This is a genomic window from Streptomyces sp. NBC_01214, assembly GCF_026340975.1.
GTDB lineage: Bacteria > Actinomycetota > Actinomycetes > Streptomycetales > Streptomycetaceae > Streptomyces.
The window spans coordinates 4869334-4925903 of record NZ_JAPEOS010000001.1 but is presented as its reverse complement, the minus strand read 5'-3'; the positions used below and the strand labels follow the sequence as shown (position 1 = coordinate 4925903).

51 protein-coding genes and 6 pseudogenes (2 of these 57 only partly in view) are annotated in these 56570 nt (G+C 69.0%); 31 read left to right on the top strand and 26 right to left on the bottom strand.

Features of this window, described 5'->3' with window-relative positions; translation table 11 throughout:
• Window positions 1-741 carry the 5' portion of an SAM-dependent methyltransferase gene (locus OG594_RS23010; RefSeq protein WP_266601937.1) on the bottom strand. Its footprint begins 120 nt before the window's first position, so 741 of the gene's 861 nt are visible here — the first part of the coding sequence; the start codon lies at window positions 739-741; its stop codon lies off the left edge, out of view.
• Window positions 742-1042: 301 nt separating this feature from the next.
• Here OG594_RS23010 and OG594_RS23005 point away from each other — a divergent pair, with 301 nt between their 5' ends.
• Entirely contained in the window at window positions 1043-2062 is a 1020-nt protein-coding gene (locus tag OG594_RS23005; protein WP_266601935.1) for an Lrp/AsnC family transcriptional regulator, read from the top strand.
• Window positions 2063-2154: 92 nt separating this feature from the next.
• Here the strand turns inward: OG594_RS23005 and OG594_RS23000 are convergent, their stop codons facing one another.
• On the bottom strand, window positions 2155-3609 hold the full coding sequence (locus tag OG594_RS23000) for an MFS transporter (RefSeq protein ID WP_266601933.1): 1455 nt from the start codon (window positions 3607-3609) through the stop codon (window positions 2155-2157).
• Window positions 3610-3997: 388 nt separating this feature from the next.
• Here OG594_RS23000 and OG594_RS22995 point away from each other — a divergent pair, with 388 nt between their 5' ends.
• The 5 genes from OG594_RS22995 (at window position 3998) to OG594_RS22975 (ending at window position 10015) form a co-directional block, all read left to right on the top strand.
• Entirely contained in the window at window positions 3998-5020 is a 1023-nt protein-coding gene (locus OG594_RS22995; protein ID WP_266601931.1) for an NADP-dependent oxidoreductase, read from the top strand.
• A gap of 109 nt (window positions 5021-5129) precedes the next feature.
• On the top strand, window positions 5130-6230 hold the full coding sequence (locus OG594_RS22990; RefSeq protein WP_266601929.1) for a phenazine antibiotic biosynthesis protein: 1101 nt from the start codon (window positions 5130-5132) through the stop codon (window positions 6228-6230).
• Complete coding sequence (locus OG594_RS22985; RefSeq protein WP_266601927.1) at window positions 6230-7624, top strand: aldehyde dehydrogenase family protein; 1395 nt, start codon at window positions 6230-6232, stop codon at window positions 7622-7624. Before OG594_RS22990 ends, OG594_RS22985 begins: the two co-directional genes overlap by 1 nt.
• 180 nt (window positions 7625-7804) lie before the next feature.
• Window positions 7805-8818 (top strand): Lrp/AsnC family transcriptional regulator, encoded by a 1014-nt coding sequence (locus OG594_RS22980; protein ID WP_266601925.1) that lies wholly within the window; start codon window positions 7805-7807, stop codon window positions 8816-8818.
• Window positions 8819-9493: 675 nt separating this feature from the next.
• Complete coding sequence (locus OG594_RS22975; protein ID WP_266601923.1) at window positions 9494-10015, top strand: N-acetyltransferase; 522 nt, start codon at window positions 9494-9496, stop codon at window positions 10013-10015.
• Window positions 10016-10215: 200 nt separating this feature from the next.
• Here OG594_RS22975 and OG594_RS22970 read toward each other — a convergent pair whose 3' ends face one another.
• Complete coding sequence (locus tag OG594_RS22970; RefSeq protein ID WP_266601921.1) at window positions 10216-10797, bottom strand: DUF4232 domain-containing protein; 582 nt, start codon at window positions 10795-10797, stop codon at window positions 10216-10218.
• Window positions 10798-11070: 273 nt separating this feature from the next.
• Between OG594_RS22970 and OG594_RS22965 the strand changes: the two genes are divergently transcribed.
• A complete protein-coding gene (locus OG594_RS22965) occupies window positions 11071-12537 on the top strand; it encodes an APC family permease (RefSeq protein WP_266601919.1) in 1467 nt (488 codons plus the stop codon).
• 1115 nt (window positions 12538-13652) lie between these two features.
• Complete coding sequence (locus OG594_RS22960; protein WP_266601917.1) at window positions 13653-13868, top strand: three-helix bundle dimerization domain-containing protein; 216 nt, start codon at window positions 13653-13655, stop codon at window positions 13866-13868.
• A 126-nt stretch (window positions 13869-13994) separates the two neighbouring features.
• Here OG594_RS22960 and OG594_RS47140 read toward each other — a convergent pair whose 3' ends face one another.
• Window positions 13995-14132, bottom strand: coding sequence for a hypothetical protein (locus OG594_RS47140; protein ID WP_323185279.1), 138 nt, complete (start codon window positions 14130-14132; stop codon window positions 13995-13997).
• A 221-nt stretch (window positions 14133-14353) separates the two neighbouring features.
• Between OG594_RS47140 and OG594_RS22950 the strand changes: the two are divergent.
• Window positions 14354-14512: pseudogene (locus OG594_RS22950) on the top strand (IS21 family transposase); the annotation flags it as partial.
• 400 nt (window positions 14513-14912) lie between these two features.
• Here OG594_RS22950 and OG594_RS22940 read toward each other — a convergent pair.
• From OG594_RS22940 to OG594_RS22925, 4 genes are all read right to left on the bottom strand, one after another.
• Complete coding sequence (locus tag OG594_RS22940; RefSeq protein ID WP_266603130.1) at window positions 14913-15374, bottom strand: hypothetical protein; 462 nt, start codon at window positions 15372-15374, stop codon at window positions 14913-14915.
• A 1-nt stretch (window position 15375) separates the two neighbouring features.
• Window positions 15376-15840: a DUF6228 family protein gene (locus OG594_RS22935; protein ID WP_266601915.1), complete on the bottom strand. Its 465-nt coding sequence runs from the start codon at window positions 15838-15840 to the stop codon at window positions 15376-15378.
• Between the two features lie 87 nt (window positions 15841-15927).
• Window positions 15928-16557 (bottom strand): hypothetical protein, encoded by a 630-nt coding sequence (locus OG594_RS22930; RefSeq protein ID WP_266601913.1) that lies wholly within the window; start codon window positions 16555-16557, stop codon window positions 15928-15930.
• 106 nt (window positions 16558-16663) lie between these two features.
• Window positions 16664-17005 (bottom strand): hypothetical protein, encoded by a 342-nt coding sequence (locus OG594_RS22925; protein WP_266601911.1) that lies wholly within the window; start codon window positions 17003-17005, stop codon window positions 16664-16666.
• A gap of 360 nt (window positions 17006-17365) precedes the next feature.
• On the opposite strand from OG594_RS22925, the gene OG594_RS22920 reads away from it, so the two are divergent.
• The gene (locus OG594_RS22920) at window positions 17366-17824 is read left to right on the top strand and encodes a hypothetical protein (RefSeq protein ID WP_266601909.1); all 459 of its coding nucleotides are present in this window, start codon (window positions 17366-17368) and stop codon (window positions 17822-17824) included.
• Between the two features lie 162 nt (window positions 17825-17986).
• Here OG594_RS22920 and OG594_RS22915 read toward each other — a convergent pair whose 3' ends face one another.
• Entirely contained in the window at window positions 17987-18946 is a 960-nt protein-coding gene (locus tag OG594_RS22915; protein WP_266601907.1) for an alpha/beta fold hydrolase, read from the bottom strand.
• 168 nt (window positions 18947-19114) lie between these two features.
• Between OG594_RS22915 and OG594_RS22910 the strand changes: the two genes are divergently transcribed.
• Window positions 19115-19711 carry a TetR/AcrR family transcriptional regulator gene (locus OG594_RS22910; RefSeq protein WP_266601905.1) on the top strand — a complete coding sequence of 199 codons (597 nt, stop codon included), beginning with the start codon at window positions 19115-19117 and terminating at the stop codon, window positions 19709-19711.
• A gap of 54 nt (window positions 19712-19765) precedes the next feature.
• Here the strand turns inward: OG594_RS22910 and OG594_RS22905 are convergent, their stop codons facing one another.
• Together OG594_RS22905 and OG594_RS22900 are read right to left on the bottom strand one after the other, a co-directional pair.
• Window positions 19766-20551: a barstar family protein gene (locus OG594_RS22905; protein WP_266601903.1), complete on the bottom strand. Its 786-nt coding sequence runs from the start codon at window positions 20549-20551 to the stop codon at window positions 19766-19768.
• 811 nt (window positions 20552-21362) lie between these two features.
• Window positions 21363-22100, bottom strand: a complete 738-nt coding sequence (locus OG594_RS22900; RefSeq protein WP_266601901.1) for a hypothetical protein — start codon at window positions 22098-22100, stop codon at window positions 21363-21365.
• 434 nt (window positions 22101-22534) lie between these two features.
• Between OG594_RS22900 and OG594_RS22895 the strand changes: the two genes are divergently transcribed.
• Window positions 22535-23014, top strand: a complete 480-nt coding sequence (locus tag OG594_RS22895; RefSeq protein ID WP_266601899.1) for an endonuclease domain-containing protein — start codon at window positions 22535-22537, stop codon at window positions 23012-23014.
• A gap of 485 nt (window positions 23015-23499) precedes the next feature.
• On the opposite strand, the gene OG594_RS22890 is transcribed toward OG594_RS22895, so the two are convergent.
• Window positions 23500-24396, bottom strand: coding sequence for a LysR family transcriptional regulator (locus OG594_RS22890; RefSeq protein WP_266601897.1), 897 nt, complete (start codon window positions 24394-24396; stop codon window positions 23500-23502).
• Window positions 24397-24552: 156 nt separating this feature from the next.
• Between OG594_RS22890 and OG594_RS22885 the strand changes: the two genes are divergently transcribed.
• Window positions 24553-25362: an alpha/beta fold hydrolase gene (locus OG594_RS22885; protein ID WP_266601895.1), complete on the top strand. Its 810-nt coding sequence runs from the start codon at window positions 24553-24555 to the stop codon at window positions 25360-25362.
• Window positions 25363-25428: 66 nt separating this feature from the next.
• Here OG594_RS22885 and OG594_RS22880 read toward each other — a convergent pair.
• A pseudogene (locus OG594_RS22880) lies at window positions 25429-25732 on the bottom strand (XRE family transcriptional regulator); the annotation flags it as partial.
• A gap of 208 nt (window positions 25733-25940) precedes the next feature.
• Between OG594_RS22880 and OG594_RS22875 the strand changes: the two are divergent.
• Both OG594_RS22875 and OG594_RS22870 read left to right on the top strand, forming a co-directional pair.
• On the top strand, window positions 25941-26114 hold the full coding sequence (locus OG594_RS22875) for a hypothetical protein (RefSeq protein ID WP_266601893.1): 174 nt from the start codon (window positions 25941-25943) through the stop codon (window positions 26112-26114).
• A 292-nt stretch (window positions 26115-26406) separates the two neighbouring features.
• Window positions 26407-27330 carry an aminoglycoside phosphotransferase family protein gene (locus OG594_RS22870; RefSeq protein WP_266601891.1) on the top strand — a complete coding sequence of 308 codons (924 nt, stop codon included), beginning with the start codon at window positions 26407-26409 and terminating at the stop codon, window positions 27328-27330.
• 147 nt (window positions 27331-27477) lie between these two features.
• Here the strand turns inward: OG594_RS22870 and OG594_RS22865 are convergent, their stop codons facing one another.
• Window positions 27478-28014: an SMI1/KNR4 family protein gene (locus tag OG594_RS22865; RefSeq protein WP_266601889.1), complete on the bottom strand. Its 537-nt coding sequence runs from the start codon at window positions 28012-28014 to the stop codon at window positions 27478-27480.
• A 318-nt stretch (window positions 28015-28332) separates the two neighbouring features.
• Between OG594_RS22865 and OG594_RS22860 the strand changes: the two genes are divergently transcribed.
• Window positions 28333-28626 carry a hypothetical protein gene (locus OG594_RS22860; RefSeq protein ID WP_266603174.1) on the top strand — a complete coding sequence of 98 codons (294 nt, stop codon included), beginning with the start codon at window positions 28333-28335 and terminating at the stop codon, window positions 28624-28626.
• Between the two features lie 9 nt (window positions 28627-28635).
• Here OG594_RS22860 and OG594_RS22855 read toward each other — a convergent pair.
• Window positions 28636-28953, bottom strand: a pseudogene (locus tag OG594_RS22855) (transposase); the annotation flags it as partial.
• A gap of 594 nt (window positions 28954-29547) precedes the next feature.
• Between OG594_RS22855 and OG594_RS22850 the strand changes: the two are divergent.
• The 4 genes from OG594_RS22850 (at window position 29548) to OG594_RS22835 (ending at window position 35234) form a co-directional block, all read left to right on the top strand.
• The gene (locus OG594_RS22850) at window positions 29548-30945 is read left to right on the top strand and encodes an SUMF1/EgtB/PvdO family nonheme iron enzyme (protein ID WP_266601887.1); all 1398 of its coding nucleotides are present in this window, start codon (window positions 29548-29550) and stop codon (window positions 30943-30945) included.
• Window positions 30920-32203: an MFS transporter gene (locus OG594_RS22845; RefSeq protein ID WP_323185277.1), complete on the top strand. Its 1284-nt coding sequence runs from the start codon at window positions 30920-30922 to the stop codon at window positions 32201-32203. Before OG594_RS22850 ends, OG594_RS22845 begins: the two co-directional genes overlap by 26 nt.
• Entirely contained in the window at window positions 32200-32943 is a 744-nt protein-coding gene (locus OG594_RS22840) for a trans-aconitate 2-methyltransferase (RefSeq protein ID WP_266601883.1), read from the top strand. The genes OG594_RS22845 and OG594_RS22840 overlap by 4 nt, the downstream gene beginning before the upstream one ends.
• Window positions 32944-34154: 1211 nt before the next feature.
• On the top strand, window positions 34155-35234 hold the full coding sequence (locus tag OG594_RS22835) for a protein kinase family protein (RefSeq protein WP_266601881.1): 1080 nt from the start codon (window positions 34155-34157) through the stop codon (window positions 35232-35234).
• Window positions 35235-35625: 391 nt separating this feature from the next.
• On the opposite strand, the gene OG594_RS22830 is transcribed toward OG594_RS22835, so the two are convergent.
• Window positions 35626-36162, bottom strand: a complete 537-nt coding sequence (locus OG594_RS22830) for a Fic family protein (protein WP_266601879.1) — start codon at window positions 36160-36162, stop codon at window positions 35626-35628.
• 538 nt (window positions 36163-36700) lie between these two features.
• Between OG594_RS22830 and OG594_RS22825 the strand changes: the two genes are divergently transcribed.
• Window positions 36701-37363, top strand: coding sequence for a hypothetical protein (locus OG594_RS22825; protein ID WP_266601877.1), 663 nt, complete (start codon window positions 36701-36703; stop codon window positions 37361-37363).
• Window positions 37364-37372: 9 nt separating this feature from the next.
• Here OG594_RS22825 and OG594_RS47400 read toward each other — a convergent pair whose 3' ends face one another.
• The 3 genes and pseudogenes from OG594_RS47400 to OG594_RS22810 form a co-directional block, all read right to left on the bottom strand.
• Window positions 37373-37738, bottom strand: a complete 366-nt coding sequence (locus OG594_RS47400) for a hypothetical protein (protein ID WP_266601875.1) — start codon at window positions 37736-37738, stop codon at window positions 37373-37375.
• Between the two features lie 112 nt (window positions 37739-37850).
• A pseudogene (locus OG594_RS47395) lies at window positions 37851-38734 on the bottom strand (transposase).
• Window positions 38735-39003: 269 nt separating this feature from the next.
• The gene (locus OG594_RS22810; RefSeq protein ID WP_266601873.1) at window positions 39004-39531 is read right to left on the bottom strand and encodes a hypothetical protein; all 528 of its coding nucleotides are present in this window, start codon (window positions 39529-39531) and stop codon (window positions 39004-39006) included.
• 1070 nt (window positions 39532-40601) lie between these two features.
• Here OG594_RS22810 and OG594_RS22805 point away from each other — a divergent pair.
• Together OG594_RS22805 and OG594_RS22795 are read left to right on the top strand one after the other, a co-directional pair.
• Window positions 40602-41153 carry a GNAT family N-acetyltransferase gene (locus OG594_RS22805; RefSeq protein ID WP_266601872.1) on the top strand — a complete coding sequence of 184 codons (552 nt, stop codon included), beginning with the start codon at window positions 40602-40604 and terminating at the stop codon, window positions 41151-41153.
• Window positions 41154-41489: 336 nt separating this feature from the next.
• Window positions 41490-42063, top strand: a pseudogene (locus OG594_RS22795) (XRE family transcriptional regulator).
• A 116-nt stretch (window positions 42064-42179) separates the two neighbouring features.
• Here the strand turns inward: OG594_RS22795 and OG594_RS22790 are convergent.
• Window positions 42180-43400 (bottom strand): cytochrome P450, encoded by a 1221-nt coding sequence (locus tag OG594_RS22790; RefSeq protein WP_266601871.1) that lies wholly within the window; start codon window positions 43398-43400, stop codon window positions 42180-42182.
• A gap of 783 nt (window positions 43401-44183) precedes the next feature.
• Here OG594_RS22790 and OG594_RS22785 point away from each other — a divergent pair.
• A complete protein-coding gene (locus tag OG594_RS22785) occupies window positions 44184-44375 on the top strand; it encodes a hypothetical protein (RefSeq protein ID WP_266601869.1) in 192 nt (63 codons plus the stop codon).
• A 439-nt stretch (window positions 44376-44814) separates the two neighbouring features.
• On the top strand, window positions 44815-46092 hold the full coding sequence (locus tag OG594_RS22780) for a cytochrome P450 (RefSeq protein ID WP_266601867.1): 1278 nt from the start codon (window positions 44815-44817) through the stop codon (window positions 46090-46092).
• 322 nt (window positions 46093-46414) lie between these two features.
• Here OG594_RS22780 and OG594_RS47390 read toward each other — a convergent pair whose 3' ends face one another.
• Window positions 46415-47068 carry a transposase gene (locus OG594_RS47390; RefSeq protein WP_353962636.1) on the bottom strand — a complete coding sequence of 218 codons (654 nt, stop codon included), beginning with the start codon at window positions 47066-47068 and terminating at the stop codon, window positions 46415-46417.
• 4 nt (window positions 47069-47072) lie between these two features.
• Window positions 47073-48347: a GNAT family N-acetyltransferase gene (locus OG594_RS22775; protein WP_266601865.1), complete on the bottom strand. Its 1275-nt coding sequence runs from the start codon at window positions 48345-48347 to the stop codon at window positions 47073-47075.
• A 292-nt stretch (window positions 48348-48639) separates the two neighbouring features.
• On the opposite strand from OG594_RS22775, the gene OG594_RS22770 reads away from it, so the two are divergent.
• From OG594_RS22770 to OG594_RS22750, 5 genes are all read left to right on the top strand, one after another.
• A complete protein-coding gene (locus OG594_RS22770; RefSeq protein ID WP_266601863.1) occupies window positions 48640-49215 on the top strand; it encodes a transposase in 576 nt (191 codons plus the stop codon).
• The gene (locus OG594_RS22765) at window positions 49160-49363 is read left to right on the top strand and encodes a hypothetical protein (protein ID WP_266603172.1); all 204 of its coding nucleotides are present in this window, start codon (window positions 49160-49162) and stop codon (window positions 49361-49363) included. Before OG594_RS22770 ends, OG594_RS22765 begins: the two co-directional genes overlap by 56 nt.
• A gap of 934 nt (window positions 49364-50297) precedes the next feature.
• Complete coding sequence (locus tag OG594_RS22760; protein ID WP_266601861.1) at window positions 50298-50789, top strand: hypothetical protein; 492 nt, start codon at window positions 50298-50300, stop codon at window positions 50787-50789.
• A gap of 449 nt (window positions 50790-51238) precedes the next feature.
• Entirely contained in the window at window positions 51239-52189 is a 951-nt protein-coding gene (locus tag OG594_RS22755) for an SDR family NAD(P)-dependent oxidoreductase (RefSeq protein ID WP_266601859.1), read from the top strand.
• A gap of 480 nt (window positions 52190-52669) precedes the next feature.
• Window positions 52670-53011 (top strand): HopJ type III effector protein, encoded by a 342-nt coding sequence (locus tag OG594_RS22750; protein ID WP_266601857.1) that lies wholly within the window; start codon window positions 52670-52672, stop codon window positions 53009-53011.
• 262 nt (window positions 53012-53273) lie between these two features.
• On the opposite strand, the gene OG594_RS22745 is transcribed toward OG594_RS22750, so the two are convergent.
• Complete coding sequence (locus tag OG594_RS22745) at window positions 53274-53981, bottom strand: 2-phosphosulfolactate phosphatase (RefSeq protein ID WP_266601855.1); 708 nt, start codon at window positions 53979-53981, stop codon at window positions 53274-53276.
• A 401-nt stretch (window positions 53982-54382) separates the two neighbouring features.
• A pseudogene (locus tag OG594_RS22740) lies at window positions 54383-54601 on the bottom strand (XRE family transcriptional regulator); the annotation flags it as partial.
• 209 nt (window positions 54602-54810) lie between these two features.
• On the opposite strand from OG594_RS22740, the gene OG594_RS22735 reads away from it, so the two are divergent.
• Entirely contained in the window at window positions 54811-54936 is a 126-nt protein-coding gene (locus OG594_RS22735; RefSeq protein WP_266601853.1) for a hypothetical protein, read from the top strand.
• A gap of 231 nt (window positions 54937-55167) precedes the next feature.
• Here OG594_RS22735 and OG594_RS22730 read toward each other — a convergent pair whose 3' ends face one another.
• Both OG594_RS22730 and OG594_RS22725 read right to left on the bottom strand, forming a co-directional pair.
• On the bottom strand, window positions 55168-55515 hold the full coding sequence (locus OG594_RS22730) for a hypothetical protein (RefSeq protein ID WP_266601851.1): 348 nt from the start codon (window positions 55513-55515) through the stop codon (window positions 55168-55170).
• Window positions 55516-56258: 743 nt separating this feature from the next.
• Window positions 56259-56570, bottom strand: the 3' portion of a protein-coding gene (locus OG594_RS22725) for a hypothetical protein (protein ID WP_266601849.1). 129 nt of this gene lie beyond the right edge of the window; 312 of the gene's 441 nt are visible here — the last part of the coding sequence; its start codon lies off the right edge, out of view; it ends in the stop codon at window positions 56259-56261.

Here is a 56570-nt window from a genome sequence, read left to right as displayed (position 1 = left end):
GCTCCAACCGTGGCCGCTCATCCAGGAGGTGAGGTCGTCGCGGGCGGAGAGCCAGGAGGCGCCCTGCTCTTCGACCCGCTCACGTACCGGCCTGCCCTCCTCTTCGAGCATGGCCGCCTTGAGGTGCTCCAGCATGAGCTGGCTGCCCGGAGCGGACAGCTCGCTGACACCGGCGAGGATCGCGTCGCCGGCGGCGTCCGTCAGGTACATCAAGAGGCCTTCGATCAGCCAGATCGTGGGCCGCGACGGGTCGAAACCCGCAGCTTGCAGCGCCGCCTGCCAGTCCTCCCGGAGGTCCGCGGCCACCCCGCGGCGCTCGCACGCGAGGGGCAGGCCGGACTGCTCGATCAGCGCGTCCTTGAACGGCATCATCTCCGGCAGGTCCACCTCGAACCAGCGCGTCCCGGCCGGCAGGTCCAGCCGGACGGTGCGCCCGTCCACGCCCGCGGCCAGCGTGACGACCTGGCGGATCCCGCGCAGGGTCGCGGAGATCACCTCGTCGTCGAAGAACCGGGTGCGCACCGCGAAGTAGGTGGGGAAGCCGGCCGCGCTGGTGTGGGTCTGCTTGATCACCTCGGCCACGTCCGCCAGTACCGGATCCTCCGCCAGGGCCGAGAGCATCGCGGCGGCGAGCGGATCCCGGAAAAGCGCATCCGGACGATCGCTTTCCAACTGCCGCATCCATGCGACGAAGAGTGCGGTCTGACCGACCCCTATCGAGGGCGTCTTCAATTCAGCCACCAAATCCTCCCCAAGGCGAGTTAAAATCTGCACAAAACGACGAATTCGCGCCGGTGCGTGTCGACGCCCGAAAACGCCCTCATGACGGCTGGGATGTTTCCCTATGGCTGGGATGTTTCTGTAGGTGTAACTTGAAAGAGAGGGGCCGGAAACGTTTATCCGCCCGTCGGAACGTGTCAATTGTGCACGACGAGCGGTGAACTGATGGAATTCTGCGGGCCTTTCCGGCTGCGGTGGTAGCGTGACCTGCCGTATCTTCAGCTTTATTCCACGGAGCGGGCCCCTAGTGAAGGATGAGTGCATGCTCGACACCCTGGACCGTGCCCTGATCCACGCGCTGCACCTTAACGGCCGTGCACCGTTCAGCCAGATCGCCACGGCTCTCGACGTCTCCCCCCAGACCATCGCCCGCCGCTACCGACGACTGCGTGACGAGGCCTCGTTACGGGTCGTCGGGCTCGCCGACCCCCACCGAGCCGGCCAGACCCAGTGGCTCGTCAGGCTCACCGCCGCAGCGAGCTCCGCACAGGACCTCGCCCGCGCCCTGGCCCGGCGCCCGGATACCTCGTGGGTCAAACTCACCTCCGGCGGCACCGAGATCGTGGCGGTCATCCACACGCCCACCGACGCCGCGGTCGGCAACTCCCTGCTGTTGCGCGACATCCCGCGCACGAACAACATCACCGCCGTGTCGGCCCACTGCCTGCTGCACATGTACCTCGGGGGCCCCACCGCCTGGCGCCGGAGCGCCGACACCCTGACCGAGGAGCAGCAGCGCATCTTCCGCTCGCACGACGCCTCCGACACGGCGTACGTCGCTGTGCCCCGTCAACTGAGCGACTCGGACGCGGATCTGCTGGTCGCCCTGCAGAAGGACGGGCGTGCCAGTCACGCGGAACTCGCCCAGGCGACCGGCTGGTCCCCCGTCACCGTCGCGCGCCGTCTGGCCGACCTGCAGGCGGGCGGAGCCATCTTCTTCGACGTGGAGGTCGACACCGGGCTGCTCGGTGCCAACACCCGGGCACTGCTCTGGATGTCGGTGAGCCCCGCACAACTGGAGAACGTGGCGACGACCCTGGCGGGCCACGACGAACTCGCCTTCGTCGCTGCGACCACGGGCCCCACCAACCTGGTGGCCCAGGCGCTGTGCAAGGACCCGGCCGACCTGCACCACTACCTCGCCCGTCGGCTCGGCTCCCTCGGCGCGATCCACACCCTCGAGACCAGCCCGGTACTGCAGAACGTCAAGGCGGCGAGCCCGATGATCACGGATCTCGCCCGCAGCCGGCGCACCGCCCCGATCACGCGCGCGCGGTCATGACGTCCCTCGTTCCGTTACGGGCCGGCGCGGCCGGACATGCCGATGCGGCGGCCGTGAGGCCGCCGCATGGACCGTTCGGGCCGGTGGCCCGATCAGTGCTGCGCCCCAGTGCTGTCCGGGGCTTCCTTCTCGACCATCAGCCGGCTGCTGACGAAGCTGACCACCACCAGTGCCACGGCAACCCAGAAGGCGACCTCGATCGCGTGCAGCGAGGCCGAGGCGCCACCGGACGCCGCATGGTTGAGGTAGATGCTGCCCAGGACGGCGACGCCCAGCGTGGCGCCCAGCTGCTGGACCGCGTTCAGCAGCCCGGCGGCCGTCCCGATCTCCTGAGGCTTCAGCGGGTGCAGGGAGATGCTGAAGAAGGCGGGGCTGAAGAGGCCTGCGCCGACGCCGATGACGCCCAGCGCGACCAGCAGCCGCGAGGGGTACGCCGCGGGGGCGGCCGAGTGGTACACGGCGATGGCGGCCAGCGCCCCGGCCAGGAACACGGCGAGACCGAGGTACATCGTGCGGTGGCCGAGGCGCGGGATCAGATGGGCGCCGGCCACCCACGACGCGACGGCCAGACCGACCGACCACGGCGCGAGCGTGAGACCCGCGTCGAGCACGTCGATGCCGAGCCCCAGCTGGAGCTGCAGCACGATGACCATCATCAGACCGTTCGTCACCGCGAAGAAGGCGGTCGAGGTCACCAGGGCGGCCGGGAAGCTGCGGCGCGTGAACAGACTCGGCTCCACCAGCGGGCTACGGCCGCTCGCGGCCACCCGACGCTGGTGCAGCGCGAACACGACCATCACGGCCAGACCGGCCACGATGGCCGCCCAGCCCCACCCGGAGAGCGCGGAGATGTCGCCGGCGATGAGCGGGTAGACGACGAGCCCGATACCGAGCACGGCCAGGAGCGTGCCGGTCAGGTCGAGGGTGGGGCGGTTCGGGGCGCGGTCCTCCGGCATCTTGGGGGCGATGGCCAGGACGACCACGGAGAGCGGGACGTTGACCAGGAAGACCGCGCGCCACGACGAGCCGAACAGGTCGGCATGGGTCAGAACGCCGCCGAGCACCGGGCCGCAGACGGCGGCCAAGCCCATCACGGGGCCGATGCTGCCCAGGGCCTTGGCCATCTCGCCGCCGGAGAACATGGTCTTGATCAGGCCGATGGTCTGAGGAATGATCACGGCCGCCGCGGCGCCCTGCACCACGCGGAAGGCGATCAGCAGACCCACCGTCGGCGCCAGGGCGCATGCGGCGGAGGCCAGCATGAATCCGGTGATTCCGACGACGAACATGCGCCGTCGGCCGGCGATGTCACCCAGCCGGCCACCGGTGATCAGCAGCACCGCGAACGGGAGGGTGTAGGCGGTCGTGAACCACTGGACATCGGACACCGACCCTCCCAGGTCGGTGTGAATCGCGGGCGCGGCAACCTGAACGATGGTCGCGTCCAGCAGGTTCATGGCCTCACCGAGCAGCAGGGCGGTGAGCGCCAGCCACCGCCATCGGTACGCCGCAGTGGGAGTCGGTGCGAGCACACGCTCAGCAGTCATCGGAGTCCTCTCCATCATCGTCGGTACATCGACCCGACTCCCCCGGGGCAGGGCTTCGAGTTCGACCACGAGCCACAGTGGAGGCGCCGATCCGGCGACTCCAGCCAGAGCGTGGAGATGGAGGATTCCTTCCATCGAAGGATGGTGTGGTGGTGAAATCCCACACCGGTCACGGTGCTTGCCCGCGCTCGTCGATGCCGCGGTGGCGGTGATCAGACCGACGTACGGTGTGCGCTTCCTTCAGGCAGCCGCCCGGGATGGAAAAAATGCTCCAGTTCGACGCCCTGACTGGAGGTGACGACGCGGCCGACTCCACGCTGGAATCCCTTGGTCACTTCCTGTGTCCGGGGCTCCACTTCCCTACCGTTCTTCCTGCTCAGGAGCGTGAATGGCAGCCCTGCCCGCTACCCAGAGAGAAGTCCGCCTCGTTGCCAAGCCTGATGGTTTGCCGCGGCTGGAGCACCTCCGTGTCGTCGAGACCCCCCTGCTTCCGCCGGGGGGAGGCGAGGTGCTCGTCCGGAACCGTTTCTTCCATGTCTTCGCCACACTGCGCATCCTCATCGCGGGCGCGACACGGGACACGCCGTTCCCCGTGCTCAACACCGGCGACACCCTGGTCGGGGCGGCGATCGGCGAGGTCGTCCGAGCCCCTGAGGACAGCACGCTGCGGCCGGGCGATCTGGTGTCGCACTGGCTAGGCTGGCGCGAATACGCCGTCGTGCCCGCGGCCGAGTGTGCGCGTCTTGACTGCGAGGCCCTGCCCGATCCGATCACCCATCTGGAGCAGGGCTGGACGGCCTACGCAGCGCTGACCCGCGGGGTCCAACTCCGCCCCGGGGACACGGTGTTCGTCTCCTCCGGCGGTAGCGGAATCGGATCGATAGCCGGGCAGATCGCCAAGCGACTGGGCGCCGGCCGCGTCATCGCCAGCACCAGCTCGCGCCAGAAGGCCCACCGTCTAGTGACCGAACTCGGCTACGACGAAGCCGTCGTACGCGGCGCGGAACCGCTCGCCGAACAGCTGGCGAAGGCCGCACCGGACGGCATCGACGTCTTCTTCGACAACGTCGGCGGCGAACAGCTACGGGCCGCTGTGGATGCGGCACGTCCGGGCGCCCGGTTCGTCCTGGTCGGCGCCCTGTCCGGACAGCTTTCCGAAGACGGCACGGGTACGTCGGCACCCGTCGAGCTGGACTCCCTGCCGCTCATCCACAAACGGATCGTGATGCGCGGCTTCAGCTCGGACGACTTCGACGACCGTGCGGAGTGGACCGAGCGATTCGGTGCGTGGCTCCGCGCCGGGGAGATGGTCTTCCCCCACGTACGGATCAAGGGCATCGAACAGGCCCCACAGGCCCTGCTGGAGGTGATCGAAGGGCGGCACATCGGTGCCGTCATCGTCGAGCTGTGACTCCGTCCCCAGCTCCGCGCTTCGTACACCACGGCGGCGGGCCGGCGGAGGTTCCGCACCCGCCGCCCGGCCGCCCCGCCCTCACCTCATACGCCGAGAAGGAGTGCCCGTGCCTCGCCCCAGCACAGAAGTCCTCGACCTCCCCGTCGCCGTCCGTCCCGAGCCGGACGAGCTGATCCGGGCCGCCATGGAGTGGCACTTCCACCCCGACACGGGTTCCCCGTTCTGGCTGGAACGGGCCAGAACCCTCCCCTTCGATCCCCGCAGCGACGTCCGCACCCACGAAGACCTCAGGCTCTTCCCCAACGTGTCGGCCGAACTGCGCGACGTCCGTGCCGAGGACCTCATCCCCCGGGGCTACGGCAGGCACCCCGACGTCGTCGGCGTCTTCGAGAGCGGTGGGACCACGGGAGCCCCCAAGCGGGTCGTCCTGCTCCGCGACTGGCTGGAGCGCATGCTCCACTGGAGCAACGCCAACCTCGACGCCCACGGTTTCCCCGGCGGCGCGAACTGGCTCGGACTCGTCCCGACCGGCCCGCACATCGTGGGCGAGTACTTCCGCAGGTCCGCGACCAGCCACGGGCGCCACGGCTTCACGGTCGACCTCGACCCCCGCTGGGTGAAGAAGTTGATCGCCTGCGGACGGGGCGCCGACGCCGGCGCCTACGCCGAACACCTCATCGACCAGGCCGGGCTCGTACTGCGTACCCAGGACATCGGCGTCCTGACCATCACACCCCCGCTCCTTGAACGCCTCGCCCTCCGGGAAGACCTGGCCGAACTGGTCGACGAGAAGGTACGGGCCATCCGCTGGGGTGGCACCCAGCTGGATCCCGATTCACGCCACCTCTACAAGACCGAGGTCTTCCCCAAGACGGTCCTGTGCGGCAACTACGGCAGCACCATGATCCTCGGCTTCGCCGGCGAGCGCCCGGACCTCCCGGAGGACTCCGGCTGTGTCTTCGATGCCTACAGCCCGTACGTGACGTTCTCCGTCGTCGATCCGGTGACGCTCGGGACCGTTGCGTACGGCGATCGCGGCCGCGTCCTGGTCCACCACGTCAGCAAGTCGTTCTTCCTGCCCAACAACTTGGAGCGGGACACCGCGATCCGGATCGAGCCCCTCGCCGGCCACATCGGGGACGCGGTGGCGGACATCGCCCCGGTCGAGACCTTCGAGGACGAGGCCGTGATCGAGGGGGTCTACTGATGGCGGAGCCCCGCAGGCCCCGCACCGAACTCCTGCAACTCGACGCCCTGGGAGCGCAGGGCGCGTACAGGGCCCGCAACCGGATGACCGTGCACGACGTCGCGGGCGGGGAGGTCGCCGAACTGAGCCTGGTGCCCCCGCTGTTCGTCGAGCGCACGATGAAGTCCCTGCACCGCGCCTCCGGTCCCGCACTGGACGACCGGATCCGCATGATCGACCGTGCCGCCGAGCTCTTCTCGACCGCCGTCCTGGACGGCCAGTCGGTCGCGGAGTACGAGTACCGGGTCAGCCGGGTCGGCGGGATCCCGATTTCCGAGGTGCGGGCCACCACCCGGGCGATCGCGGCCCGGCTGAGGAAGGTCCACTACAGCGTGGAGCACGCCAGGCCGGCCGGATCGGTGACGCGCTGGGACGACCCGCTGACCCGTACGGGCCGTGCGGTATGGGCCCGGCGCGGCAGCGTCTTCGCCGTGCACGCTGCCGGCAACCACCCCGGCCCGCACAGCCTCTGGCCGGAGGCGCTCGCGCTGGGCTACCGCGTCGCGGTCCGCCCCTCCCGGCGCGAGCCCTTCACCCCGCACCGGCTGATCACGGCACTGCGCGGCGCCGGCTTCGGCGACGACCACGTGGTGCTGCTGCCGACCGACCACGCCACCGCGGAGGCCCTACTGCGCGGCGCCGATCTGGGCATGGTCTACGGGGGCGAGGACGTGGTGCGCAAGTACGTCACGGACGCGTCGATCCTCCCTCAGGGCCCGGGCCGCTCGAAGATCCTGCTGACCGCGGAGGTGGACTGGCGGGACAACCTCGACACCATCGTCGACTCCGTGAGCGGCCATGGCGGCACCGGTTGCGTCAACACCACCGCCGTGTTCGTGGAGGGCGACCCGACCCCGCTCTGCGAGGCGCTGGCCGAACGTCTCTCCTCGGTACCCAGTCTGCCGCCCGAGGATCCCGGGGCGGTTTGCCCCGTGCAGCCGCTCGCCACGGCCAAGGCCTTCGAGGCGCACCTGTCGCACAAGGCGGCAGGCGCGAAGGCATGGCTGGGCGGCGACGGCATCGCCGACGAACTGGGCGACGGCAGCGCCGTCCTCCGGCCCGCGGTCCACCAACTCGACCGGCCCGATGCGTCGCAGGCCTCCGTCGAGCTCCCGTTCCCCTGCGTGTGGGTCGCTCCGTGGACGCGGGAAGCGGGCCTCGCGCCCCTGCGGAACAGCCTCGTCCTGACGGCGATGACACACGACGACCGGCTCGTCGACGGACTGCTGGAAGAACCCTCGATCAGTAACGTGTACGTGGGAGACCACCGAACGTACTGGATGGAGTCCGGCATGCCGCACGACGGCTATCTCGCCGAGTTCCTGATGCGCTGCAAGTCGGTGATCAGGGACTGACCCGTTCTCCGTGGCTGCGAACGCTCGCCGCCACCGCCGAGGGGGGAGCGGACTCCCCCCTCGGCCTTCCGGGCGGCCGGGCGGCCCGGATCACGACCGAGCGGAGCACCGACGTGTTCGGGCGTCGCCACCGGCGACTTGCCGCGCCCTGCCACGTGGTGCGTGAAGGATGGTGTGCGAATGCTCGACGACCTCGATCGCGCCTTGATCCATGCGCTGCACATCGACGGACGTGCCTCTTTCACGCACATAGCGAACGTGCTGACCGTGTCCCCGCAGACGATCTCCCGCCGCTACGAGAGACTGCGCGAACACGCCGCGTTCCGCGTCGTCGGACTGCCCGACCCCCATCTGACCGGCCACGAACAGTGGCTGCTCCGCCTGACCGCGGCCCCCGAGACGGCACTCGATCTCGCCCGCGCCCTGGTTCGACGCGAGGACACCTCGTGGGTCTACCTGACCGGTGGCGGCACCGAAGTCGTCGCGGTACTCGAAACACCCCTGGGCACGGCACACGGCCATACCCTGCTCCTGCGCGAGCTCCCGCCCAGCGTCGGGCTCACCGCCGTCTCCGCGCATCAACTGCTGCACGCCTACATCGGTTGGCGCACGCCGTGGCGCATGAGCGCCAACGCCCTCACACCGCGACAGCAACGCCTGCTGAGAGGCACGAGACCCACGGGATGCATCGGCTCCCCGTCCCCGGCGGAGCACCGGCCAGTGCGGCTCTCACCCGCAGACCACGCCCTGATGGACGCCCTGCGACGAGACGGCCGCACCAGTGTCGGTGACCTCGCGGCCACCACGGGCTGGTCGCCGGCGACGGTGTCGCGCCGGCTGGACGGCCTGCGCGAATGTGGAGCGATCTTCTTCGACGTGGAGCTCGACCCCGCGCTTCTGGGGGGCAGCACCAAGGTCCTGCTGTGGATGGCGGTCGCCCCGGCGCATCTCGACGAGGTGGCCACGACATTGGCCCGCCATGACGAACTCGCCTTCGTGGCCCATACGACCGGCCCCACCAACCTCGTGGCTCACGCCCTGTGCGAGGACACCTCGGCCTTGTACCGCTACCTCACCCACGGTCTGGGCACGGTGACGGCGATCCGCACTCTGGAGACGGCCCCTGTCCTGCGGACCCTCAAGGCGGTGGGAACGATCACGTCCGGGACGCCGTCATACCATCACGGACACTGATGGTGCGCGGCGCTGCGGGCATCGCGGCGCCGCTGCGGATCAGCGACACGAGGGCAAGCGGCAGGAAGAAGCCTTCACTTACCTGTCGCCGCCGACGGCACCGTCATCAGCCAGCGCGGCCGCAGGGCCCCGGTCGCCGCCCTGCGCGGCATCTCCTACGAGGCCTGCGTTGCTCCACCGCCGCGGCGTACGTCGCGTGGCTGCCCGCCACCGGGCATGCCGCGTCCCCCGTCCACGCGTGGGCGGTCACGGCTCCCGCGACCGGCAGCAGCAGCAGCAGCAGCAGCCAGGGTGCCTCCTGAGCCGGCACCCCTTCTCCAGGAAGGAGCCCACCGCCGCAGCCGGCCCCTCCCCCGCATCGCGGCACGTCCCCCACGCCCACGCCGAGGCGAACCGCACACTGCCGAAGGGATGCCCGGGCCGGCCGCCGCCAGGTGCTCGCCGACCCCCGGGACGCCTCCGGGACGCCGCGGGATGGTCCCGTCGACCGCGCGCAGCTCTGGTGCGGTGAACAGCTGCAACCGGAAAGTCCCCGGCAGCCCCTGAGGCGGTAAACATGTGGTCGTCCACGCAGGTCCTGGGGGGCCGGACCAACGTCACACCGCCGACGGTCATGCAACCCTGGCTCTGTCGGGGATCTTGTGATGTCGCAGGGTCATGGATCGAGGAGTGGCCGTGATCACCGACGTTCCCGTACGCGCCCCCGTGTGGGCACGAGCCTCCTGGAAGTGGACCGAGACAATGGCCGACGTCGTGGAACTACGCCCGGTGACTCCGGAGAACTACAAGGCGTGCCTCGCCCTCAAGGTCCGTCCGGATCAGGAGGGTTACGTCGCCCCGAACGTCGACTCCCTGGCTCTTGCCTACGTCTACCCGGACGCCGAGGCCAAGGTCGTCTACCACCGGGACGAGCCGGTCGGGTTCGTACTCTTCCACCCGATCGACGAGGAGCGGCCGAGCGATGGTCACAGCATCGTGCGCTTCATGGTTGACCACGGTGCCCAAGGCCAAGGGATCGGGCGGCGGGCACTGGAAGCCTCGCTCGATTGGATCGCGCGCGAACGACGGGTCGATGTGGTCCAACTGAGCGTCGAGCCGGAGAACATCCGGGCGCGGAGCTTCTACCGCGCGGCCGGTTTCGAAGAGACCGGGGAGATCGACGAGGGCGAGATCGTGCTACGGCGGACTCTGCCCTGATCAGCCGACTTCGGGGGCATGGGACTCGGACACGATCGCAGGGCTGCCCGGAAGCTGGCGTACCCGTCCGGTCAGAGCACGAGAGCGAGCTGGCGCAGGGGCTGCTGCCGCCCCCGGCTTCCGCTCCCGCTCCCGCACCCGGCTTCCGGCTTCCGGCTTCCGGCTTCCGGACGACGGCAGCCTGACATCCCGGCCGGCGGTCAGCGTGCGAGCGCCGACCAGGCGCTCAGTCCTAGCTTGCCGGTGTCGCCCAGGTCCACGGGCGCGCTCAGCCGCAGCGTCAGCCGGGGCGCGCCCGGCTTGGGGACGAGCTCCAGTACCCACCCCTCAGCGGCGGGCACGGTCGAGTCGGTGACCAGGTTGCGCCACATCAGCGCCGTCGTGGTGGCCTGGCCCGGCTGGAGCGTCACCGGCCGCGGTGGCGCGTCTCCGTCCGCGGGGAACGAGGTCACGCCGTTCGCCCCGTGCCCGACGTCCACCTGGAGGGGCCGGTCCTCCCCGTCCAGCAGCCGGACCTCCGGGTAGCCCTCCAGCCGGTACGCCGCCGAACCACAGTTGACCAGCTGGAAGTCGACCACCCGCAGCCCCATTGCCGCGTTCCCGTCGCCCTCGGCCAGCCGCACCCCGCCCTCCGGGCAGGGCTCCGCCCTACCCGTCGGCGGCGATTCGCCGATCGCCTCCATGACCGAGTCGCACCCCACCAACACCCACGCCAGCGTCAGGGCGCCCACCCCCGCCACCGCCACCGCACCGATCTGCTTCGCCCGCCCCTGTCCACGCATCCCTCGACTCTATGCCCCACCTCCGCGGGTCTTTGTCGGTGTGGTTCGACATCTCGATGTCTCTGGTTGCCGACCGGTAGAGCCGTGAAGTGGACACGCGGCAGCGCCAGACGGCGGCCTCGGCGTAGCGGAAGACGGCTGACACCCGTACGGGCCAGCCTCGCGCGTCGAACGACACATACACGCCGAAGGCGGTGAAAATGGGTTCTGGTCGGGCCCTTCCTGCCCTGTGCCGCGGCCCCGGAGGAGTCCCTGAAAGGTGAGGTGGCCGCGGTGGCTGAGTCTTCGTCCGATGCCCGGGGCGAAGCGGGGTCCGTCGAGGCCGGAGGCTACCGGCAGGAGCTGAAACGCACCCTCGGCCCCTTTCAGGTGTTCGCAATCTCGTTCGCGTTCATCTCGGTGGCCGTCGGCATCTTCGCGACCTACGACGAAGTACTGCTGACCGCTGGGCCCGTCGGCATCTGGCTGTGGATCGTCGCGGCGGTGGGACAGACCCTGGTGGCGCTGGTGGTCGCGCAGTTCGCGGCGCGCATCCCGCTCAGCGGCTCCTCGTACCAATGGGCCTCGCGGCTGGCCAGCCCGAAGATCGGCTGGTGGTTCGGCTGGCTGACCTTCTGCTACCTGGCGATCGGCGTGGTGGCGGTCGACAACGCGCTGGCGAGCCAGGCGTTCATGCCGCTCGCCGGCATCGCGCCGAACGAGGACACCGCACGCCTGATCACACTCGTGGTGCTGCTCATCCAAACCGTGCTGGCCGTGGCCTCCACGCGCATCGTCAGCCTGATCAACACAGTCGCGGTGGGGCTCGAACTGGCGCTCGTCGTGGTGGTGGCGATCGCGCTCGCCATCGCCGTCGCGGTGACCGGCAACGGCTCGGCCAGCAACCTCACCTCGCGCGGTGTCGTCGAGAACGCCCCCGACTACTTCGCGGTCGGCGGTGGGGTGATGCTTGCGATGATCATGGGACTTGCGACACTCGTCGGCTTCGACTCGGCGGCGAACCTGGCCGAAGAGGCCAAGGATCCGTTCCACACCGTTCCCCGCGCGATCGTGGGATCGGTCGTGGCGGCCGGCGTCCTGGGCATGCTGTTCCTGATCACGCTCACCATCGCGATCGACGACATCCCCCGCATCAGCCACAACAGCTCACCCGTCGCGGCGATCATGCGTGACCAGCTCGGTCCGGTGATGGAGAAGACGCTGTTGGTCGCGATCACCATCGCGTTCTTCGGCGCCGGGATCGTGGTGATGGTCGCGTGCTCGCGCCTCGTCTTTGCGATGTCGCGCGACGGGCGCTTCCCCGCCCACCGCCTGATGCGGCGGGTCAACCCCCGCACGAGGACGCCGATCCCGGCGACCGTGCTGGTGTTCGCCCTGGGCGTCGTCCTCATGGTCGCGCTGCCCGGCGCCGCGCTGCTGGAGCTGATCACAGCCTCGACCATCCTCCCCGCACTCACCTACGGCACGACCATCGTGCTCTACCTGGCAGTACGCGGACGCCTCAGCCGCCAGAAGGGCGCCTTCAACCTCGGACGCTTCGAACTGCCCGTCGCAATCTGCGCCCTGGTATGGACACTCATCGCCGTATTCGTATTGGTCGCGCCGAAAGAGGCGCTGGTCTCCGTCGTGATCGTGGGGGGCCTCCTGCTCCTAGGCGGTCTGTTCTTCGCCGCCATGCTCAGGTTCGATCGCCAAGCACTAGAAACGGAGCCGGGGGAAGCGGACGCCTTCAGCAAGTGACCCGCAGACGCCCGGCCCAGTCCGCACCCCAGCCGCACACCGCGAGGACCGACCGCGCCAAGGTGCCGCCCCACACACACAGCGCTGCCTGCCCGTCATCACGGCCACACCACACCCCTCCCGGACCCGCCCGGGCGACCACCGGCCGAACGCTGCACGCTGAACGTCGAACGCCGACTGCCGGTCCCTTCTCTCCCCCGCCCAACGCAACGTCACCTCCCGTGCCCCGCCACCCTTGCCGGGGGCAGCCTGCTCCCGGGAGCCACGGACCGCGGCCGAGGCCGTGGTAGAGCAGGAGCGAGTAGCCGCCGGTAGGACCCGTGGCCCGACCACGAGCGGAGCCTCCGACGCGGCGGTCAGGACCTGGCGGGTGGGTGGCACCATGCGGCGAACGAGCTCCGAGGGCGAACCCGCGCGTCAGAAATCGTCCTCGGCCAGGTGTGCCAGCTGTCCGGCGCCCGCTCAGCCGCCTTCGGCCATCTTCTGGACGTGGGCCACCAGGAGCAGCCAGGAGCGGGCGTTCAGCAGCAGGCCCCCACCCCGCTCGCCGAGTAACGTCTCTGACCACGGCCGCGAGGCAGCCTGGCGCCCGGAGCCTGTCCATGCCGACCGGCGACGGCGAACTGAGCCGCACCCACCCTGACACCCCGCCCGGCAGACGGGATGTGCCATGCCGCGCACCGGCCCCGCTCCGGTCCGGTCCCCGATCCGCGCGCCAAAGGCGATCGTCGCGACGGCTGTAGCGCACACAAGCGCTTGTCTGCGAGCCGGCCGAGGTGCTCCAGACGCTGGGGGTGAGGATGAACTCCCACGCTGAGTCCCTCAGGTGTCGGGTCTCCTCGTCCGTCACTTTCCACCACCGGACCCGCTCTTGGGCGAGGGCGGCTTGACCTCGTTCGGTCCATCGCCGGCGGTGCGGGCGCGCAGGCGGCCGGCGACGCGAGCCGGCTCGGACGGCCGGCCCACCATGAGCGGATACCAAAGGGAGTGCGGCAGGTTCCGGCCGGTGAGTACGGTCAGCGGTCGCACGAAGCGGCGAAAGATCGTCTTCCCCGCTGTGGGCCGCTCCGGGAGACTGAGGAGACGCCGTCCTCGAAGGAAATCTGAGGTGCAAAATGGCAGAATCGGAGGATGCCCTTGCCATCCGCCATGTGGCTGAGCGGCTGATGAAGGCGCACCCTCGACTCGAAGCCGACCTCGTACAGAACTCAGTACAGACGGCGTACGACGAGCTGAAGTACGCGCGTGTCCGCACCTACCTGCCAGTCCTCATGGAACGCAGGGCCAAGGACTTGCTGCCCCCGGACGAGCAGACGCAACGCAGTACCTGACCCTCGGCACGTGACCGTCTGTGGCCGTGGCGAGCCGTTCGCATGATCAGCGCGATGCTCGACGCCCGCCGAGCGGCGATGTCAGGTCGATCTGCGGGCGTCGGCGCGGTCGGTGTCGCGCCGGGTTCAGCCGCTCGCTGCCTGCCGGATCAGGTCAGCGACAGCATCGGGCTGCGAGACGTAGATGGAGTGGCTGCCGGCCACCTCGACGGTCTGGGCGCCGATCCGCTCGGACATCGCGTGCTGCGCCGGCGGCGGGATCATGCGGTCGTCGGTGGCGATCAGCTATCAGGCCGGCTTGGTCCGCCAGGCGGGCTGGGACACGGTGCCGGACAGTGCGTCGACACCCGAGGGGACCTGGGCGTCGGCCATGAAGTCCGCCTGGGCGCGGGGCAGGTCGCCGGCGAAGGGTTCGGTGAACTTGTCGCGGCACAGGAACAGGAGGCCCTGGTCGGGCGGCAGGATGGGCGGGACACGGGCTCCAGCCGGTCAACCCGCGGATAGGACTGAACCACCGCATCCGCCGGGGCCGGGCTTACTACATTCGCGTCGACACCGTCGACTACTCGGTGGACCCGCAGGCCATCGGCCGATTCGTCGACGTCACCGCCTCACCCGAGACGGTCACCGCATTCTGCGAGGGCGTCAACCCCTCTCCCCCGAAAGCGAAGTGATCCATGACCACCTCCGCCAAGGCCAAGCCGGACAGCGCGGCATCCTTCCCGAAGGCCTGGTAGCCCTGCTGCACCGCCACGTGCAATCGCTGCGACGCGACGTCCCGGCCCACCCGGCGACCGGCCTGGGCGTCAAAAGCCTCTCAGGCTGGCCACTCGGTCCTGTTCCACACCGCCAGGAACTGGATCTCCCGCCTCGCCGATGCCTAGCCCTCCGGGCCGAGACGCGGCGAGCCTGTTCTTCCAGCTCGTAGCCTCACGCTACGAACGGGGCTCGGTCATGGTGGCCTCGAACCTGTCCTTCGGGAAGCGCACGCGTTCCCGCGAACGTATGCCAGGCAGCGCCGAAACCATCCGGGTTCGGTCGGGCTCAGGCTTTCTCCGGGGGACGGCTCTTGTGCCAGACATCTCTGAGGGCTTCGAGTTCACAGCGGGGAAAGTGCTCGCCCCACTTGCCGCGATACCCGCTCTCGCCGTACTTCCGCGCGACCTCGTCGAAACATCTGACCACCGCACGAGCCACAGTGTCGATGCTTTGTTGGCTCGACCAGATTTCGGTTCCTGCGTTGTCGTGCTTGCTGCCATCGGCCAGTTCCAGCACACGAATCCACACGTCGGTGCCCTCCCGGTAGAGGATCCAGCGGAAGGCGGTCGGTTCCGCCTCGAACTGCACGCGTACCTCCGCCTCACCGGTGACGAGGCGGGCCACCGCCGTCAGTAGGTCCTCGGGTGCCGTGGAGATGTACGAGGCTGTGACCTCGGCTTCCGCCTGTTGATCGGCGACGGTGCAGTCGGCCCATCCCCGCCCGTTGAGAGTCCAAACGAGCTGCATCTCACCCACGATGACCGGCCTCCTGGCCGAGGAAGTACCGGACATCGGCTGCGAGAGTGGACATCTGCTCGCCGGCTTCCAGCCAGGTGGTGACGGATGCCTCCCAGCTACCAACGGATGTTTTCCAAGGACGTAGTGTCCAGGTCAGCCCAACATGGCCGCCCGAGCGGAAGACCGCTCTGACAGTGAGATCGCGGTCGTTGGTCTGCCAGACACGCTCTCCATCCCAGCCGCGGAAGTCCTCGGAGAGCTTCTCCAGGAAGGGAGCCAGGTCGGCGCCCCACTTCCAGGCTGCCACGCCGTCCAGGCGAGCGTTCAGTCCTGCCGCGCAAGCCTCGATGGCGTAGTGGACGCAGTGTTCGTCTTCATCGAAGAGGTCGCAGAGCTTCACCGAGACGGCCCGGTCGTCCTGGCAGCGGACGGTCAATTCGGCTGGTTCTTCGCGGGCGGTGTCTCGAGAGCTCATCCAGAGACACTAGGCCAAGGACGTGCTCGTCGTCACCGTGATTGCAGGTCAGGCAGGCGGCGGGGTCGAGGTGGTCGGCAAGATGGATCATCGCGGCTTCGGGGTCCGCCAACAGATCACGTCGCGCTCGTAGTTGTGGGTCGCGCACGCTCGCCACGGAGCATGCGGGCTGAACCGGCCGGCCGCCGGGCGGTCTTCGAGTCCCATCAGATACCGCAGGCAGTTGCGGATCGTCCCGCGGTGCGCGCTGCCACCGGAATCGTCCGCGAAACGCACCGGTGAGTCCGGGAACTCTTCGCGGACGTCATCGGGAAACCGGTGCAGGACGAGGTCGAGTCCGTCCAGCATCGGCACGCAGCGCGGCCTGGGCCCGGAGATGCGAGCGCATTTGCCGAACCGCACGTGAGTTTTCCGAACGGACCCGCGTGAAGTCTGCGCATGCTCGCGCCGGGTCGAGGCGGTCCGCCCGGCAAGAGCCAGGTCGCCGACGACACGGTCGATGTCCTCGGGAGTGACGTCCCAGGCGGGCCGGCCCGGCGCAGTGAGCGTCCGTTCCAGCAAGCCGATGTCGTCCTCTACCGTCACCGGACTGAACCCACGAGCGCGCAGGGAAGCCACAAGTGCGTCGACGCAGTCGGCTTGGAACTCCCACGGATCGGCGGTCACCGGATCCCGCAGAACGGCACTGCCCTGGACCACCCTCAACTGGGCTGTCACCGGCACACCTTCCTCGCACGTGACCGATCAAGGCAGCACCTGGAGAATCCGGGTACGACCGTGAAGACCATCGAGGACGAAGCACCGGGCCGGACGGGACCGGACGCTAGTCCTCGCTGAACTCCTCAGCGAGGATCTCCACCTCCTCGCTCGGACCGGAGATGGTCAGCCAATGCAGCACGCAGCGGTTGTCGTGGTGATGCAGGAGGTGGCGGGCCTCGGCCGGCCAAGGACCGTACTGAGGCAGTTCCCGCACGGCGACCTCGGCCACGAAGCCGCCATCCGGGTCGGCCAGGTCGGTTCTCGCATGAACGATGCCCACAAGGCGCAAGGTCGCCCTGGCGCTCTCCGAACTCAACTCGATGACAGCCTCGCTGGGCTGCAGATCGGTCCGAAGGACGATCGACGTCAACCAGTAGAAGTGGCCGCGTAGTTGTTCAAGGCTCACGGCTGAACACTAACTCGAGCGGTTCCCACGAGGCGGCGCTGCAGGCGCGGGGCCCCCTTTTCCGGACTGCTCGGGGGTCAGCCTTCGCGGAGCGCGGCGCCGCCGTCTGGGAGGAGAAGGCCCGGGCTCCGCCGACGCCACCTCACCGGCCGTAGAACGAAGCCACGAAATGACACGACACGACACGAGCACGAGAACCTGGCCGGCCTCGAACGCCACGATCCCAGCAACATGTGGCGCGCCCTCACCTGCCTTCACGCATCCCATCCCGAACCGGTCAACTACTTCGAGTCGTTCGAGCGTGTCAACGGCCGACCAGGTGCCGCCGCACCATGGTCTCCTCCCTCCCCGCACTGGTCAGTGAACTTCCGCCCGCACCGCTTCCACTCGGGGCGCTGCGCCTCCCGCTCGGCGGCACATCGCTGTGCCTCCCGGGCGTCGGCGCGGTCCGCCTGCGCGCAGGCGGGGCCGGATGCGGCGGAGGGCATCGCCCGCGCCGTCATCGACTTCGCCGTGCAGCTCCTCACCGCCGACCACGAGAACGTCGCCGATGTCCTGCGCGAGTTGGAGGCGGTCGGAGTGGGCCAGGCCCTCGATGCCCGCACCGGCCGGCGCCCGCCCCGTGTGCCTTCCTTCGTGTCGTGCGCATCGTGGACGGTGGTGGTGCGCACCCCGCCCATCGGGTGGGCACCACCGCCGACCCGTTCACCGGACCGCACCGCACCGCACCGCACCGCACCGCACCAGGCACCAGGCACCACGATGCGGACCAGCATGCACCGCACCAGGTGCGCGGCCGCGGTGGCGGGCCGCGGCTAGCTGCGATGCGAGGTACGGCATGGGTCTTTGCTGCCGCCCGGTTTCTTGCATCTCCCGGGCCCTGGTTTCAGCGCGTTCGTGGCGGGCGAGGGACCGCGGCTCCTCTGCGGCGAGCCGAACGACGACGGCCGGGCCGTCTGATACAGGACGTGGTCGTGGGGGCTACTTGAATTCGACTCGTCCTATCGGGTCGGGTCCGGCCGTCAGTGCCTCGCAGGCGATCTCCCAGGTGGAGGCGCCGGGGTGGAGCTGGGTGTGGAGGTAGGCAGCGGCGAGCTGCGCAAGGGCGGCGACTCGCTCGGGGTTCTCGTCGGTGGTCTCGGCGGCGTCGTATCCGGCGATCCCGCCGAGCCCGTGCTCCGCGTCGAACAGGGTGAGCAGGGTCTTGGGGCCGGGGGCGAGGGTGTAGGGGTCGGCGTGCCAGTCCGGCCCCATGTCCGTGAAGTGCCGGGGGTCGTCCTTGTCGCCGGCGACGACCAGCGCGGGTGCGGTCATGGTGGAGAAGTCGACGGCCCCGATGATCGGCCACTGCTCCGCCATGGGCCCGTTGAGGACGTCGCCGCCCCTGCCGGGCGCGGCGAGCAGTACGCCCGCCTTGATCCGGGGCTCGACGAGGTGCACCACGTTCCCGGTGTCGGGGTCGGTGAGCCCGGCACCCAGCAGGAGGCCGGCGGTGAAGCCTCCGAGCGAGTGTCCCGCAAGGGCGACCTTGGTGTGGTCGATGCGTCCGGCGAGCTGCGGCACTGCGTTCTCGATCACGTCGAGCTGGTCGAGGATGTGGGTCATGTCCTCGGCGCGGGAGCGCCAGAAGTCGGGTGCGCCGGGGGCGTCGGCGACCAGGTGGGTCAGTGTGCTGGAGGTGAGGTGGGTGGGTTGGACGACGACGAATCCGTGTGCGGCCCAGAAGTCGGTGAGCGGCGCGTAGCCGTTGAGTGAGGAGAGGTTGTTCGAGGGGCCGTGGCCGTGGGAGAAGAGGATGACGGGGAGGCCCGTTCCGGTCGCGGGCGCGGAGACGCGCACGTGGAGGTCCACAGGACGTCCTGGCACGGACAGGACTACGGGGCTGAATGACAGGACCGGTGCGGCCGTACCCAAGGCGTCGGCGGTGATGGCTGTGCTCACGGTGTGAATTCCCTTTCGGTGGCGCCCGCCACCCGCCGGACTCTTGCAGCCGGCGGGCGGACAGGCGGTCAGGGGCGTCCCGTTTCGGCTAAGCTGAAGCGGAACGCTGCTCCATTTAGTATCCGGAGCATCGCTCCGTTTTGTCAATCGTCGTCGAAGGAGAACGTGATGGCCACCGAGGGTCCTGCCGGGGATTCGCCGTCCCGAAGCAAGCGGGCCGACGCTCAGCGCAACCGGGAGACGGTGCTCACGGCCGCAGCCGAGGTGTTCGTAACCTCCGGCGTCGACGCGCCGATCCGCCAGATCGCGGCCCAGGCGGGCGTCGGGATGGCCACGATCTACCGCCACTTCCCCACGCGGGCGGACCTCGTCACCGCCGTGTACCAGCACCAGATCGAGGCGTGCGCCGAAGCCGGCCCGAACCTGCTGGCCAATGCCGCCTCCCCGCTCGACGCACTGCGCCAATGGATCGACCTCTTCGTCGACTTCCTCGTCACCAAACACGGCCTCGCCGACGCCCTACAGTCGGACAACGACCGCTTCGCCGCGCTGCACGCCTACTTCCTCGACCGCCTCCTGCCCGTCTGCGCGCAACTGCTCGACGCCGCGGTCGAGGCCGACGAAATCAGGCCGGGCACACAGCCGTACGAGCTGATGCGCGGCATCGGCAACCTCTGCATCGGACGCGACAACGACCCCCGATACGACCCCCGCCGCCTGATCGCCCTCCTCCTCCAGGGACTCCAGCGACCGCAGACGTCCTGATGCCGAGCAACATCGCGACCAGGCTCCTCCCCGACTTCCGATCGATGCGTCTACTCAGCGAACCCCGCGGCTTGGCTGGCGCGATCCATCATGTGGCCGTCCGACGGTTCGCGATCGTTCGCGATGCAGGTGCTCAGAGCGGGACTGGAGGATGTCCAGGGCCTCGTGGATCGAGCAGCCGAGGTGGTCTCGGAACATCTTGACGACCTTGACGGTCATGCCGCTGAGGATCTCCTTGTCCGCGAAGGAGAGCGGGCCGGCCGTCCAGGGGGTGGAGGCGGGATCTCCACCGGGCCAGTCGACGTCGGTCAGGGTGACGAGCAGGCGGCCGTCCGCGAGCGCCACCGCCACGTCCGTGCCGCGGGCTGCCTTCTCCGTGAAGGCAGCGGGTGCAGTGTGGTCCAGGAGGAAGACGAAGTGCTGGGCAATGCATTGCCGCCATTCATCGAGCTCGCCGTCGGCGTCCAGGCGGAGGTTGGAGTTCCAGGCTGCCTGGGCGAGAACCGATACGAACAGTCCTAGGAAGTCCGACTTCAGCAGGTCGTCCGCGTGCTCGATCAGAATCGCGAGGTCTTGGCTCCCGTGGCCAGGACCGTGCCAGTCGTGAAGGCAATCGACGAGAGCGTCCCAGTTGTGGCCGAAGTAGCCGAGGAACGACAGCTCCCGGGCGAAGGTGCGAAAAACGGACCCCGGATCACGCATTTCCCGGCCGTCCAGCCGCAGGACCAGACCGTTTCGCTGCGCGAGCGCGGCCGTTTCCGACGCCAGCCACGGGTCGGCCGGGGAGGTGAACACGACCCATGGAGAGCGATGTTCCGTCAGAGTGGGCTCGGTCATCATGGGTGAGATCCTTGCACGGCATTTGCTCGGAGCCCGAGCGATCGAGGGAGGGCAGATCGTGCTCAACGAGCACCGTCCGCCCTGGTCAGGAGGCTGCCGATGACCATCTTCCATGAGCGGCCAGCGGGAGGGTTGAGCTTCGGCGCCGTCCTTGCACCACAGGGCTACCGCATCGGGATCGTCTTCCGCAACGGGTGAAAGCCAGCTCGTCCGTAGAGCTGCCTTTTGATCTTCTTGATGCGATCGACGGCGCCTTCGATGCTGCCGGAGCTCCAGTGGAGGGTGAGTCCGGCCGTCACGGCGCGAGGTCCCGGAGCAGGTTGGAGTGCGAAGCCGGTGAGGCCGGGCAGTTGGCTCGGGTCGACTGCGTCGATCCAGGTCGGGAGCCTGGCGCCGAGGCGGGCGGTGAGCATTTTCACTGAATGCGCGGACATGTCCGGTGGCCGTGTCCAGTTCTGGGCAGCGTGCCAGGACATCCTTCAGGCTGGCGCGGTCGTCCTCGCTCAGCACGGTGGGGTGTCGGGTGAGCCAGCCGGTCAGCTGCCGCACCGTCGGAGGCCGGGGCGGCGCGCCAGCCGGAGCCCCGCGGAGGGTAGCGATGTACCTGCGGACCATCGGGTAGGCGACGGGCGCATCGTTGGCAACGATGCGCTGTGGAGGCGGGTGGCGCTGGTGCATCCTTCGGCGAATCGGCGCTCCAGGTAGGGCTTGTAGGGGTCCAGCCTGCTGGGTCGGGGCCGGTTCTCGCGGGTGGTGTCCTGCCAGCGTATCGGCGCACGCCATTGAGACGCTGGAGGGAACGCCGTGCTGGCTAGCCGCCCCCGCCTCCGCCGCATCCGCTGCCGCCGCCGCACCCGTAGCCCCCGGCGCCACTGATGCCGATGCCGGAGGGCCCGCCCCGGCCGCGCTTCCGGGGGCCGGGGCGGCGCCGGGGCGCGGGGCGGGTGGTGCGCTTGACGTGGAGTTCGAGCAGGACGGCCGGCCCCAGGGCCTGCTCCAAAGCCGCGAGGAGCTGTCGGGCGTCGGTGTCCGGCGGGAGGACGGCCCGGCAGACGTCGGAGTCGTCCCGGATCAGGCGCAGCGTGAGGACGCGTGTGGCGGGGAGGGGGTCCCCGGCGTACGGCTCCTCGATCTCCTGCTCCAGGCGCAGCCGGTCCGGCTCCTCCATCGGCCGCCATGGACCGCTCCCCAGGCCGCGCACCAGGCGCACCCCGGGGGGATCGCCGACGGCGGAGAACCTGATCCGGTACACCTGGAAGCAGGCCACGGACAGCGCGCCCGCGAAGCCCGCCGCGACGGCTACGAACACCATCCAGAGGGCCACCACCCCCACCGTGGCCCAGCCGGCGCCGGAGAAGAGCACGATCACCGCCACCGGCAGGACGAGGGCGAGGCCGAGGAGGCCCGTACCGAGCGCGGTCAGCGCGGCGCTCCCCAGCGAGCGCGGCAGGATGAGCCAAGAGGCGCCGCCCGCCCGCAGCACCACGTCCGTCGTCCCCGACTCGCCCCGCTCCACGCGGCCGGGCGCCCCCGGACTATGTGCCGTCATTGCCCCACGATAGATCTAACGCCGGGTGACTGACCAGATGCCGTACGTGAGAGACCGCGGGCGGCGGTGCGATGCGGCGAGGGCCCTTCAGCCCCGCCGGTGCAGGGGGGTGCTCACTCGCTGGGGTCGTCGTGGGCGGGCATCGGACCACCTCCGCTCGGGCAGAGAGCGCGGAGAGCGCGGAGAGCACCGTCGGTGCTCACCTTGGAGCGGGCCCTGGACGCGGCGCAGCCCATGGGGACCCGACTGTGCTCCCTGCGCGGCGCGGCCGCCGAACTCGACCCGGTCCTCAAGGGCTTCGACCGCGGATTCCCCGGCGCGGACCAGCGGCCGGACGAGCGCCGGAGTGCCCGTACCGGACGGCCGTACGACGATCCGCGCACGCGTGCGGGGGCTGGGTCGGTGTTGTCAGAGCCCGCTCTCACCATCCGGGCATGGCTCAGATCAGCCCCGGGCTCGCCCGCACGCACTTCGCGGAGATCTCCGCCGGATCCGCCGTCCCGCTCGATCTGGACGACCTCGTGAGCATGGTGCGACTGCGCCAGCACGCCCACTGCCACGACCACGGCTACGTGCGCGGCCCACTGTGCACCAGCTGCAACAAGTATCAGGGGAAAAGCACTGCCCACTCCTTCCTGCGGGACAAGGAGGGCTCCGTGCTGCGCCTGCTGGGGTGCCGCGGCTGCCTGGAGGGGCGCACCCTGCTTGTCCGGTACCACGCCGCCCTCGCCCGGATGCATCTGGAGGCGAGGGAACGCCACGTCATCCGTTCACGCCGCTACAGGCGTGAGCCATGGATCGAGGACGTCGAACTCGACCACGACGCGCACCGCTTCGAGCTGTCCTGCCGGTGGCGCGACGCAAGGTGGACGGGGACCGTCATGGTGGTAGAGGCCGCGAAACTCGTGCGGTAGTTCGTCTCGAAGGCCGGCAGGCCGGCAGGCGTTTGGTAGCCGGTCAGCAGGACGAGCGCGGCCTTGGAGGCGGCGTAGCCGAAGGCCCGTTCCGGTTCCGCGAAGTACTCCAGCAGTTGTGCCCGCATCCGGGTGACGGCGCGGGTGCGGTCGGAGGCGAGGACGCTGACCACGGCCAGTGAGCAGAGCGATCAGAAGTGCGCCCCGCCAGCGTTCAGGTCGACGGCCCAGGTCACCGGGCCGTCCTCGGCCAGTGCCAGGACGCCGCCCATCAGCTCCAGGAGCTCAGGCCTTCGTCCTGCCCCTGTCGATCACCGTGCAGGGGTACGCGGCCTCGCCGGCATCCGTCCCCGCCCAGAGCTCGGGGCACCCGAGCCTCCCTCCTCCCTCGTCGTCCGGTTGACTGGCCCCACGGCCTGAGCGCTTCCCTAGCCCGACCAGGGCCCCTGGTCTCCCGGTCGCCTGGGCAAGCGGCGAGCCACACCCTACGCCCGGGCTCCCTCGTCCGCCTCGTAGCAGGCTTCGATCAGGGCACGCAGTGCAGTCCGGGGCGGACCGTTCCGCACCGCAAGGTAGGTCTGCATGACGGGCGCCGGGTCGCTCAGGCGGCGGAACACCACGCCGGGAACGTGGAGCTGATCCGCGTGCGGGGCGTAGAAGACCGTCCAGGACGGTTTGCCGTAGCCGATGGCGGCGAGGGTGTCCTGGTCGTTGGTGAACTCCGGCCCCAGGACGGGTGTGTAGCCGGCCGCCCGGCAGGAACGCATCACCAGGTCGTGGAGTGCGGGGTTACGAGAGCGGGGGGAGAGCCGCAGCGGTAGTTCCGCGAGCCGGGCCAGTACTACGGGCTCCCGCGCGGCGAGCTCGTGGCCCGCGGGTAGCGCCGCCATCAGCGTGTCCCGCCACAGCGGCAGGAACTCCAGCCCGGGGACGGCCCGTTCACCGTGCAGCAGGGTGGCGTCCAGGTCACCGGCCCGCACCTGTGCCAGACGTTTGTCTGTACTGCCGGTGACGAGTTCCAACTGGGCCTGTGCGGTACGTCGGGTGAACGCGGTGAGTACGGCGTCCAGCCAGGCACCCAGCCCGGAGCTGGTGCCGAGGCGCACCGTCGCGGCCTGTTCGGCGCGCAGTTCGTCGATGGCCTCCCGGGCGCGTACCTCGACGGCGAGCATCTCCCTTGCGTACGGGAGGAGCTGGTTGCCGGCCTCGGTGAGCCGGACAACGCGGGTGGAGCGGGCGAACAGCTCGGTCCCCAGCTCGCGTTCGAGCCGGCGGAGCTGCTGGCTGACCGCGGACTGCACAATGTGCAACCTCTCGGCAGCACGGCCGAAGTGCAGTTCTTCCGCCACGGTGAGGAAGTAGCGCAGCTGACGCAGCTCCATGGGCCTCCGCTCTCCCTGTCCGCCGTGACCAGCATTGATCACTTTTCGCGATCAGTGTAGGCGCGGATCGCTCATTGGCCGGCGAGGGTGATCGCGGTTCGCTGGGGACATCACGAACCGCGCGGCCCGCAAGGGCCCACGAGGCAGGGGAGAAACATGCCCGGCTTGAACGTCAACGACACCACGCTCCACTACGAGGACGAAGGGGCCGGTCCGGCGCTGCTGTTCCTGCACGGCTGGGGCACCAGCGGCCGGACCTGGGGCGCCCAGCTGCCTGAATTCACCCGGGACCACCGGGTCGTCACGGTCGACTGGCGGGGCTGCGGGCGGTCGGCTCGCCCCGTCCGGGGCAACTCCACCGCCGGGGTGGTCAGCGACCTGGTGGCGCTGATCGGCGCGCTGCGGCTGGACCGGCCGGTGGTCATCGGCTCGTCGATCGGCGGGTCTTTTGCCAGCGAACTGGCTCTTCAGCGGCCCGAGTTGATCGCAGGCGTGGTCCCGGTGGGCGCGCCGGGGTACTGGCCGTCGACGAAGGCTCAGGCGAAGGCTCAGGCGGAGCTCGTGGCCGCTCTGCGCCGCGACCGGGCCGGTACGGTCGCCGGCTGGGTGCCGGGGTGGTACGCGCCGGGCACCGCGCCCGCGCTCATCGACTGGACGGTCCGCCAGATCCTGGACTCCGGCGTCTACATCGACGAGCACCAGGCCACCGCCAACGGCTACGACCCACGCCCGACACTGCCCGGTCTGCAGGTGCCGATCCACTACATCCACGGTGAGCTGGACACCGCGATCCCCCTGGAGGTGGCCCGGACCTGCGCCGCCCTCACCCCCGAAGCCGAGGTGAGCGTGATTGCCGCCGCCGGCCACATGCCACACCAGGAGCTTCCCGAGCAGTTCAACACCGCACTGCGCGCCGCGCTCACCCGGATGGCCAGGATGGCCCGGGCAGCCCGCGCCACCGCGTAGCCCGCCCGGACGAGCCCACCGAGACCGTCCCGGTCAGGACACGTGACTGCGACCGGACGCGGCATCGTCAATCACGATGCCGCGGGTGGTCGCCGCCTTCTCCCTGACCTTGGCCCGGATCTGCGGCTGCCAGCGGGCCTTCACCACGCGCTCCAGGCGCGCGGCGAGGTCGGGCACACGGCTTCTCGGCCTGGCCCGCTGCGCGCCTCTCCAGCCGCCGCTGCGACATGCTGAGCAGTTCGGCGACCGCCTTCGTGCCGCCCAACCGCGCGACCGTGTACCGTATTTGCGACCCGGCGGACTTGGGCGCGGGACGGGTGAACGCATTCTGCACCGCCTTGTCGAGGCCGTCCCCGAACTCCGTGCTCACTGCCTGCCCACTCCCCTACTCGCCGTTGCCGACGTCGGTGACGGTGCCGTCCTTGACGTACCGAGCCAGGTTGAGCTCCCGCGCGTCGAACCGCTCACGCAACAGCCCGAAGAACGATTTGCTGTGGCGATCGAGGTGCTCCAGGTGTGCAGGTGTGCATTGATGGCCTGCGTGCCGCAGCCCAGGAGCTCGGCGCCTGACCGGCGCCGTGACGGTTGTCCCGGCGGCCGTCCAGGTACTCGCCTCACGCGAGGCGGCCCACTGGTCCTCATGGGCAGAGCGGTTGGCCTACGCCCCGCAGGCGCTCGCCTTCGCCAGGCCCTCGGACTCCCGGCGGACGCTGCTGCGCCTTCCGCCCACCGCACGCGCCCGGGCCGCCTGACCGACATCCACGATCTCGACTCCGTTACGGCCTGGTCGTCATCCGTTGCAGTCGCCATCACTTCGGGGTGGCAACCGTGGTGATCGCCGGCGCGCAGCCCGCTCCGAAATGTTCAGGATCGCCTCCGTCCTCGCCCCCGCTTCCTTGCCCGGGGCAGCGACCTGCCGGAGGGTGGCGACGGCGGCTCCTGTCGGCCCCCGGCCGGCGCCAGCGGAGGGTAATGGTGGGGGCGGCCAGGAAGGCGACCTACCTTGGGTCGCGGCCACCAACTCGCTCCCCGAAAGGACACCCAATGGGTTTACCAGAGGGCATCAAGGTTCCTGACGCCCTGCTCGCGTCGTACACGAGGCACGGCGGTGAAGTGGAACGGGCCTGGATCGCCCGGCTGCCCGTACTGGTGGCGGAGCTGCTCGACCGGTGGGAGCTGGAGCGCGACGGCGGCATCGCTTCCGGCGAGGCCTCGCTGGTGGTGCCGGTGCGCCGTACGGACGACACGCGCGCCGCACTCAAACTCCAGATGCCCCGCGAGGAGACGACCGCCGCGCTGATCGGCCTACGGGCGTGGAACGGCGACGGCATCGTACGGCTGCTCGACCACGACCCGGAGAGCAGCGCGATGCTGCTGGAACGCCTGGACCCCTCACGCACCCTGGCTTCCGTCGAGGACGACGACCTGGCCATGGGCACCTTGGGCGCGATCATGGGCCGGTTGCACTCCGTCCCGGCGCCCGAGGGCCTGCGCGGCCTCGGCGACGTCGCGCGGGACATGCTGGCGTCCGTGCCGGCGGCCGCCACCGCCCTGACGGACCCCGCCGACCGGCGGCGGCTGCGCGATTGGGCCTCGGCCGTCACCGAGCTGGTCGGCGAGCCCGGCGACCGGATGCTGCACTGGGACCTGCACTACGGCAACGTACTCGCCGCCGAGCGCGAGCCGTGGCTGGCCATCGACCCCGAACCCCTCATCGGCGACCCGGGCTTCGACCTGTGGCCGGCTCTGGACACCGGTTGGAGGAAGCTCCACGCCGCGGGGAACGCCACCCGGGTGCTGCAACGCCGCTTCGACCTGTTGACCGAAGCACTCGGGCTGGACCGTCTGCGCGCGGCCGGCTGGACCCTGGCCCGGCTGCTGCAGAACACGCTATGGGACATCGAGGACGGACGGACCACCATCGGCGTCTCCCAGACCATCGTGGCCGAGGCGCTACCCCGTCGCTGAACACTTCGCCAACACGACGCGAACGCGAACGCGCCCGCATCCGCATCCGCACCCGCATCCGCAGCGCGAAAGACATCCGATGGGGCGGCAGACCATGACGAACAGCAGCCTGACCACCCGACCTGGCAAGCTTTCCCGGGCACAGGACTACATGTCGAAGGGTTCGTAGCGGGCGTCGGCCTCGGGCCAGGCGCGGTCCATGAACGGCGCCCGGTCGAGGCCGTCGAAGCAGCGCATCACGAAGCCGGTGAAGGTGCCGCTGGTGCGGTACCACTCCGCGCACTCGCTGCCGACCACGATCTCCCAGTTGCCCGGATCCGGGTCGCTGGCCAGGAAGTAGTACTCGCTGCTGTGCTCGTCGTGACCCCAGCGGATCAGCCCACCGGGGTCGGGGTGGAAGGGAAAGGGGTAGAGCTCCTCCCACCCCCTCCGTGCCTCGCGCCAGGCCTCCAGGGACCAGAAGTCCTCGAGTTCGACGGGGGTCATGAGACCCGTCGGCCGGTCCAGGTGGAGGTACCCGTCGAGGGTTCCCGGCCCGTACACGTCCATGAAGGCCTTGTAGTCCGCGGGCAGCGTGACACCGAGGTGCCGTTCGGAGGCCTCCCAGACCTCTCGGCGCGGCCAGCCCCACGCCTCCTCCGGCTCACCGAGCAGTGCCTGGAGACGTTCCAATGGCGATGGCATGTCTTCCTCGTCCCCGATATGTGACTGGCCGGGAAACATCATCAGGTCTCCCTCTGACAACACCGATAGGCGCCCCGGCCTCTGCCGTGGGGTGTGCTGCAACGCGCGATGACCGGAAGGACGCCGCGGGCCCGAACCGGGTGGCGGTAGACGTCGCGACCGTACCCACGGCCCGCGCACACGGACTGAGATTTGCGGCGGGGCCAGTCGAGCCCCCTCATCCGTCGTAGAGGGGCCCAAGCGTCCTCAACCCGGGGAACCCTCCTGGTCACAGCACTAGGTTCCGTCCGGCGGATCTTGGGGCCTTAGGGTCGGAGCATGATTGATCTGCAGGTCCGTAGCGAGGCCGGCGCAATCGAGGCTCGTGCCAAGCATGGTGTGCTCTGGGGGCCCGAGCTGGCCGCTCTTGACCAGTCGGTGTTTCCGATGCTGGGGCACCTGCTGCCGTACGCGGACACTGTTTTCAACAGCCGCCAGGTGGTCACCCTGCTGGCGGAAGTACCGCGCCTGCCTCCGGGCGTGGTCACCGACGAGTTCGCTCGTGAGCTTCTGGACCTGGGCCAGACGGTTCTCGACGGACAGCACCTCTACCTGTGGTTCCTCGGGGACTGAGACAGCAGATCGGCTCAGGCCCGGAGCCAAAGCTTCGTTGCGGCGCTTGTAGATCTCCGAGTCGAAGCCGGTGGGCCGGCCGCCGTTGTTGCCGCGGCGTCTACGGTTGGCCCGCTGGTCCTTCGGCTCGGGGGTCGTGTGCTTGATCTGGCGTCGGCGCAGGTCTCGACGGTTTGGCCGCGAGCTGTATGCCTTGTCGCCACCGATGTGGTCCGGTCGGGTCCGCGGGCGACCGCCCTGCGGGCGGTGGACCTGGATCCGTTTCAGGATCTCGATCATCTGGGGTGCGTCGCCCCACTGCCCCGGTGTGACCAGGAGGGCCAGCGGGCCAAGGTCGGCTCCGATGAACCCCAGGCCGGCTACCCGGCCGTCGGCCCCGCCGGGCACATCACCGGAGACGGGGTCTGACCTGCGGCCCGCCAGGCCGATAACACCATGGAGGCTGGCCGGGCAAACTCGGCGGCGGTGCGAGTCGAGATGGCCCCGCGCCCGGGCAAATTACAACCGACAATCCGTAAGCTCTCAATACGCTTCTCAGCCAATCACTGTCTCATTCGAGAAAATCTTGACGCATCTCCCTAAACGTGTCGAGCGTCTCAATAATGGAGTTCCATTCACACTAGGAATGTGTAACGATCACTTCGGCGATCAAGAGCAGCACAGGAATTCTCCGATCGATGCTCTTGATTGCTCCGCACGGCGCCGCTCAGGGACACCCCTGCGCGGCGGGATCATTTTCAGTTAGAAACGGGGTGAATTGGATGTCTTACGGATCTCAGTGGGAGAAGGCGGTTTCGACCCGCTCCCTGAAGAAGCGCCTCACTGACGCAGATAAGTGGTAGGAAAGTAAGTAAAGGCCGAGGGGGTGCGGGCCGTCGGCTCCGCACCCCCTCGTTCTGCTCCCACTGAATGGTGAATGTCTTGCGTCTCTTACAGAGAATAGACGAACTTGATAAAATAGCGCTCGCCTCCACATGTGCCCAGAGTGACGCTCCGAGACTTGTTCTGGAATATATCTCCGCGATCGGCTCAGCGAAGGCCCATGAGGCCCCGGACCTCGCGCCCATCGGCGCCATGCATCCGTGGCCATGGGTACGGGTGGCGGCGCTTCGACATTTGGCACACATGGCGCCTACGCATTCCGGTACCCGGAAGCTGACGGAGTGGCTGACACATGACTATGACGACTTCGTAGCCTTTGAAGCTCTTCAGGTCGCCGGACTCATCGCGGATGAAGACACGATCGCGCACTTGATGCTCATCGTGGGCGAGGCATCCAAGCGGATCACCCACCACAGCGGAAAGCCCGTGGGCATCGGACATGCCGTGGCTCTGGAGGCGATCCAGGCGATCGCGCACCGGTTGGGCCGCGGAGAATCGGGGCCACAGTCTCTTGCCGACCTGCAGGACAAGCTGTTCCCGGAAGGGCGGCCAGCCCAGCCCGCACCGCCCGAAATCCGGACCTGCACCTCGCGCACCGATACCAAGGACCACGGCCGCCACGACGGCATGGCCTTCGTCCCCGGGGGCGAGGTCATCATGGGCGTCCCGCGGCAGTGGGAGTCAGCGGGACTGCTCTTCGACTGGAACGACGACCCGCGTACGACGGTCCCGGTGCCGGGCTTCCACATCGACCTGTTCCCTGTGACCGTGGGCTCTTACGATGCCTTCGCCGCCAGCGAGGCGGCCCGGAACCATGCCTACTGCCACCCCAGCGAGGCACCGGGCAAGATCCACTGGCGCAATACGCTCACCGACCCTCGTGTGGCTGCCGACCACCCGGTGACCGGAGTCGACTGGTTCGACGCCTACGCCTTCGCCAGTTGGTCGGGCAAGCGCCTACCGGTCGAGGCGGAATGGCAGCGTGCCGCGCAGGGCTCGGACGGCCGAGCCTTCCCCTGGGGCCGCGAGTTCGACCCTGCCCAGGCCCACTGCATAGGAGACTTGGACCTTAGCCGCGGCTGGACATCGGTCCAGGAGTGGCGCACCCGACTGATGGCCCTCCTCGAGGAGCCGACTCTGGTGACCACACGTGCGGTGGCCGCCCGCGGGACCTCCCCGTTCGGCGTCCACGACATGAGCGGGAACTGCTGGGAATGGACAGCGTCGGCCTATTCAGGGGCATCGGCCACACCTGGAGACGGTGCCAGGGACGCTCTGGACGTCGTCTACGACCCCACCTCCTACGCCGTGATCAAGGGCGGGGCGTGGACATCGCTGCCCGAACAGGCGTCGGCAGCGTTCCGGGGACGGGACCTCCTGTTCGACCGGCACTTCGAAATCGGATTCCGTTGTGTGTGCGACTGTGCAGCGTCCTGACACGATCACCAAGCCCAGCGGGTACCAGAGCGCTTGGTCAAACGCCCGTATCCGGCGTCTGCTCATCGGGTACATGCCGTTCGCGCTGTCCACGTCCATGGACAAGATCGCGATCGTCTGGATCGCGGCACAGCTGACCCCGGACAACAAGTCGCTCGCCATCTCGGGTGTCACCATCGCCTACCTCGTGCCCGGTGTGCTGGTGAACGTGTTCTTCGGCCGACAACTGGCCCGCGTCACCCCTGCCCGGCTCACCGTTGTCAACAGTGCGAACAAATGCACCTTCCTGGTCATCGCCGGGGGGCTCTACTGGGCTGACGCGCTGAGCATGCCGTTCTTCCTGGTGTGCTTGGGGCTGGCGAGCCTGACCGGTTCCTTCGGACGGGCCGCCTGGCAATCTGCCATCCGAGACAGCGCGAAGCCGGGAGAGCTCTTCGCGGCGAACTCGCTGTTCTCCACTGTCACGCAGGTGGGCTTCCTCGCCGGCCCGGCCGTGGGCGGCATCATCATCGCGGCCGCTGGCGCCGGACCGGTCCTCCTCCTGGACGGTCTCGGCTATCTGAGTGTGCTCGCCGCGGTCGTGTCCGTCCGGAACGGAACGACGGGTGCGGGCCCGGCCTCGGTTCCGGCCCCGTCACGGGGAGCTGTAGACGAGTCATCCCCGGCATCCAGTACGGCCCTGCGCACCGCCTGGGTCCTGGTCGGAGCCACCGCTGTCTTCTACGCCCTCTACGGTCCCTTGCTCGTTCAGCTTCCGCTGAAGCTCATCGAGGACTTCTCGATGAGCGACGCGCAAGCTGCCCGCAGTCTGGGATACGCATGGTCCGCAGTCGGCGTGGGCTCCGCGGTGACCGGGCTGCTCCTGGGTACCCGCAAGAGCCTCGCACGGCCGTTGTGGGCCGCCGTCATCATCTTTGGCTGGGGGGCCGCGACCGTCATCGTCGGCCTGGCCACCAACCTTCCTACGGTCGTCGCGGGCCTGCTCCTGGGCGGCCTCGTCTTCGCCCCCTACGGCACGATCGTGATCACCATCCTCCAGGAGTCACTGCCCAGGCCCGCCTTCGACTCGATCAACATGTACTACGCGGCCGTCCTCAACGGGGCCCAGCCCGTCGGGGTCGCAGCGGCCGGCGCCGTCGGTGTCATGGCCGGATCCGGCCCGATCCTGACCGTCACCGGGTTCCTCCTGATAGGGACAGGTGTCCTGGTCGCCCTCCTCATCGCCCGCCCGACCCCAGCGAAGGACCCGTCCGCGTGACTCAGCCGAAGCAGACCATCGAAGAATTCGACGCCTGGGTGAAGGTCCGTTCCCTGTGGACCGGAGCCCACGACGCGGCCTTCTACCGCGACCTCGTCGCCGGCACGGGACGTCCGGCTGTGGACCTCGGCATCGGAGACGGGCGCGTAGCCGTCGAAAGCCGTCCTGACGTCGGCATCGACATCTCGCCTGAGTCCCTGCGCCGCTGCGCGAAAACACTCGAAGGCACCCGGACCAAGCTCGTCGAGGCGGACCTCGCCGACTACAGCCTGGACGAACCAGCCCGGCTCTCCTACTCCTCCCTGAATACCTTCAACCACATAATCGACACAGAACACCGCCTGCGCGTGATGCGCAACGTGCTCCGCAACACCCAGCAGGGCGGATACTTCGTCTTCGACGCGGCCAACACGTCCCTGGAGAGCCTGCTCAAGTACGACCGCATCCCCGTCGAGATGGGCCGGGGCGAGGACTACGTCTTCTACCTCAACGAGACCATCCTGGACCGCGCCCGCAAGCTGACCACCTACCACGGCGTCATCGAACATCTCGACGGACAAGGAACGGTCACGAGCCGCACCCACCTCCCGCCGCTCCACCGCGCCTATGTGCCCGCCCACCAGTTCGCCATCGAACTGAACCAGGCAGGTTGGCAGATCGACAACCTCTACGGCGAGTTCGACCGTTCCCCCTACACCGAGATCAGCCGCAAGCAGATCTGGGTCGCCATCAAGCCGTAGCTCCAGCGGAGCGCACGATCAGCTGCTCCCCGCGTGCGCGGGGAGCAGCCCTGCCTCAACGTCATCCGCCTCCGCCGCGCCCGGATCGCCATGGACATCGACGGCCCGCCTCCCTTTCACGGCTTCGGCCGGGTATGCCGGTCGAGGTTCTGTCGGATGCCCGGGTCTCGCGCCCCGGCTCGGTGAAGCCTTGCGCTCACGGTTCGCCAGCGGGCCCGAGCGATGGAGCGTGGGCGCCATCGAGGAAGCGACCAACGCTCCGGAGGTAATCACCGGAGCGCTGTCCGGGCCCCAGAGCACGGAGGCCGCTGAACCCCTGGAGGTCGTCCCGGCCGCTGTCGCCGCGCTCCGCGAAGGCATCGAGCGCGTACCACCCGCGACCGGTCTGCCCGGCGACGCTGGTCGTGAGGGAGGGACCGCGGTGTTGAGCACCGGCCTGCGGCGAGCGCGTCCCGCCCGCGACCTCACCGGGCGAGGCCACCAGCTCTGCCCGGCCCTGCTGACCGTCATCATGGACTCGGCTCACGGCCCAGCCCTCGGCGCGCGCCTCGACGTCCGTTGTGAACCATCACGTCAGACACCCGCCGCTGAGGACGAACCCCGCCGAACACTCTCGCCAGCCGCAAGGAACTCGCCAACGCCCTGCACGAACTGAGCCGGTACCAGGAAACTGCCGACCTACGCCGCCAAGCCCTCCATGACCGACGGTCAACCTCCGCAGCGTGTGCGGTCTGACGGCCCCGGCGGCCCCCGCCGTTCGGCAGGGGTGGGGCTGATGCCGAACAGACGCCGAAGGACCGCACGCGATGACCTGAGCCCCACACCCGCGCCAGCCAGCGGACCCGACGGCGGTACGTTGCGTGCCCGTCCGACATGGCCCGGTCCATGGACTCGCCCCCGCGCCGACGCTGTCGTCACCTGCGCAGCGCAGTCACGCGCCGTGGGCCGTACCCGGGCGTGGCTCAACGGCCGGCACCGCACACGGAGCTTCGGTGCCATGGTGCCTCGCTGGACCTACCGCTTCGCTCTGAGCCCTTCCTCCTTTGCCGAGGAGTACGACGCACTGGCCTACGTCGCGGTCTCTTCCGGCTCCCGACCTCTCCAGATCCCGTCAACGGTCCCTTACAAGAACTGAGTCGACCTCGGCGGATAGAGTCGATTGCGTTGGTACGATCACTGACGCCCTCGTTCTGGGCACCGAGGAGCCGTCGATGGACCACCCCGACTCCGCCCACGCAGCGCGTCTCGCTACCTACGGGACCGTGGCCACCGGTCTCCCCCTGCTGAGCGACAGGCGGCTCGCCGACGTCGTAGCGTCCGCTTCCGCGCTCGGGGTCGGCATCGGCGGCAGGTCGGCCGAACTGGACGTCGACGGGACACGGGTCTTCGTCAAGAAGGTGCCACTGACGGACGTCGAGGCCCGGCCAGAGAACGTCCGGTCCACGGCGAACCTCTTCGGGCTGCCCCTGTTCTACCAATACGGAGTGGGGTCCGCCGGGTTCGGTGCTTGGCGGGAACTGGCCGTACACACCATGACCACCCACTGGGTCCTGGGGAGGGAGCACGAGAGCTTTCCCCTGATGTACCACTGGCGTGTCCTGCCCGATTCCCCTCCCGAGGCCTTCATGGACGAGTTCGGGGGTATCGACGGAGCCGTCGCCCACTGGGAAGGCTCTCCGGCCGTACGCAAACGACTGGAGGCCATCGGCCGGTCCTCCCGCAGCCTGGTGCTCTTCCTAGAACATGTGCCTCAGACACTCGGGTCGTGGCTGTACGAGCACCGGGAGAATACGGCGCCAGCCGGTGCCGGTGCCCCTTACGTGTGGGTGGAGGACGCCTTGGCGCGGGGAGCGGCGTTCATGAGCTCTCGCGGACTCGTGCACTTCGACGCCCATTTCAACAACATCCTGACCGACGGCCGGCTGATCTACTTCGCGGACTTCGGGCTGGCCATGAGCTCGGGCTTCGAGCTCTCGGGAGCCGAGGCGCAGTTCCTGTCGGACCATCTCGCGTACGACCGCCACTACACCGCGAGCCATCTGCTGCACCACCACCTCGTCGAACACCTTCGGGGCGAAACGGGGACAGACGTGTTCCTGCAGGAGTGGATTGCAGGCCGAAAGCCCGGCGGTGTTCCGCCGGAGGTCGCAGCGATCATCGAGCGGCATGCCAGGACCGCAGTCGTCCTGGGCGACTTCCACCGCCAGCTGATTACGGAGAGCAAGGAGACACCCTTCCCGTCCGGGGCGCTCAACCACGCAGCGGCGGCCGCCGAGGCGCCGCACCGTTGAGAACGCATCTACCTGATCTCATCGGAACAGCTCGGCCTGCTCTGACCCACCGCAGGCACTCCTCCACCGAGTGCCCTCTGACCCGTCTGGTGCTGGTCGCCGCAGCGTCCGGAGCGGAATTCCGGACACGTCTGGCAGTGCGCAGGGCAGCAGGCCGCACACACACGGGGGGAACCGGGCTTCAGGGGTGCGGCGTTGAGGTTTCAGGCGGCGGCGGACCGTCCGTGCCGCCAGTGATTGCAGCCGCCCGAGCAGAAGCGTTCGCGGCACCGCACGTCGGCGATGGTGAGCCCCGGAACAGCAGCACCTCGGTCTGCTCTTCCTGACCGAGGCCGTCGGTTCGATGCCCCCTCGGACACCGGGCGGCGGATCCCCTGCGCGAGCGCGTTGATCAGGATGTCGCTTCATTCATGGCGGGCTCCCCGTGGGACAGACGCCGGTCAGCAGCGTTGATCAGGATTCCGAGCAGCACCGCCAGATCGACCGCGCCTTCGGGGTCGTCGGCCCAGCGGGTCGTCTGGAGCGGGTACACCTCGTTGAGGAAGACGCCTTCCCGTGCCAGGACGAATGCCAGTGCCAGCATCGCTGCGCGGGCGTTGCCGTCCTCGAACGGGTGGAAGAAGAGGATGTCCAGGTGGGCCCGGGCAGCACGTGACGGGAGGGGCAGATCCAGTTGTGCGCTCTCGGACAGGCAGCGCTCGAATCTCGCCCGGGTGTCGGGTGCGAGGCCGTAGCGCTCCTGTCCGCCCTTCGCGAAGGCCGGCACCGTGCGGAACCCGGCAAGGTCGCGGCCCAGCACAGTCCGCTGCCACTTCGCCATGAGGGCGAACGTCAGAGGCCTGCCCTGCTCCGCGTCGGCGACAGCCAGGTCGAGGGCGGTCAGGACGCGCGCGGTTCCCTGGCTGTCACGTCCGCCTCGCGTTGCCATGAAGAAGTTCTGGAAGCCATCACGGGCCGCTGCTCCAGAGGCGGGGCATGCGCCGCGCCAGGACGGCCGGATGGAGGGCTCGCCGGCGGCGAGGACTCGTCCGACGTCGTAGCGGGTGGCGGGCTGTCGGTTCTTCGAGCCGGACGGGCGGCCGGGGCCGGGACGGGTGGGGCCGGGACGGGTGGGTTTCGGTGCACCGGCTGGCGTGCCCGTCTTCGCCCGGGCTGAAGGCGTACGGCACGGCGGCCTGGATCCGCCGCGCAGCGGCACCCTTCGGTTGCGGGCCTCGCCCCCAGCGCAGCCCTTGCCTGGACGTCCTCAGGTCCGCTGCCGGCACGGGTAAAGAAGGACCCGGCCGACGCCCCTGCCGTGATCACCCACCTGCACAAGGCCCCGTACCCATCCCTGAACGGGTAACGAACCCTCAGCTCTGTCCGGCCTGCCCCGTGGAGCAGACGTGGACATCGCCTCCGTGCCCCCCGCACGCTCCACGATGAGATCATCGGACTTGAACTGAACATGCACGGAGGGGCAGAGCGTGAGCCAGGGGCGAGTGACGTACGAAGTGATGACCAAGGTGTCCCCGCCGGCGGTCGTCATGAGCGGTCAGGACGAGCAGGTGTCCGGAGCGGTCCGGCTCTACCGTGATGTCAACGCCCCCACGCTGGACCGACGCCGCTCCGTTCGAGCCTTCCACATCGTTCCGGACGGCCAGGCGCCGGCCGCCCGCGTATTCACCGAGCAGGCCCTGGGGTCGCGCCTGAGCGGGCGCCCCGCCGTCTACCGTGTCGAGGACCCGCTCGGCGTGCCGCTTGGGCGGATCACACTGCGGCGCCGCCGTTGGCTCAGCTTTGGCCGGATGCTGTGGACTGTGGAGCCGTCGGCGGGTCCCGTGCTCCGCGGCTACCGAGGCCGTCTCGTGTGGTGGGCGTTGTGGTGGCCCTTCGGCCTTCCCGTCAGCCTGCTGTGCCTGGTCGTTTCCATCCTGGGCGAGGGTGACGGCGGGTTCGGCTCACCCCGGCGCATCATATGGCGCGACGACTCAGGCCGGGCCCACCTCGTCTTCCGCGGTATGGAGGCCGACGACTTCCAGGTACTCGTCCCTGGCTGGGACTCCCGCCTGATCACCGGCCTCGTGGCTCTTCACCAGGCGTTCGAGCCATCGCAGGAAGCGGGATCCGCAGGCTGGTACGGACGCTGAGCTTGACGTTCATGGTCGGCTGGCCTGATGTTCCTTGATCGACTCGGCGCGTTTGACCGTCCTGCCGACGTCGTGGCGCTTGGCGCGGTGCTTGTTCTTCGAGCCGGGAGGGCGTCCCGGGCCTGGCCGGGACGGTTTCGGTGCGGCCGCCGGACAGACTGCCGTCGCACGGACGTTGCGAAACCCCCTCCGCATTCGGGCGGGGGTGAGGCGGCGGGGTTCGGCCACCAGTCGTTCCCAGGGGCGACGCAGGTCCTCGGCAAGGGGCCGGGCGAGGCGGAGCTGGGTGTGGGCGGCGATGATGAGCCAGGTCCACAGGTCGGCGGTGTCCGCGTGGCGGACCCTCGGGGACGTCCAGCCGAGCGTCTGCTTCATCAGCCGAAAGGTGTGCTCGAGATCGAATCTGCAAAGGAACGACTGCCACCAGCGGTCCACGTCCGTCGGCATGGCGGCGGTCGCCGAGCACCACAGCCAGACTGGTTTCGGGTCACGGTCGCCCGGCAGGCGCTCGATCTTCAGTCGCACCAACGTGCCGTGCAGAACGGGCAGTTCCTCCTCGGATGTTCCAGCCAGGGTTCGCGGTGGGTGAGTCTGGGGTGCATCCGGTCCCAGGCCGTCGCCTCCGCCTTGCCGTAGCGGGTGGTGTCCGTAGCAGGTGGTGTCCGTGGCGGGTGGTGTCCGTGGCGGCGGTGACGTCGGGTTGGTGCCAACTGTCGGGCTTGGCGAAGGTGAGGACGCCGCCGTGCCGGCGGGGACGGCCGCCCTTCGGGCCGGAACGTGGGGAGCCTGCGTCGCGGAGCATGACGCGGTCCGAGCGCAGGCGTCCGACCAGCACGACGGGCAGGTCCGTCAGCGCATGGGCGACGTGGGCGACGTCGTAGCCGGCGTCCATCATGATCAGGACTTCGGGGTCGCCCGGCTGCCAGTGCCCGGCCTGCGTCAACCGCTCGACGACGTCGCGTAGTTGGGCGGCCGTAATGGCGGTCGCATCGTCCGCGGGGCCCAGGCGCACGGCGTCCAGCAGCGGCGACCCAGGAAGTGCGGTCGGGCTCCAGCGCGGCGGACGAACGGGTACGGCCAGCCAGGCACGAACTGGTCCGTCTTGCGGTCACCACGCCCGTAGACGTGGCAGAACAGCTTGTCGTCGCTGATAGGGGCATCAGGGCGGAGCCAGCGGCTCACGTCCACGGCCAGCATGATCCGCCCGTCGGCAGCCCTCGGCAGCGGCAATGAGGCCAGGGTGCGGCGCGGTCGCGCTGGCTCCAGCCAGCCTCGGTCCAACGCCGAGTACAGGGCACCATGCCCGCGCCGGTGCTCGAGGGCCAGCGACAGCTCGACCAGGGTCTTCACCGGTCCGTCCGTGCACAGCACCGCGTCCGTGAGCTCGAAAAGCGCATCCGCGCGAGCGTAGAGGCTCTCGTCGAACTCGACCCGAAGGCGGGACAACAGGCCCAACGCCTCGCCTGCGGGCGTCGACCGGGAGACTCATAGGCAGCGGCCGTTCTCTCGTGCTTCGTGACTCGACATCTCGAAGCGTGGAGAACGGCCGCCTCCGCAGTCCCGGGAGGAACCGCAGATCAGCAGGTCGGGTCACCTGCGAGGTTGAACGTCGAGCTCAGCCGGCGCCCCAAGCGCGCAGCTCAGTCGTCCTCGTCGTCTACGGGTTCGGGTTCGCGGACGTACCAGAGGTCGAGGGTGTACTGCTCGGGTTGCGGGTTGTCGTCCCACAACTGTCCGATCCGTGCACTGCTCCAGTCGCCTTCGATCTGGCTGAGCGCGTGCTCATAGTACTCGGCGGCGGCGACCCGGCCGGCCCATGAAACGTTTCCCTCGTAGACACCCGGTCTCGGAAGCGACATCTCCGCCGCAGGTCCGAACACGAACTGGCCGATCACCAGGAACCCGGTCTCCGACTCAAGGCTGACGGCCGTAGAACCCTCTACCTCAGCGGGTGGAGGCTGCGGTCCGTCCCACACCCGAACTATGACTTCCACCTTCAGGTCGGACTGCAGGCTGCACATGTAAAGGTGGTAACCGTTGCCGCCGACAACGTCGCGTCGCGCTGCGGCGATGGCCGTCTCGTCGGTGAGGCAGGCGTCCGCGTCGTAGACCTCGACCAGGCGATAGGACGGGCGGGCGAGGGTCGTGCTCTGGGTGAGCAGCGTCATGATTCAGTGCCTGCCGTTCAAGGGGTGATCCTGACATGGAAAGCTTCGTTTCGACTCGGCAAGATCCATCGCAGGAGCACCCCGGATCCCGGATTCCGGATCCAGGAAACCCGGGATCCAGACGCCGAACCAGAGGTCATCTCTGAGGCGTTGCCTTTCGCCCTTCTGCTTCACGTAGGCGAGACGGTGGCGCACATGTCGAAGCGATCTTGATCCAGCCCTTTCGGAGTTCGCGTCTGCGCCGCTGGCACACTCGGTACGCAGGTCACCTTCATGCAGGCATTCCGTAAATTAACGCACTCGCTTCACGGAGTCGGCAACCGGTTCGATGGACGCCCTGACCGAAACCGAGCACCCATCGCGATGACGGCAGCCCACGTACAGCGAGGGCATCGCCAGCAAGCCCCGAAACCTCCAGCAGCATCACGCGGCCCGAACCTCCCAGCCCTACTCAGAGAGCACAGCGGATTGACTCGAAACGCACCTTGGCCGCTGAAGTTGTGCGGTCTGGCGTCTGCTGTCCTGCCCCAACGTTGCCTGACCGTAGGGTTCCTGACGCTAGGGTGGTTCCTCGCCGTGTAGAGACGTGCCGTCCGTCGTCCGGGGGCTCGGGCCCCATGGTGTTCGTGGGACCGGATGCCGTGCCCTGTGCTCAGGCCACGGCGGGCCTGCCCCGGCCCAGCCGGTGATCTGGTCTCCCGCATGATGAAGGGGACGGGCATCTCGAGGCCGTGCTCGGCGACGGTGTGCAGATGCCGCGGGGCGGCCGAGGCGCTGCCTGCGCTTCACCGGCGTCCTGGAGACCTGGACCTGGGGCTTGGCCCTCCAATTCGCCAGCCGTGACGGCTACGCTGACGACGTCCTGCCCGGCAGTCTGCCGGCAGGCTCCCGAAGAAGGCCCTGGACCGTGCTGGCGGCGGCCTCTTCCTCGGCGACGCCATCACCTGTGACTCTGCCTGAACACCGCTGCTGACGGTCGGCCGACGACCACTACGCCCGCCACTGCGCGGGGGCATCACGTGCCCAGCAGCACAGGATCACCACCTAGTCATCGCTCACCTGGAGGTTTCATGCCGCTGCCCGTCTCCCCCGTACGGCTGACTGGCCGTGATCTCGTACTACGAGAGTGGGAGGACGCGGACCTGCCGGCCATGGTCGAGCTTTTCGACGAGCCCGATTTCGCCGACCGGACCCCGCTCGCCTCGCCCTTCGACCTGACCGCGGCACGCGAGTACTTGCAGATGATCCACCGCACCCGAGCCGAAGGGAAACGACTCCACCTCGCCATCACGACCGACGGTTTCAAACCCCTCGGCGAAGTACTGCTCAACCTCTCCCGAGGCACCATGGGCTACGGCGTCGGCACCGCTCACCGTGGACACGGCCTGGCCCTGCGTGCCGCGCAGCTCTTGACCGACTACGCCCACCAGGTTCTGGAACTCCCCCGCCTCCTGCTGGAAATCGAGGCCGACAACACCCCCAGCATCTCCGTCGCACAAGCCCTGGGCTTCCACCCCGCCAGCGACGAGCCAGAACGAGTGGAAGGGAAAGGCCGGACCCTCGTCCTGCACATCTGGGTCCACGACGCCCACGACGCCCCCACCTGTACGGGTGCCTACTGACCAGGGACGGTGCTACCGGGACGGGGAACGGTGGCAGGCGCTGGAACGCCCGGCGGGACGGCCCGACGTCCGGGCCGCGGTCATCTCCACGCCCCGGGTGAACATGCACGCAAGCCGGCGAACGTCGCGAAGGTGTGCGTCACTTCCGAGCCCGCGGGCGACAGCACCTCCGGGAAGCCTCGCCCCGGTTCGTTCCGCCCGGGGACACCACCCGCTCTGGCCGAGGTCGATAGCGTCCAGGAGATGGCGTGGGCCGTCGACGTCATGGAGAAGAGTCTGAACCCGGCCCGGCACATCAAGGGCGGCGACGCCGCACTGGACGAAGGGGAACAGGTCATGGGGGACATCCAGGACGCCATCACCCGTGCGACCGCGAGACGTTCACCCGGGAGCCGCCCAAGACGATGAAAGGAACGCGTCAACTTCCCCATGGGCAGCTGAAGACGACCAGGGCCGTCGCGCGGGAGCTCGGCGTCAGCCAGCGGTCCGGCGAGCGCAAGACCCCGTCCAAAGCGATCACGGACCGCATCGACGCCGCGGTCCGCTCCCGCTGGCAGCCGGCCGTACGTGACGAGCTGCGCAAGCGGGCCGTGGCCCGCACCGGCATCACCGTCGAGACCCGGGCCCGGTTCGGCTACACCGCCCCCGTCGGCACCACCGACGACGGACGCACGCGCCGCCTGACCGTCCACCTCCCCGCCGCCTACGCGCAACGGCTCTTCGGCGCGCCTCAACAAGGGCGCCGCCGATCCGGAACTGCGCTCGACCGTCACCGAAGGGCCTCACCGAAGGCCTCACCGAAGGGCTCGCCGAAGGCCTCCAGGAGACCCATTTCCAGGACGCCGGAACCCGCGCCGGCCTCCTCGAGGTCGAGTTCACCGACATCGACCACGTCGACGTCTCCTACTGAAGAGCACGATCACTACGGCCCGGTCCGACGGGGCAGCCCCACACGCGTCCCGTCGGCCCGATGGTTACGTGCCTCGCCCCGTACGCCGGAGGCCCCACAGCCTCACTGTGGCGTTCTCACGCAAGCGGACGTGCGGCGCGTACGGCAGGTACGGCAGGTACGACCGCCTTGTACTCCACGGGAAGCGCCGCGAGGCCGCGGGCCCGCAAAGAGGTTCGCCACTGGGGTTCGGTCTCGGTCAGGGCCAGGCTGCTGAATCGCTCGAGGAGTGCGGCCAGGGCGATCTCGGTCTCAGCGCGGGCCAGCGGGGCGCCCAGGCAGTAGTGGATTCCGTAGCCCAGTGCCAGATGTCCGGAGGTGTCGCGGTCGACGTCGAGCTGCTCGGGGTGGGGGAAGCGGGCGGGATCGCGGTTGGCCGCGGACAGCGACAGCAGAACAGTTTCTCCTGCAGGGATGGTTACCCCGCTGATGGTCACGTCCTCGGTCGGGAAACGGCGGATCGACAGCAGCGCGGGGCCTTCGTAGCGAGCCAGTTCCTCCACGGCATCAGGGAGCTTCGACGGGTCCAGGCGAAGGCGTGCCAAGAGCTCGGGATGGGTCAGGAGGGCATGGACCGCGTTGCCGATGAGTTGGACGGTGTTCTCGTATCCGGCGCCGAGGATCAAGAAGGCGAGCGAGGTCAGTTCGTCCTCGCTGAGGCGGTCGCCGTCGGTGTCGCGAACCGTGATCAGGTCGGACAGCAAGTCGTCGGCGGGGTGCCGGCGCTTGTGGGCGATGAGCTCGGTGAAGAAGGCGAGCATGGCGCCGATCGCTTGCTTGGCCGCCTGGGGGCGACTGGGGTCCGGTGCGATCAGCTCGTTGGTCCAGCCGCGAAAGTCCGTGCGATGTCCGTCCGGGACTCCGAGGAGGTCGCAGATGACGGTGATCGGCAGTGGCGCCGCGTAGGCCGCGATCAGGTCGGTCCGACCGTGCGTGCCGAGGGCGTCGAGCAAGTCGTCCGCGGTGCGTCGGATCGGGGTCCGGAGCTCTTCCACGCGGCGAGGCGTGAACGCGCGGCCCACGAGCTTGCGCAGGCGGGTGTGGTCGGGGGGATCCATGTTCAAGAGGTTGGCGTCCAGGGCCGGCGGTAGTGACAAGCCGCGGTACGCGCCCTCCACCGCATTGGCCTTGTTGAGGGACAGCCGTGGATCCGCGAGGGCTGAGCGAACGTCGTCGTACCGAGTGACGAGCCATGCGGGCTCGCCACCGGGCCCGGCGATGCGCTGAACTGGCGCAGCATCACGCAAGCGCTGGTACGCGGCGTAGGGGTGGGTGACGAGCTCGCCTTGAAGATCCATGGGCACACCCTAATTCGTCGTCACGGCCGGGCATCGAGCCCGTCGCCCGGTCGTGGCCGCGCCGCACATGGCTGGGCAGGGCCGCTCCGAGACCGCCCCGGCCGCCGCACCGACGGCCGCGGGGTGCACTTCCAGGTCGTGGGGGTCCCACTCTGCGATGGGACGCCCCGGACTCCTGTGCGATGGGGCGCCGAGCTCTCCGGCTACGGTCCGTTGCAGCGTCAGCAGTTCTTCGCGAGCGGAAGTGTGGATCGGGCCCGTCCGTGTCCGCGGCGCCGCCTGAGCAGCCATCGGCATGCACGACCCACCACAGCCTCGTACCGATCCCGATGCAGGAACCCAACTGTGCGGGGTCTGACCCGCCCTGTGCTGCCCGCGCGAGCAATTCGTCGTGTACGACCGGTGCCGCGAGGCCCCCTTCGATCCCTGCGGCGGCCACCGGTACGCCGTCGCAGGGAGGCCGGCCCGCTTCCCTCCGCACAAGACGGCCCGCAGTGCGACCGGACCTCGGCCAGACGTGCCCGCGCCGGCCGACGCCACGCCGTCTCCAGGCCCCCGCTCAGGGTGGTGGCGGGGGCGGGCCCCGAATGTGAGCCGCCGGGACCGGGCCACTCAGCCTCCGCAGAAGACGGTGGGCACGATCCTGCCGATCGTGTCCCCCCTCATCCTCCGGATGGGCCAAGGAGCCGACCGGAACGGTCGGGTATCCATGGTGGTGGGTGCGAACCTGCGTCGGCAGCTGCCCGGCCACGACGTCACTTCCCGGCTCGTCATGCAGTCCGCATGCAGTCCGCGCGTCTTGACGATGCTGAGCGGGCACAGCAGCTCGCCACGCTGTGCGGGGCAGGAATCGAGCCTCCGACCAACCTGATCACCAACGCGGTCTTCGAGCTCCTCACCGACGTGGAGTTTTCCGCGGACGTCCACGCCGGCGGGGCCTCCGTAGGGAAGCCGCTGACACGGTCTCTGGAGTGACCCGCTACTGGCCAACTACTGCGTCTCCTCCCCACCCCGGCCCGTCAACATCGACGGAGTCGTGCTGCCCGCCCGTTAGCCGGTCGTCATCTCCATGAAGGCGTGCAACAACCATCCCGGGCTCGGCGAGACAGGCAGCTCCGGAGACCGGGCCCACCTGTCGTGGAGCACCGGACTGCACACCTGCCCCGCACACCTGCCCCGCACGCCTACCCGCACGCCTACGCCGCACGCATGCCCCGCACGCCTGCCCCGCGCGCTCGCACGTCTCCCTCATCGCCGGGACGGCCGTCACCACCCACCTGTTCGATGCCCTGTCCGAGAAGGACCTCGCCTGCCCTCCTGATGCCCTAGCGTGGCGCCCGGGCCCGTTCCACTGCGCCCCGACCCACCCTTCCGGTCCTCTTCCCCGCCCCCATCGCAGCCTGAAGGAGTCCTGATGGCACCGCAGTCCACCGCTCCGATCGTCCTCGACCCCACCGGCGCCGACCACCACGGCGAGCACGAGCAACTGCGCGGCCACGGATCCGCGGTCCGCGTCGACGTCCTCGGCGTGTCCGCCTGGTCCGTCACTGACCCGGCCCTGTTGAAGAACCTGCTGACCAGCCCCGACGTGTCCAAGGACGCCCGTGCCCACTGGCCGGCGTTCGGCGAGGTCATACAGACATGGCCGCTCGCTCTGTGGGTGGGCGTGAGCAACATGTTCACCGCGTACGGCTCCGACCACCGGCGGCTGCGCCGGATGATCGCACCGGCTTTCTCCGCACGCCGCATCGCCGGCCTCACCCACGTCGTCGAAACGGTCGTCACGGCCATCCTCGACGGCCTCGACGCCCTGCCCGCCGGGGAGACCGCCGATCTGCGCGAGCACCTCGCCTACCCGCTCCCGATCGCCGTCATCGGCCACCTCATGGGCGTACCGGCAGACCAGCGCAGCGTCTTCCGCACCCTCGTCGACGGCGTCTTCGACACCACGTTGAGCTCCGACGAGCAGGCCGCCAACACCGCCCGCCTCTACGACGCCCTCGACGGGCTCATCGCCGCCAAGCACACCGAGCCCGGCGATGACATGACCTCCCTCCTCATCGCCGCCCGCGATGACGACGGGGAGGGGGGCGGGGACGGGCGCGGCCTGTCCGACGCCGAACTTCGCGACACCCTCCTGTTGATGATCAGCGCCGGATACGAGACCACCGTCAACGTCATCGACCAGGCCGTCATCCTGTTGCTGACCCACCCCGAGCAGCTCGGCCGCATCCGCGCCGGCGACGCCGACTGGAACGACGTCGTCGAGGAGACCCTGCGCCTGGAGCCGGCCGTCAAGCACCTCCCGATGCGCTTCGCCGTCACCGACATCACGCTGCCCGACGGACAGACCATCGCCCGGGGAGAGGCGATCCTCGCCTCCTACGCCGCCGCCAACCGCCATCCGGACTGGCACGGCGAAACCGCCGACACCTTCGACATCAACCGCGTCAGCAAGGACCACCTGGCGTTCGGGCACGGTGTCCACTTCTGCCTCGGGGCGCCGCTCGCCCGCCTGGAGGTCGCCGTGAGCCTGCGGCTGCTGTTCGGCCGCTTCCCGCAGCTCGAACTCGCCGTCTCCGCCGATCAGCTCCGGCCGCTGGGCTCACTGATCAGCAACGGCCACCAGGTCCTGCCCGTCCGACTCCGGCCGGCCACCGCCCTGACGACACCTGCCGATCAGGAACCCTGATGGCCAACAGCACCGCGATCACCCCCTTTTACTGACGCGCGCGCCAGGCAGAAACTGCTGAGCTGCTGAGCTGCTGAGCTGCTGCGCGCCCATCCCGAGTACTCCCGGGCCCACGACATCGCCCCTGGCGGCCTCCGGGCCGACACGAATGCCCTCGTACGCATCGCGGGACCCTCCCATAGCGCGCACGTGGTCGGATCGTGGTCGGATCGTGGTCGGATCGTGGTCGGATCGTGTTCACGGCCCCTACCTGCAAGGTGGTGGTTCTCCGGTTGGGAGTCCGACGGTTCACCTGCCGAATGCTTCCTGTGGGCGGTGGACGTCAGTCGAGGAGGTTCCGGGGCTGACGCGTCACCAGGGCCAGCGGACGGAACGGCTTCGCTCGACGCCGGCCGACATCGGACCGGCACTGTCCGGCCGGGCCGGCTCCCGCATGGCCCAGGTGCTCGGCGTCGGCGTCGGCCGGAGCACGGTCCTGCACCTGGTCGACGCGCTGCCGAAACCGTCCTGGTCGACATCGAGACCCGTCGCCAAGTCGACCTGCTCCCCGGCCGGGAAGCAGCCAGCCAAGCAGCCTGGCCGGCGAAACGGCCGGGGATCGAGGTGGTCTGCCAGGACCGGGCCCCGTTCTTCGCCGAGGGTGCCACCGCCAGGGCACGTCAGGCGGGCCTGGCCTCCGACCGGTGGCGCCTTGGCACGACCTCAGCGAAGCCTCGACGTCGCCCCGGGCAGGCAAAGCGACGAAGACCCGCTGCCACGTGCCGTCGATCGCCCACATTCGTAGCCGGCCGTGGGCGTCCTTCCACGAACCGAAGCACTCGGGCAAGCCCATCCACGGCGTCCCGGTGCGGTACTTGAACGCGATCGCGTCGATCACCTGATGGTGATCCCGCCACCGCCCACCCCGCCGAGGTGCCCGGTCTGGCGCAGATCCACGACAAAGCCGACGCCTACGGCCACCGAATCTCGGACTCAGGTCACTAGTAAGGGAGGTAGTAGCTGAGCACGTCGGCAGTGAGCGGAGGGAAAAGCACCCGGAACAGCTCCTCGTCTGCGGAGTAGACGTCGGGGCGGATCCGGGTCAGCCCCTCGATTCCGTGCGGGCCGAACAGCAGGGCGGCCAGATGGTCGGGCGCCACACCGGCGCCTTTCACGGCTCCCGGCGACTGTATCGGTCCGCCGGTGACGATCTCACCGAGCCCGTCGGCGAGAACGGGAATCCGGTAGTGGGCACCAAAGGTGGAGATGACGATGTCTCGGCCGGTGCGGTCGATACCGGCCGCGGCGAGGCGCTGCCAGAACAGCGGACGCAGCCTGTCGAGAAGCGCTGCGACATCCGGGATGCGGATGTAGTACTGCTCTGCGTTCCGGTGCGGTTCGTGGTCGATGAACTCCTGCCACGCGTTGCCCGTCACGGTGCCTGCCCGATGGACGATCCGTATCGGGTCGCCGGGTGCCAGGGCTGCAACGCCCCTCAGGAGGTCCCGTGCCGCCGCCTCGTCGCGCGCCGCCGCCTCGGCCAGGAGCATCTCCTCACCGGGAGGCGTGGTGCGCGCGGTGGCAATGACCGTGTCGGCGTGCTCGAGAACCCAGAGGTTGCTCGCCTCGTGGTCCAGGAGCCATCGCCAGCACGCCTCCGAGTGCGGCATGGTCACATCGAACCCGCTCTGCGCCGAGGCTTGCAGGGCAGCCATGGAGGGGATGTCCGAGGGCCGGGCGGCGCGGAGCGTGGCCGTTGCATCGCCGGGCGGCAAGGCGTTCACGTTCAGCGCCTGCGGTATGTCGATGGCGTACTCGTAGCCGAACAGCCGGTAGAAGTACGGGATTCCGATCATCGCCTGGACGAGGTGGCCACGGGCGGCAGAGCGCTCGTGGGCCCAGCGCATGAGCGCCCTTACGAGCCCGCGTCCCTCGTATTCGCTCTCGGTGGCGACCAGTTCTACCTGGCCGGCGGGGAGGCGGACGCCTCCGATACGCACCTCCTCGTCGAGGAGCGTCGCGGTGGACACGACCCGGTCGCCGTCGACGACCACGGCACAGGCGGACAAGCCCGCGTCGGGGTCGGTGACCACCAGCCGGTGGTCGATGGCGTCGTCCGGCTCACCACGCTCGGACAGGAGCGCGCCAATCTGGTCGAGATCTGCGGGCCTCGCCTGTCGCAGGGCGAGACCGTCGGGCAACGAAACAGGTACGGAATAACCGCTGGTCATGGTCACAGCCAGACTGTGGCATCGCCCAGCCATGCCGGCCAACAAGTTTTTCGCAGTGCGTTGTCAGCGCCGCCGGGCACGGGGTGGTCAACCACGCCGGCTCACGTCTGCTCGCGGATCCGGCCGGCGCCACCACGCTGGGCAGCGATTTCAATAACGCTCTGCACCGGCTTCGACGCAGGACGCACGACGTACGGGACCGGGCACGACGCGGGCCGCGTCACGGTGGACCTGGTGGTGATGCTCGCCGACGGAGGTGAGGCGGTCAGGGGAGCGCACAACGGGCAGGCAGAGTCGCGACCGTTCGACTGACCGGCACGCCGAGGTCCGGTAGCGCATGCCGGGTGAGCTTGTCGTTCCACCACGGACGTCGAACGAGGCTCGAAGCCCGGGCCCCATTCCAGTCCAACGAGACGCCTTCGCGCCGGTGTCGGAGTTCCGCTCGGAGCCGTACGCGCGCCTGACGTCGCGGGCGGACGTCCTGTACGACTTGTCTGACGCGCAGCTGTGCACCGACCGACCGGTCCGCACCCTCGTGGACCTGCCGCCCGCGCCGGAACACCGACGAGGGCACCTCGCCTTGTACTCCGGGACCAACCGGGGCCGGATCGAACTCGCCCGGCCACGTGGTGCGTTGGCGGGTCTGCCGTTGCCCCGGGCGAGCGACGGCCGTCTGGTGTTGGCCGTGGACGTGTCCCCGTGGCTCCGGCCAGATGCAAACACCTGCTCTGATCGCTCCTTCTGCCACATGTTCGGCCGGCGCCTGGGGAAGGGCCAGGTGGTGCCCGGCTGGCCCGACTCGGTCGGTCGCCGCGCTGGAGACCGGCCGGACCTCATGAACGGTCCTGCTGGACGCAATGCGGCTGGAGCCCGGCGCGGACCTGGCCGTGGTCTCCGCCGACCAGGTCCGTGACGTTGTCGAACGCCTCGTCGAAGCCGACCAGTGGCAGGCAGAGGCGCCGAACATCTTGGCCGTCCTCGATGCCGGCGGCGACGCGCCCCACATCGCCCACCTCCTCCCGCCGCCGCAGGGACGGACGCTCGCCCAAGCACGGCGGTGAGTTCGTCTTCGGACGGCCCGAGGGCTGGGGTGAGGTCACCGGGGTGACCGTTGACCCACACCGACCGGTACGGGACGGCGCCCGCGCCGGCGTGGAGCCGGCTCCATCTCCGGCTGACGCGCTGGGCGGCGAGGCTGCTGGACCACGAGGGCCCGCTGCCGGTCACCGGGTGCACCGTGGTCCGCCTGACGGTCGATCGAGGGGCTACCCAGCGGCGTGGCCATAAGGCCCGTTTGGCTTTGATGGTCGGGCATCGGCGCCGGCCCAAGGATGTCGACCGCTGCCGGCAAGCGTTCCTCCGCCGCTTCGACGTGGAGCACACCTGCCGGCTCCACAAGCAGATCCTCGGGTGGACCCGGCCAAGCGCCGGGACTCCGGCGCGGCCGACCGCTGAACCTGGCTCGTTCCGGCCGCACACGCCCAACTCCGCCTCGCCCGACCCCTCACGCGGGACTTGCGCCGACCCCGGGAGCGACCGGCGGAACCGAACAGACTCACCCCCGCACGGGTCCGCCGCGGGTTCAGGAACCCGCACGCGATGACGGGCACGCACGCCAGCCAGTGCGCCGATACCCACCCGGCCAGGCCCCGGCCGCCTCCTGGCTCGAAGAACCGGCGACCGGCTCCCCGGTACGACGCCGAACGCGTCCTGGGCGACCGGCGGATCCTGCACCCGACCCGCACACCACGAAGTCGGCACGAAGCCCCGACTCACTGGCGGGTCGCCAAGCTCAGACGGATAGGAGGAATCCGCCAGCGGCTCGCTCGTCGCCATCCCAGCCGATGAGGTCCCACCCAAGGGTTTCGGTGTTGATGTCGTTCACGCGTCTACAGTAAGCGCGAACGGTCGTGAGGTTGAACGACAAGGTAAGTGCCTGGTTCCGATCTCGGACCCAGTGAGAGGCACGGCTCATCTGGTGTTTAAGGTGCGGGCATGGCTGTCCCTGAGATCATCCCCATCACCCATGAGCCGGGCCACCGAACGAGCACCATCGGCCGGTTCAGCGGCGGCCAGTTCCTGGCTACGGTCACCTATGCGTTCCCAGACGGGTTCGTGATGGGTGACGGCTGGGAGGAGCAGAAGCGGCTCTTCGTCGTGCTGCACAAGTTCGACCACGACGGGCACCGCCTGGAGTCCGACATCTGGTGCGCCGGTACTTGGGCAGAGCAGATGAAGCGTCCGTATGACGAACGTTCCGTGGTTGCCCGCGCGGAAGCCCGGCTGGTTGCCATCCTCTCCGGCCTCGCGGAGCGTGAGTACTGCGACATCGCGATCCAGCCGTTCCGGCTCACCGTTGATGGTGTGGTCTTCGGCCTCATCACGGAGTGCCGTGCCGACGACGAGGACGGCGAGCACGACTGGGCTGAGCTCCATCCGGATCGGTTGGGCTTCTCGGCACCGTGGAACGGCGAGTACGACACCTGACAGACCGAACGGTCAGCCGAGTCTGTCGAGCCATTCGTAGGCGCGGGCGTGGCGGCGTACGTGCATGCGCCATGCCGCAGAGGTGTTCTTGTGCCGGCTGACAGGCTTGACCGTTAGCCGAAAGTCCTCGCCCGGTCGACGAGCTGGCCGGCCGGCGTAGGCGGGGCGGGCCTGAGGTGGGCGAACTCTCAGCTTGTTTCGCGACTTCGGGTGCCTGAGTGTCCCAGTCGGCGAGTGTCCCGGTCGGCCTTTGAGCGCTCCGGTCGGCCGACGCAATGCTCACCCGCACAGCGCAACCACGGGCCCGCGCCCTGTGGGCGGAATATCGGCCGCCTGGCGGGGCTGTCGGCACTCCATGGGTGATGTGTCGGTGGCCGCTGGAACCGTGGGTGCCTGGTTGCCGAAGGAACAGACGCAGCCGCCTTCACCAGCAAGGGAGCCCCGTGGCCATGTCGTCCGCATTCTCCGCCCCGCCTTGGGATGTCCAACGGCTGCCGCGTGCCGATGGCAGCGTCTTCCTGGTCACCGGCGGCAACGCCGGCATCGGGTACTTCGTCGCGGAGCAGCTGTCGGCAACCGGAGCCACCGTCGTACTCGGCAGCCGGAATCCGGCCAAGGCCGAAGCTGCCAAGGCCTCGATCCGTGCACGCGTCCCCGGCGCACGGGTGCGGACCGTGCGGCTGGACCTCGCCGACCTCTCGTCGCTCGAAACAACGGTGGAATCAGTAGGGGTGGAACGCCTCGACGCGGTAGTCCACAACGCCGGAGTCGCGCTCGACGACCCGCCGCGCAAGGAGACCGAGGACGGCCACGAGCTCATGTTCGGCACGAACCACCTCGGGCACTTCGCCTTGACGCGGTGGCTGATGCCGCTGCTGTCGGCTGCGCCGGCGGCCCTCGTCGTGACCACGGGCAGCTTCGCGGCGAAGTCCGAACGGCTCGACCTGGACGACCTGCAGTCCCGGAAGGACTACCGGCCCAAGCGCACCTACGGACGCTCCAAATTGGCCCAGATGTACTTCGGCGTCGAACTCGACCGACGTCTGCGCGCTGCCGGCAGCACAGTGACGAGCGTGGTGGTCCATCCCGGCGGCGCGCTGGACTCCCTCACCCCGTCACGGTCGCCGGTCCATGTGCGAACCACCGGCGCCCGGCTGAGGGCGGCACCTGCGGCCCTCCTCGTGCAAGGCAAGCATGCCGGGGCGTGGCCCGCGGTCCGGGCGGTGCTCGACCCGGCTGTATGTGGAGGCCAGCTGTGGGGACCGCGCGTCTTCGGCCTGCGGGGCGAGCCACGACGTGAACGGGTGTGGAACCACCTTGCCGACCCCTCCTTCGCGGCACGGCTATGGGACACGAGCTGCGACCTGACCGGTGTCGACCCCGCTGCCGTCCCCGGATAGCCCCGGGCGAGCCGCCTCGCTGAGCACGGCCGGTACCCACCCTCACCCATGGGGGTCGCGCTGCTGTGGTGTGCTCTGGCGTGCTCTGGCGTGCTGTGGCGCCTTGCACCACCGCCTCGCCGCGGGGCTTCGATGTATCACTCGTCGGTCACCGAGCGGGGTGGTCCCGTCGCCGCAGCACTCGGCCGACGCCGCCGACGCCGGGGCAGTGGTCACGGCCTCCACGTAGGCGGCAAACGCAACCGAGCCGCCCTGCCGCACAGGGCGGGAACGGCAGCGGCCTGCTGATCAGCATCACCCTCGAGATCGATCGCCCCGACCGAAACGGCTCTCGACGGGTCAGCCAGACGCGCATCGTGACCTGCGGAGACGCCGCTCGTTCCGACATGTGGCCCGATTCCTACCGGATGGCCTGAAGGAGCTATTGTCCCCCGGTCACGGACGGCAATCGGCTCGTCTGTTCAACCCAGGGGAACCACCATGACTGATCTGAACTCGCTGCGGGCAAGCCTTGCGTCAGGTGAGCACGAGTTCGCCGACACCTTGGCCTTCATCACCGCGCATTACGCATACCAGCCGCAGGCGTTCCGCAACGGGGAACTGGAAAATGCCGCAGGTGAGAACGAGGGTTCCTGCAAGACGCTGGGGCTGGCCCTGCTGGAAGGGCTGAGCGACCATGAAGCGCTGCTGGCGTTCGGTGAGCACTATCGCAGTGTGCTGGCGACGCCGAACGACACTGACCACGGCAACATTCGGAACCTCATGGCCCATGGCCTGGAAGGGGTGAGCTTCGCCGGGCAACCGTTGGCCCGAAAGAGCTGAACCACGAGATTCGGGCGAGCGCCAAACCGCATCACGGCTGGTTACCCGCCCCGTACCGCCCCGTAACGCCCCGTAAATCGGGAATCTGCAAGCCAAGCTCACGCAGTCGCGGAGTCTGAAATCGAACAGCCAGAAGGCTACAGCGGCCTCTCGCGGCCCCGGCTTGACCGCTTGGCACCGTGAGGTGTCTACCGCCTCGCCACCACCCGCGCCGGACCTGAGCGGCCCGGCCCAGCGGGATGCCCCCAACAGTGGCAGCAGGTCAGCGGGTCTCGGCTGACTCGTCGGGCGGTGCGACGGGACGCAGCACGGTCAGGGAGTCTTCCTGGCGAGCGACCATCGCGAAGGAGAACCTGTCCGCCTCCAGGCACAGGTCGACATCATCGGGATGAACACCCTGGTATCCGCGTCGCACTCCTTCGCCAAGGTCGGCGGCTGCCTGGGAAGCCTTCGCGCGTTGGAGGTACGGGGCCACCTCGGCATCGCCTCCGGCAACATGCTGACTGATGTATTCCGCGCAGGCCAGATCCTCAGCGGCCTGGCCGTCCTCGCCGGTGACCACGAACGTCACCGGCCCGGAACCGTCAGTCTTCAGGAACCGCGCTGTCGCGCCGGCCACTACGAAACTCGCGCACAAGACCAGCGGCGCGCTCGCGACAGCCAGCGCGCCGACGGTTCCGGCCGTCGTCTTCTGCACCACCGTACGACCGGTCAGATCGAGCGTCCTGATCAGACCGGGTGAGTTCACCGTGTCGAAGCCCGCTGCCGGGGCACCGTCCTTCAGAGCCAGCCAACCGGAGCGGCTCTCCTTCAGGGCCAGTGCCTCAGTGTCGGAAGATGCCAGGACGATCTTCTCGGCACCGCGAGAGAACGCCCAGGCAGCCACGGTGAAGGCCCGCATCACATCGATGACGACCGCAACGCGCGGAACGTCAGCCAGCTCCGGAATACCGACGAAACGATGATCCATCTGGCCATTCTCGCCGAAGCCCGCATCGCTCAGGCCATCGGGCTCTCCAGCAACCGTCACCGAGCCTTGAGGCGGGGCGGTGCCCCAACTCGGCCCCGACATCCGTACCTCTGCTGATCACCAACTGCCTCCGAACCGGTCGACAAACGCGGTTCCTAGCAGTGAACGAAGCCCAGGAGTGCTTCTCCGGCGGCAGGACGTCCAGCACCGTGTGGATGTGGGTGGTGCTCGCGGTGACGTCGCCGGGCCACCCGAGCGTGAAACACGAGTACGAACCGGTCCGTATCGGTTCACGGGGCCGTGGAAGAGGCGGCCGTATCCAGGTCGAAGCGCAGCCGTTCGGCCAGGGGTTCAGAACGTCACCGGTAGCGGACGTCAGCTCTGCGGCGTCGATCGGCGGGGCCTGCCGGTGCGGTGCAGCCGAACCGGGCCCGCGTCTCCACCCTGATCCCGGTGCCGGCGGCCTGTTTCCGGCGGCGGCCGCGTACCACGGGCTGCCATGGGGCCCGTAGGGCCGTGTCGTCGATGCGGTCCGCCATGGCCTTGGGCGCGGTCTTCCGGTCACCCTTGCGGTAGCGCTCCACAGACCGCTGACTCACCCCGAACTCCGCAGCGACCGCTACGTCCCGTTCCACAGCCGCACCCCGACCGCGCTCTTCGCGGCGATCCGCCGGGACTTCCAAGAACCCTCGCTTCACCAACTCCTCCGCCGCGCAACGGACGCACGGCCATCGAGGGTCGGGCCAAAGAACGCGTCGGCCCTGTCGACCCTGCCGTCGATGTCATCCTCGACGAGTACGCCGCTACCCAGCAGGCCTTTCACACCAACGTGCTCCAGCACTACCGGGCGCTGCTGACCGCGGTTCGTGGTGAGCCCGCCCGGCACGGCCTCGACGGCTCCTTCTCCTCGACGACCGTTTTCCCTCGGTCCGTCTGGGCCGAGGTCATGACCTGACCTGGCCCCTCATCGTCCGCCACCTCGCTCCAGGGGGTTGGACTCACCCGCTCACCAAGCAGTCCGACGCCGCAGCGGTGATCACGCTCTACCAACTTCTCGGCGAGTCTTTCGCGGTTCGAGAGCAGCCGAACGGCCTCGCCGCGATCTTCCTGGACCACCGGTCCTAGATGCTCACCCAGGACTGGTATCAGCTCGACGCGGCAGAGCCTGCCCGAAGCAGCTGAAGAGCTACCTATCGATGTCTACTGGAACCCCGCGGAGTCGCAGCCGGGTCTTCAGAAGCTCGATTTCCGACAGCGTGCCCACCACACCGTCGTGGCTCAGCTTCTCGGCCAACTCGCGGGCCTGCGACAACGACACAGCCGAGACCTCGCGGAGGACCTTCAGGGCCGGGACGAGACTCGACACCGGCTCGACCAACCGCAGTCTGGCGGGGCCATGCGCCGCGAGCAGGGCCTCCCGCACATCGTCAGGAGCTGCCCCCTGCCCAGCGTGTTCGCACAGATGGGTGCCGCAGCTGTCGCAAGTGAGGTCGGCATCCCACCACAACTCACCGTGGTTGATGAACTGGTTCACCTGCCGCACCGCCGCGCTGCCGCACTCACAGCGCGCCGCGATCTTCGCTGTCTGGCCGGTTACTTGGGCTCCTTACCTCCTGCTCCTGCCGCCGTGATCGTCTCGCGGCAGGAGAACCCGGTGCGACTGAATTCGAGAAGAAGCGCGGCCAACTCGCGGACCCAGCAAACAACCAAGCTCGCTCGCTCGCCAGAGATCACGCACAGGGAAATCGCCGCCCGGCAACCGTCTCATCCAATCCAGTCCTCGCAGGTCAGCGCGAGCTAGCCGGCTACCTTCGTTGCGACGCCTCACCACCACCCGGGCCCGGGCCGAACATCAGCCTGCCAGCTGAACTGAGACGGACCAGCACTCACTGAGCATCGCCGCAGACCCCGAAGGGACACGAGCGACCCACTGATTCAATCGGGCCTCGAAGTCCGACGCTGAGGCGATGTTCGAGCCCGGGAGGGAACCCGCGTCGTCGAGGCCGGCGATGAAGTCCACGTCGGCCCAGCCAGCACTGCAACCACCTCATCAAGATCAACAACTCTGTCCATGAGGGGGTCATTCCTCATGGACGAACCCGGCGGTCCGGGGATCCGGCACCCAGCCCGCGAGACAAGGGCGCCAGCCTGTTCCTCCTTCTCGCCGACACTTTCAGGGCTGCCGGCCCACGGACGTTCTCGGAACCTACCGACAACCGTTCCTGGTTCTGACCTACGCAGCCAGAGGTCACCTTCTGCGAGGGAAACAGCCTGACGTCACTCTTCTCGTGGCAGCTCGGTGAGGCGGGTGATCAACTGGCTGAGGTCAGGGGCCGAGAGGTGCGACATGAGTTGGCGCAGTGCCGTGGCATGCTGGCCAATCCGTTTGAGGGTCGACCGTCGGTTCGGGGCTTGACCGGGAACGTCCTGGGCGGGCCCGCATCCGGCAGCGACGTAGAGCGCGTCCAGTTCAGCCCGCCGCCCCCTGACGCCGTCTGGTCCGACGACGGCCAGGCTGGTCACGACCTCCGGTTCTCGGCCGCCGTAGAGCTGTACTTCCACGTCCAGTCCAGGGCCGCGGAAGAACAG

What these genes read in the sequence shown, in the direction of transcription:
- OG594_RS22755 (WP_266601859.1), top strand. Translation starts at nt 51,239, where the DNA reads ATGTCGTCCGCATTCTCCGCCCCGCCTTGGGATGTCCAACGGCTGCCG.
- OG594_RS22885 (WP_266601895.1), top strand. Translation starts at nt 24,553, where the DNA reads ATGCCCGGCTTGAACGTCAACGACACCACGCTCCACTACGAGGACGAA.
- OG594_RS47400 (WP_266601875.1), bottom strand. Translation starts at nt 37,738, where the DNA reads ATGAAGCAGACGCTCGGCTGGACGTCCCCGAGGGTCCGCCACGCGGAC.
- OG594_RS22905 (WP_266601903.1), bottom strand. Translation starts at nt 20,551, where the DNA reads ATGATGACCGAGCCCACTCTGACGGAACATCGCTCTCCATGGGTCGTG.
- OG594_RS22935 (WP_266601915.1), bottom strand. Translation starts at nt 15,840, where the DNA reads ATGAGCTCTCGAGACACCGCCCGCGAAGAACCAGCCGAATTGACCGTC.
- OG594_RS22890 (WP_266601897.1), bottom strand. Translation starts at nt 24,396, where the DNA reads ATGGAGCTGCGTCAGCTGCGCTACTTCCTCACCGTGGCGGAAGAACTG.
- OG594_RS22865 (WP_266601889.1), bottom strand. Translation starts at nt 28,014, where the DNA reads ATGCCATCGCCATTGGAACGTCTCCAGGCACTGCTCGGTGAGCCGGAG.
- OG594_RS22765 (WP_266603172.1), top strand. Translation starts at nt 49,160, where the DNA reads ATGCGGCTGGAGCCCGGCGCGGACCTGGCCGTGGTCTCCGCCGACCAG.
- OG594_RS22835 (WP_266601881.1), top strand. Translation starts at nt 34,155, where the DNA reads ATGGACCACCCCGACTCCGCCCACGCAGCGCGTCTCGCTACCTACGGG.
- OG594_RS22870 (WP_266601891.1), top strand. Translation starts at nt 26,407, where the DNA reads ATGGGTTTACCAGAGGGCATCAAGGTTCCTGACGCCCTGCTCGCGTCG.
- OG594_RS22745 (WP_266601855.1), bottom strand. Translation starts at nt 53,981, where the DNA reads ATGGATCATCGTTTCGTCGGTATTCCGGAGCTGGCTGACGTTCCGCGC.
- OG594_RS22860 (WP_266603174.1), top strand. Translation starts at nt 28,333, where the DNA reads ATGATTGATCTGCAGGTCCGTAGCGAGGCCGGCGCAATCGAGGCTCGT.
- OG594_RS22830 (WP_266601879.1), bottom strand. Translation starts at nt 36,162, where the DNA reads ATGGCAACGCGAGGCGGACGTGACAGCCAGGGAACCGCGCGCGTCCTG.
- OG594_RS47140 (WP_323185279.1), bottom strand. Translation starts at nt 14,132, where the DNA reads ATGATCCCGCCGCCGGCGCAGCACGCGATGTCCGAGCGGATCGGCGCC.
- OG594_RS22985 (WP_266601927.1), top strand. Translation starts at nt 6,230, where the DNA reads ATGGCGGAGCCCCGCAGGCCCCGCACCGAACTCCTGCAACTCGACGCC.
- OG594_RS23000 (WP_266601933.1), bottom strand. Translation starts at nt 3,609, where the DNA reads ATGACTGCTGAGCGTGTGCTCGCACCGACTCCCACTGCGGCGTACCGA.
- OG594_RS22780 (WP_266601867.1), top strand. Translation starts at nt 44,815, where the DNA reads ATGGCACCGCAGTCCACCGCTCCGATCGTCCTCGACCCCACCGGCGCC.
- OG594_RS22895 (WP_266601899.1), top strand. Translation starts at nt 22,535, where the DNA reads ATGGCTCAGATCAGCCCCGGGCTCGCCCGCACGCACTTCGCGGAGATC.
- OG594_RS22785 (WP_266601869.1), top strand. Translation starts at nt 44,184, where the DNA reads ATGCAGTCCGCGCGTCTTGACGATGCTGAGCGGGCACAGCAGCTCGCC.
- OG594_RS22810 (WP_266601873.1), bottom strand. Translation starts at nt 39,531, where the DNA reads ATGACGCTGCTCACCCAGAGCACGACCCTCGCCCGCCCGTCCTATCGC.
- OG594_RS22995 (WP_266601931.1), top strand. Translation starts at nt 3,998, where the DNA reads ATGGCAGCCCTGCCCGCTACCCAGAGAGAAGTCCGCCTCGTTGCCAAG.
- OG594_RS22970 (WP_266601921.1), bottom strand. Translation starts at nt 10,797, where the DNA reads ATGCGTGGACAGGGGCGGGCGAAGCAGATCGGTGCGGTGGCGGTGGCG.
- OG594_RS22940 (WP_266603130.1), bottom strand. Translation starts at nt 15,374, where the DNA reads ATGCAGCTCGTTTGGACTCTCAACGGGCGGGGATGGGCCGACTGCACC.
- OG594_RS22960 (WP_266601917.1), top strand. Translation starts at nt 13,653, where the DNA reads ATGGCAGAATCGGAGGATGCCCTTGCCATCCGCCATGTGGCTGAGCGG.
- OG594_RS23005 (WP_266601935.1), top strand. Translation starts at nt 1,043, where the DNA reads ATGCTCGACACCCTGGACCGTGCCCTGATCCACGCGCTGCACCTTAAC.
- OG594_RS22760 (WP_266601861.1), top strand. Translation starts at nt 50,298, where the DNA reads ATGGCTGTCCCTGAGATCATCCCCATCACCCATGAGCCGGGCCACCGA.
- OG594_RS22910 (WP_266601905.1), top strand. Translation starts at nt 19,115, where the DNA reads ATGGCCACCGAGGGTCCTGCCGGGGATTCGCCGTCCCGAAGCAAGCGG.
- OG594_RS22790 (WP_266601871.1), bottom strand. Translation starts at nt 43,400, where the DNA reads ATGGATCTTCAAGGCGAGCTCGTCACCCACCCCTACGCCGCGTACCAG.
- OG594_RS22805 (WP_266601872.1), top strand. Translation starts at nt 40,602, where the DNA reads ATGCCGCTGCCCGTCTCCCCCGTACGGCTGACTGGCCGTGATCTCGTA.
- OG594_RS22750 (WP_266601857.1), top strand. Translation starts at nt 52,670, where the DNA reads ATGACTGATCTGAACTCGCTGCGGGCAAGCCTTGCGTCAGGTGAGCAC.
- OG594_RS22770 (WP_266601863.1), top strand. Translation starts at nt 48,640, where the DNA reads ATGCCGGGTGAGCTTGTCGTTCCACCACGGACGTCGAACGAGGCTCGA.
- OG594_RS22980 (WP_266601925.1), top strand. Translation starts at nt 7,805, where the DNA reads ATGCTCGACGACCTCGATCGCGCCTTGATCCATGCGCTGCACATCGAC.
- OG594_RS22900 (WP_266601901.1), bottom strand. Translation starts at nt 22,100, where the DNA reads ATGACGGCACATAGTCCGGGGGCGCCCGGCCGCGTGGAGCGGGGCGAG.